The organism is Variovorax sp. P2_H12 (assembly GCF_056403395.1).
In genome coordinates, this window is sequence record NZ_JBFUFO010000003.1 from 112,840 (window position 1) to 168,470 (window position 55,631).

Genomic DNA, 55,631 nt, shown 5'->3' on the forward strand with positions numbered 1-55,631 from the left:
CCGCTGCGCATGTCGATCTTGTGGGCGAACTCGTGGATCACGACGTTGTAGCCATCGGCCCGCGTGACGCTGCTGGCCAACACGTCCTGCCAGCTCAGCATCACCGGCCCGCGGTCCATGGCCTCGCCGGCGACGATCTCGTCGTACTGGTGCACCACCCCGGTGGCGTCGGTCACCGTGCGGTGCGCCACCACCTCCGAGGGATGGATCACGATGCCGACGAAATCGTCGTACCAGCGCATGCCGCCCTTCAGGTGCAGCACCGGCAGCACGGCCTGGGCGGCGACCGCCAGCGCCACCTCGTCGGTGATGACGAAGCCGTGCGCGCCATGGAACTGCTTGTCGCGAAGAAAGGCCGCGGCCAGTCCGCGCAACCGCTCCAGGTCGGCCGCCGGCCGTTCGGCCAGGAACGGGTAGCGTGCCAGCGTGGCTTGCCAGGCGGCGTCGGGCAGGCGGGCGGGGGCGCGCAGCCGGCGCAGCCAGCCGAACATCAGCGCAGATCGACGCGCTGGGCGCCGGCGCTCGACAGGCACAGCAACTGGGCGCGCGGCGGGTGCGCCGCCGCGTCCCAGTCGCTCAGCACGATGCGGCGCAAGCCTTGTCCGAGGTCGTGGATCGCCGGCCTGTGGGTGTGGCCATGCACCAGGGTACTGGCGCCGGCCTGCCGCAGCCAGGCGCGCGCGGCATCGGCATCGACATCGGCCCAGACCATGTCGGCGCTGCGCTTGCGGTCTTCGCTCTGGGCCCGCACCGAACGCGCGAGCGTGCGGCGCTCCTCGAGCGGGCGGGCCAGAAGCGCCTGCTGCCACTCGGGCGTACGCACCTGGTCCCGGAAACGCAGGTACTCGGTGTCCTCGAGGCACAGCGCGTCGCCATGGCTCAGGAGCCAGCGTTCGCCGTGCAGCACCAGTACCGTCGGATCGGCGACCAGCGTCATGCCGCAGCGCGCCGCGAAGTCGGCACCGACCAGGAAGTCGCGATTGCCGTGCATGAAAAAGACCGGCCGCCGCGCGGATGCCGCGCGCAGCACGTCGGCGCATTGCGCTTCGAAGCCGGGCAGGGCGGCGGCGTCGTCCCCGACCCAGACCTCGAACAGGTCGCCGAGAATGAACACGGCGTCGGCCGGCGTGGTGTCGAGGTAGCCCCGCCAGGCGTCGACGGTGGCGGGCTCCGCCGCCTGCAGGTGCAGGTCGGAGATGAGGTCGACCGTGCGCCAGGCCGAGGGCGCGACGATCTCGGCGAAAGCCGCCATGCGCGGGTGTCAGGGCCTCAGGCCTTGACGACGGCCTTCTCGATCACGACGTCCTCGAGCGGCACGTCATCGTGGAAACCCTTGCGGCCGGTCTTGGCGGCCTTGATCGCATCCACTACTTCCTTGCCGCCGACGACCTTGCCGAACACCGCATAGCCCCAGCCCTGGGCCGAAGGGGCCGTGTGGTTCAGGAAGCCGTTGTCGGCCACGTTGATGAAGAACTGCGCGGTGGCCGAGTGGGGCGCGTTGGTGCGCGCCATGGCGACCGTGTAGTTGTCGTTCTTGAGGCCGTTGTTGGCCTCGTTCTGGATCTCGGCGCCGCACGGCTTCTGGGTCATGCCGGGCTCGAAGCCGCCGCCCTGGACCATGAAGCCCGGGATCACGCGGTGGAACACCGTGTTGTCGTAGTGACCCTTGGTGACGTAGGCGAGGAAGTTCTCGACCGTCTTGGGGGCCTTGTCCTGATCGAGTTCGAGCGTGATGACGCCCTTGTCCTTGATGTGCAGTTCGACTTGCGGGTTGCTCATGGGAGTTCCTTTGTTTACTTCGCCAGGGTGGCGGATTGGATGGTGATGGTTTCGACCGGCACGTCCGGCATGCCGGCCTTGATGCCCGTGCGTGCGGCGCGAATCTTGTCGACCACGTCGGCGCCCGAGACCACCTTGCCGAACACCGCGTAGCCGTGGCCGTCGGGGTTCGGCGCGTCGAGCATGGTGTTGTCCTTCACGTTGATGAAGAACTGCGCGGTGGCGGAGTTCGGGTCCGACGTGCGCGCCATGGCGATCGTGTACTTGTCGTTCTTGAGACCGTTCTTGGCCTCGAGCGGGATCGGCGCGCGGGTCGGCTTCTGCTTCAGGTCGGGCGTGAAGCCGCCGCCCTGGATCATGAAGCCGTCGATGACGCGGTGGAACACCGTGCCGTCGTACTGCTTGTCCTTGACGTACTGGAGGAAGTTCTCGACCGTCTTGGGCGCCTTGTCGGGCGCCAGTTCGATCACGATGTCGCCGGCCGAGGTAGCGAGCTTGACGCGCGGCGCGCTCTGCGCCCAGCTGGGCACGGCAGTGGCGGCAAGGGCCAGCGTGGCAGCCAGGGCGAGGGCCCGGCGGCGCGACAGGACTTGTAGATTCACGGGTGGATCGCTTTCAGGTGAGTGCGCTGCGGCGGCGCGTTCTGGAAAGGGTTCAGTTGCGCACCGGCTTGCGCACCGGCGGGAGCGCCGGCGGCAGGGTGTCCGCGGCCGGCGCGCCGAACATCTGGCGCACCAGCGCGAGCTTCGGCGGCACCGTGGTGTTGCCGGCCTCCAGCTTCAGCGAACGGCCGTAGGACTGGGCGGCCAGCCGCGCATACACGTCGCCGAGGTTCTCGTGCGCCGTCGCGTAGTCGGGGTTGAGCTTGATCGCCATCTCGAGCGCGGCCCGCGCCTTGTCGAACTGGCTCTGGGCTGCATAGAGCGCGGCCAGATTGTTGTAGGGCTCGGGCAGCTCCGGGAAATCCTGCGTCAGCGCCGTGAAGGCCGCGACCGCGTCGGCCTGCTTGCCCTGCTCGGTCAGGATCACGCCGCGCAGGAAGCGCATCTGCGGGTCGCGCGGCTTGCCGGCGATGTAGGCGTCCGCCTTGGCCAGCGCCTGGTCGGCCTTGCCCTGGCGCAGCAGGGTGTTGACGTCGGCGTAGTCGTCCGCGTGGGCGGCGCCGACCAGCAGCGCGAGCAGGAGTGCGGCGAGGATCCGGAAGGTGCGGGGCATGAAGGAGGAGGGGTAGAAAGCGGCGTGCTGCATGGAGCCTCGAGAGTAGGAGGGGACGCGGGCCTCGTAAACACGCGGAAAACTTCCGGCGGTGGCCGTTTATACTGGGCGTGATTGTAGCCGAGGGGCCATCTCCAGCCGTTCGTCGCCACACCCCCCGTCACCCCTGAAAAACCCCCATCGTTCGCCCGTTCCAGCACGTGCGCGAATCGACGTTTCCGAGCCTCATGAGTCTTCGCATCTACAACACGCTCTCGCGTGAACTGGAGAAATTTTCCCCTCTGCAACCCGGCAGGGTGCGCATGTACGTGTGCGGCATGACGGTCTACGACTACTGCCACCTGGGCCATGCGCGTTCGATGATCGCCTTCGACGTGGTGCAGCGCTGGCTCAAGACCTCGGGCCTGGTGGTGGACTACGTGCGCAACATCACCGACATCGACGACAAGATCATCCGCCGCGCGGTCGAGAACGGCGAGAGCATCCGGGCGCTCACCGATCGGATGATCGACGCCTTGCACGAAGACGCCGACGCACTCGGCATCGAACGGCCTACACACGAGCCGCGTGCCACGGAGTTCATTCCGCAGATGCTGTCGATGATCTCCACGCTTGAGCAGAAGGGCCTGGCCTACCGCTCGTCCAACGGCGACGTGAACTTCGCCGTGCGCAAGTTCCCCGGTTACGGCAAGCTCAGCGGCAAGACGCTCGACGAGCTGCATGCCGGCGAGCGCGTGGCCGTGCTCGACGGCAAGGACGACCCGCTCGATCCGGTGCTCTGGAAGAGCGCCAAGCCGGCCGAGCCCGACGAGGTCAAGTGGGCCAGCGACTTCGGCGCCGGCCGTCCCGGCTGGCACATCGAGTGCTCGGCCATGGCCTGCCAACTGCTCGGCGAGACCCTCGACATCCATGGCGGCGGCGCCGACCTGCAGTTTCCGCACCACGAGAACGAGATCGCGCAGAGCGAAGGCGCGAATGGCAAGCCGCTGGCCCGCACCTGGATGCACAACGGCTTCATCAACATCGACGACGAGAAGATGTCCAAGAGCCTGGGCAATTTCTTCCTGATCCGCGACGTGCTGAAGAAATTCGACGCCGAAACCGTGCGCTTCTTCGTCGTCCGGGCGCACTACCGCAGCCCGCTCAACTACAGCGACGTGCATCTGGGCGACGCGCGCAATTCGCTGCGTCGGCTGTACAACGCGCTCGCCCTGGTGCCGCCGGCGCCGGTGGCGATCGACTGGGGCAACCCCTATGCGGCGCGCTTCAAGGCGGCGATGGACGAAGACTTCGGCACCCCCGAAGCCGTGGCCGTGCTGTTCGACCTCGCGGGTGAGGTCAATCGCACGCAGTCGAGCGAGGCGGCCGGCCTGCTGAAGGCGCTGGCCGGTTGCCTGAACCTGCTGCAAGCCGATCCGCAGGCCTTCCTGCAGGCCGGCAGCACGCTCGACGAGGCCACCATCCAGGCCCTGATCCAGCAGCGCGCCGATGCCAAGGCGGCGAAGGACTTCGCCGAGGCCGACCGCATCCGCCGCGAGCTGCTGGCCCAGGGCATCGTGCTGAAGGACTCGGCGAGCGGCACCACCTGGACCTCGGCGCAGTGAGCGCCGCCACCCGCACCATGGCCGCCAAGGAGCCGACCGTCCAGGTCTTCACGCCCGATTACTGGGAGGACGCCTGCAAGCACCTGGCCCGGAAGGACCGCGTCATGAAGCGGCTGATCCCGCGCTTCGGCGACGTCCGCCTGGAGTCGCGCGGCGACCCATTCACGACCCTCGCACGCAGCATTGTCGGCCAGCAGATTTCGGTGCCGGCGGCGCAGACGGTCTGGCGCCGCTTCGTGGAACTGCCGCGCAAGCTGACGCCGGCCAGCGTGCTGAAGCTCAAGGTTGACGACATGCGCGGCGCCGGCCTCTCGGCGCGCAAGGTCGAGTACCTGGTCGATCTGGCGATCCATTTCGACTCGGGCGCGGTGCACGTCGACGCCTGGGAAAACATGTCCGACGAGATGATCATCGCGGAACTGATCGCGATCCGCGGTATCTCTCGATGGACCGCCGAGATGTTCCTGATCTTCCACCTGATGCGCCCCAACGTGCTGCCGCTGGACGACCCCGGCCTGATCAGCGGCATCAGCCAGAACTATTTTTCGGGTGATCCGGTCAGCCGCAGCGACGCCCGCGAGGTGGCCGTCGCCTGGGCGCCGTATTGCAGCGTGGCGACTTGGTATATTTGGCGATCGCTCGACCCGCAACCGGTCGTTACTGAATAACAGGAGAAGACGTTGGCGAAACGAACCTTTCTCGACTTCGAGCAGCCCGTGGCCGAGCTCGAAAGCAAGATCGAAGAACTGCGTTATGTACAGACCGAATCCGCGGTCGACATCTCTGAAGAAATCGATCAACTGGGCAAGAAAAGCCTGCAGCTCACCAAGGACATCTACAGCGACCTGACGCCCTGGCAGATCACCAAGATCGCCCGCCATCCCGAGCGCCCCTACACGCTCGATTACGTGAACGAGATCTTCACCGACTTCGTCGAGTTGCATGGCGACCGCCACTTCTCGGACGATCTGTCGATCGTGGGCGGCCTGGCGCGCTTCAACGGCACGCCCTGCATGGTGCTGGGCCACCAGAAGGGCCGCGACACCAAGGAGCGCACCGCGCGCAACTTCGGCATGAGCAAGCCCGAGGGCTACCGCAAGGCGCTCCGGCTCATGAAGACGGCCGAGAAGTTCAAGCTGCCGGTCTTCACCTTCGTCGACACGCCGGGCGCCTATCCGGGCATCGACGCCGAGGAGCGCGGCCAGTCGGAGGCCATCGGCCGCAACATCTTCGAGATGGCGCAGCTCGAGGTGCCGATCATCGTCACCATCATCGGCGAGGGCGGCTCCGGCGGCGCGCTGGCGATCTCGGTCGGCGACCAGCTGGTGATGCTGCAGTACTCGATCTATTCGGTGATCAGCCCCGAAGGCTGCGCCTCGATCCTCTGGAAGACCAGTGATCGTGCCCAGGAAGCCGCGGATGCCCTGGGCATCACGGCGCACCGCCTCAAGGCGCTGGGCCTGGTCGACAAGATCGTCAACGAACCGGTCGGCGGCGCGCATCGCGACCACCGCCAGATGGCGGCCTTCCTCAAGCGCGCGCTCAACGACTCGTTCCGCCAGGTCAGCGACCTGTCGACCAAGGATCTGCTGAACCGCCGCTACGAGCGGCTGCAGAGCTACGGCCGCTTCGCCGACACCAAGGCCGACAGCGGCAAGTAGGGCGCCGCGGCCGCCGGCCGCCGTTTCGCCCGTCGCCATGGAAAACCCCGCCGTCCACGCACTCGCGGCCTGGCCGGCGCCGCTGCCTTTGGCGGTCGCCTACAGCGGCGGCGCCGATTCCACCGCCTTGCTGCATGCCGCCGCCGCGCGCTGGCCGGGGCAGGTGCATGCGCTGCACGTGCATCACGGGCTGCAGCAGGCGGCCGATCGCTTTGAGAGCCATTGCGCGGCCACCTGCGCGGCCCTGGGCGTGCCCTTGCACGCGGCCCGTGTCGATGCCCGCCATGCGACGGGTGAGAGCCCGGAGGATGCCGCGCGCCGCGCTCGCTACGCCACGCTGGCGGCGCTGGCACTGGCGCAGGGTTTGCGGGACGTGGCGCTGGCCCAGCACGCCGATGACCAGGTCGAGACGATGCTGATCGCGCTCGGCCGCGGCGCCGGGCTCGACGGGCTGGCCGGCATGCCGCGCCGCATGGAGCGGCATGGCGTGAGCTTTCACCGGCCGCTGTTGGAACTCCGGGCCGATGCGCTGCGCGAATGGCTCGCCGCCGCCGGCGTGAGCCATATCGAAGACCCCAGCAACAGCGACCTGCGCTTCACGCGCAACCGGATCCGCCAGTTGCTGCTGCCGGCCCTGCAGGCAGCGCTGCCGCAGTACCGCGACACCTTTGCGCGCTCGGCACGCAATGCCGCCAGGGCCTCCGTCCTGCTCGCGGGGCTGGCCGAGCAGGATCTGGCCGAGGCCGGTTCGCCGCCGGCGCTGGCCGTGTTGCGGGCGCTGCCGCAGGAGCGTCTGGCCAATGCGCTGCGCCACTGGCTGCGGCGCGACCATGGCGCGGTGCCCAGTGAAGCGCAACTCCTGCAGCTGCAGGCGCAGATCGCCGCCTGCAGCACGCGGGGGCACCGGATCCGCCTCAAGATCGCGGCCGGGCGGGTCGAGCGGGAAGGCGGCGTGCTGCGTTGGTACAATGCTTCGCCCTTGTCGTAGCCCGCAGCCTCGGCGCTGAGTTCGGCTCGGCGGGCGCACGGATTCCGGCATTGCGGCGTCCGAACCCTTCTCTTTGACTTCACCCATGGCATTGATCGTTCATAAATACGGCGGCACGTCGATGGGCTCGACCGAGCGCATCCGCAATGTCGCCAAACGCGTCGCCAAGTGGGCGCGCGCCGGCCACCAGATGGTCGTGGTCCCGAGTGCCATGAGCGGCGAGACCAACCGCCTGCTCGGCCTGGCCAAGGAACTGGCGCCCGGCAATGCCGGCACCACCTACGCCCGCGAACTCGACATGCTTGCCGCAACCGGCGAGCAGGCTTCATCGGCCCTGCTGGCGATCGCGCTGCAGGCCGAGGGCCTTGAGGCCGTGAGCTATGCGGGCTGGCAGGTCCAGGTCAAGACCGACAGCGCCTACACGAAGGCGCGCATCGAGAGCATCGACGACGATCGCGTGCGCGCCGACCTCGACGCCGGCCGCGTCGTCGTCATCACCGGTTTCCAGGGCGTGGACGAGGGCGGCAACATCACGACCCTCGGGCGCGGCGGCAGCGACACCTCGGCGGTGGCGATCGCGGCGGCGCTGAAGGCCCACGAGTGCCTGACCTTCACCGACGTCGACGGCGTCTACACCACCGACCCGCGCGTGGAGCCCGACGCGCGCCGGCTCAAGACCGTGAGCTTCGAGGAAATGCTCGAGATGGCGAGCCTGGGCTCCAAGGTGCTGCAGATCCGCTCGGTCGAATTCGCCGGCAAGTACAAGGTGCCGCTGCGCGTGCTGTCGAGCTTCACGCCCTGGGACATCGACATCGAGGAAGAAGCCAAGTCCGGCACGCTGATCACTTTCGAGGAAGACGAAAACATGGAAAAAGCCGTCGTATCCGGCATTGCCTTCAACCGCGACGAAGCCAAGATCTCGGTGCTCGGCGTGCCCGACAAGCCGGGCATCGCGTACCACATCCTCGGCGCTGTCGCGGACGCCAACATCGAGGTCGACGTGATCATCCAGAACCTGAGCAAGGACGGTCGCACCGACTTCAGCTTCACGGTGCATCGCAACGACTACGCCAAGGCGATCGACCTGCTCAGGGACAAGGTGCTGCCCACGCTGGGCGCGGCCGACATCGTCGGCGACACCAAGATCTGCAAGGTCAGCATCGTCGGCATCGGCATGCGCAGCCACGTCGGCGTGGCGAGCAAGATGTTCCGCGTGCTGAGCGAAGAGGGCATCAACATCCAGATGATCTCGACCAGCGAGATCAAGACTTCGGTCGTGATCGACGAAAAATACATGGAACTCGCGGTCCGCGCGTTGCACAAAGCCTTCGATCTGGACCTGCCGACGGTTTGATCGTGGCATAATTGACGGCTCAGGAACTGTGACCGAGTGGCCGAAGGTGCTCCCCTGCTAAGGGAGTATGGGGTGTAGAGCCTCATCGAGGGTTCGAATCCCTCCGGTTCCGCCAGACATCGTCTTGGACGATCCCAAAAAGCCCCGCTGCATCCGTGCAACGGGGCTTTTTCATTGAGGCGCGCATTCCGATCCCGCCCACATCATGCTGCCACGCGCCATGCCGCGCTTCGACGCCGACGATGCCCAGTGCGCGGCCTTGTGGGCCTGCCTGAATCAGGGTCTGCCGAATGAATGGGCATCGCCCGCGCGTCCCGCCCCGGGCGGCGTCTGCAGGGCGCCGGTGCGCCGCCGGGTAACATCCCCGCATGCCCGAATTCACCCTCGAACTTGCCTCCGTCGTCGCTGTGACCTTTGCCTCCATCATGACCGTCGGCTTCGCCTGGCGCGAACGCAAGTGGGGGCCGGCGCTCATGATGGTCGGCATCGTGGGCTTCCTGGCCATCATCGCGTACGGCATCGTGCCGAAATTCTGAGCCAGGGTCGGGGTTCGGAGACGAACCCTCGCCCTCGCTATTGGACGATCAGCCCCTTCAACGCCGGGTCGGCCTCGGGCACGCTGAACTTCATGCCCTTGAGTGTCTTGACCAGCAATTGCGCGATCATCAGGTTGCGGTGCCGCTTGCTGTCGGCCGGGATCACGTGCCAGGGCGCCTCGTCGGTCGAGGTGGCGACCAGCGCCTTGTCGTAGGCCTGCTGGTAGGCATCCCATTTCTTGCGGACCTCGAGATCGGCCAGCGCGAACTTCCACTGCTTGCCGGGTTCGTCGATGCGGGCCTGCAGGCGCACGCGCTGCTCGTCCTTGCTGATGTGCAGCATGCATTTCACGATGACGGTGCCGGTCTGGGTCAGCAGCCGTTCGAAGTCGTTGATCAGCGCGAAGCGCTGCCGCGTCTCGTCCTTGCCGATCGTGCCCTCGACCACCGGCACCAGCACGTCCTCGTAGTGACTGCGGTTCCACACGGTGATGTCGCCGGTGCGCGGCGCCGCGGCATGGCAGCGCCACAGGAAGTCGTGCGCGCGCTCCTCCTCGGTCGGGGCCTTGAAGGCGGTCACCTTGACGCCCAGCGGCGAGGTGCGCGAGAACACCCAGCGGATCGTGCCGTCCTTGCCGCTGGTGTCCAGGCCCTGCAGCACCAGCAGCAGCTTGCGCCGCCCTTCGGCGTGCAGCAGGTTCTGCAGCGTGTCGAGTTCGATGGCCAGGGCATCGAGCTCGGCGCGCTGCGCATCGTCGTTGCCCTCGAGAAAGGGCGTCTCGGCGGGGTCGACGCCCGCCAGGCTGAACTTGCTGTCGACGCGGTACTTCTTGAAGCTGGCCATCGGCGGGGGTTCCTTCACTCGTTGTCGTCGGGCTCGAGCGAGGCGCTCCAGCGGTTGTCCCAGTCGGCGCGGCGGGCGCCGTCGAGCTCGCGCCGGTCGCGCTTGGTGGGCCGGCCCTGCTCGATGGCGAGCGCCGGTTCGCTGCCGAGCCGGCGCTGTTCGCGCGCGGCGGCCTGCGCCGCCAGGCTCTCGGGCGTCTCTTCGTACAGCTGCTGCGCGATCGGGGCCGGGCCGCGCTGGCCGCTGATGCCGCGCACCCGCACCACGCGCGACAGGCTGCCGAGCCGCATCGTCACCGTGTCGCCCACCTTGACTTCGCGCGAGGCCTTGGCGACGTCGCCGTTGACCTGCACGCGGTTCTTGCCGATTTCCTCGGCGGCAAGCGAGCGCGTCTTGAAGAAGCGCGCGGCCCAGAGCCATTTGTCGATGCGAAGACGGTCCATGTGTCAGCGATTGTCGCGCGCCTGCGGGAATCGCACGACTGCATCGAGCCCGACGGTCCGTCCGTCGGCTGTCCGGTTCTCCAGCGCGATGCGGCCGCCCAGCGCCAGCACGATCTCGCGGCAGATCGCCAGCCCGAGGCCGGAGCCGCTGGCGACGTCGCCGGCCGCGAAGGGCGCGAACAGCCGCTGCCGCAGCTCGTCGGAGATGCCCCGGCCGTGGTCGCTCACCACCAGCAGCGCCGTGTCGCCTTCGGCATGCACCTTCACCGTCAGCGCGGCGCCGCGCGGGCTGTGCTTGATCGCGTTGTGCAGCAGGTTGCGCGCGAGCTCCTGCAGCATCCAGCGGTGGGCGCGCACCGGCACCGGCGCCGGATCCGTGCAGAGCTCGAAATCGAGCGCCTTGTCCGCGACCAGCGGCGACAGGTCGAGTGCGACCTCGCGCACGGCCTCGCCGAGGTCCAGGGTGACCGACTCCGGCTGCTGGCGCAGCTGCTCGACCTTGGCCAGCGAGAGCATCTGGTTGGCGAGCGCGGTGGCGCGTTCCACGGTCTCGCTGATTTCGCCCAGCGCCTGGTCGGGCGGCACGTCGCCGCGGCGTGCCGACTGCACCTGTGCCTTGAGCACCGCGAGCGGCGTGCGCAACTGGTGGGCGCTGTCGCGCACGAAGCGTTTCTGATGGTCCAGCAGGCGCTGCAGGCGGCCCATGACCTGGGTGGTGGCATCGATCAGCGGCCGCAGTTCGCGCGGCGCGTCAGGCGCCTCGATCGGCGAGAGGTCGTCGGCGGCGCGGGCCTGGATCGTCTCGCCGAGCGCCCGCACCGGACGGGTGGCGCGCTGCACCACGACGACGGTGACCGCGGCAATCACGCCCAGCAGCACCAACTGCCGCCACAGCGTGTCGAGCAGCAGCTTGCGCGCCAGGGTCTCGCGCAGCTCCAGCGTCTCGGCCACCTGCACCACGGCCATGCCGCGCCCGCGGGCGCTGGCGACCGGCTGCAGCAGCACCGCCACGCGCACCGGCATGCTGCGAAACTCGGCGTCGTAGAAATCGACCAGCGCCGCGTAGGGCGGCCGGTCGGGCAGCTTGCCGCGCCAGAACGGAAGTTCCGCGAAGCCCGAGACCATCTCGCCGTCGAGCCCGGAGACGCGGTAGTACATGCGGCTCTGGTTGTCGGCTTCGAAGGCCTCGAGCGCGGAGTAGGGCACGATGGCCCGCAGCGAGGCGGCCTGGTCGTAGCCTTCGACGTCGAGCTGTTCGCCGATGGTCTTGGCGGAGGCCAGCAGGGTGCGGTCGTAGGCGGTGGTCGCGGCCGCCAGGCTCTGGCGATAGAGGCTCACGCTGTTGATCACGATGAACAGCGCGATCGGCGCCAGGATGCCCAGCAGCAGCCTGGCGCGCAGCGAGGCCGCCCGCATCATGTCTCTTCGCGCAGCAGGTAGCCCAGCCCGCGCAGCGTCATCAGGGTGGCGCCGGTGGCGGCCAGCTTCTTGCGCAGGCGATACACCACGACTTCGACCGCCTCGTACTGCACGTCCGCCTCGCCCGGAAACACCAGTTCGAACAGGCGCTCCTTGCTGACCGCGTGGCCGGGCTTGACCATCAGCGCCTTGAGCAGCGCCAGCTCTCGCGGCGTGAGTTCGAGCACCTCGGCGCGATGGTAGATCGCGCCGCTGTCGGGTTCGTAGCGCAGGCCGCCGACTTCCGGTAGGCGCGCCGGCGAGTCGGCGCCGGCGCCTTGGTGGCGGCGGTTCAGGGCCCGGATGCGGGCTTCGAGTTCGTCGAGGTCGAAGGGCTTGGGCAGGTAGTCGTCGGCCCCGGCGTTCAGGCCGACGATGCGGTCACCCACGGTGCCGCGGGCGGTCAGCAGCAGCACCGGCGTGCGCAGCCCGGCCGCGCGGGCCTGGGCCAGCACCTGCAGGCCGTCGAGCCCGGGCAGGCTCAGGTCGAGCGCGACCACGTCGGGCTCGAGTTCCTGCCATTGCGCCAGCGCGCGGGCGCCGTCGCCGCAGATGCGCACGTCGATCTGGCGGCGTCCGAGCGTGCGCTGCAGGGTGGTTTGCATCGACGGATCGTCTTCGATTAGCAGCAGCTTCATTCCGCGATTTTCGGTGTTTACCCCAGTGCCGCGGACAGCCAACTGACAGCGGGGCGGCGCATCATAGCGGCGTCAGCTTCCTCTCAGCTTGCCCATACATCCAAGGAGACATGCATGCGTCGCGATACCTTCCTGAAGTCACTGGCCGCCCTGGCCGCCACCGGAGCCCTGCCGTTGTCGGCCTGGGCCGCCGCCAACGTCAAGATGATGATCCCCGCCAATCCGGGCGGCGGCTGGGACACCACCGGGCGGGCGCTGGGCAAGGCGCTGACCGACGGCAAGCTGGCGGACACGGTGACCTACGACAACAAGGGCGGCGCGGCCGGCGCGCTGGGCTTGGCCCAGTTCGTCAACGGCTCCAAGGGTGACCCGAACGCGATGATGATCATGGGCGCCGTGATGCTCGGCGGCATCATCACCGGCAAGCCGCCGGTGAGCCTGTCGCAGGCCACGCCGATCGCCCGCATCACGAGCGAGTACAACGTCTTCGTGCTGCCCGCGAGTTCGCCGCTCAAGACCATGAAGGACGTGATCGAGCAACTCAAGAAGGACCCGGGCAGCGTCAAGTGGGGCGGCGGCTCGCGCGGCTCCACCGAGCACATCGCGGCCGCGATGATCGCGTCGAAGGTCGGCGTCGATCCGTCCAAGATCAACTACGTCGCGTTCCGGGGCGGCGGCGAGGCCACGGCGGCGATCCTGGGCGGCAACGTCACGGTCGGCGGCAGCGGCTTCAGCGAATTCGCCGAATACATCAACGCCGGCAAGATGCGCGCGATCGCGGTCACCTCGGCGCAGCGCCTGCCGGGCATCAACGTGCCGACGCTCAAGGAGCAGGGCATCGACGTCGAGATCGGCAACTGGCGCGGCGTCTATGGCGCGCCCGGGATCACGCCCGAGCAGCGCAAGGCGCTGACCGACATGGTGCTGGCGGCGCTCAAGACGCCGGCCTGGGGCGAAGCCCTGAAGAAGAACGACTGGACGCCCGCGGTGCTGTCCGGCGAGGCCTTCGCCAAGTTCGTCGACGACGAGTTCGCGAGCCTGCGCGCCACCATGGTCAAGTCCGGCATGGTCTGACGAGCCCCCACGCTCCGTCACTTCGTGTGGTCGCTGCCCCCCGAGGGGGCCGCGGGCCGCCTTGGGGCGGCCCGGCGCCGGCCTGATGCGCGCCGATGAAAGAACACAGGGCGGCGTGCTCTTTTTTTTGATTGACACCCGAGGTCCAGAACAATGTCCAACATTGACCCTCTTTTGGGCGCGCACGTGTTGCACGCTTCCCCGTCCGAGCCGCCGGCGATCTGGCCGCAGACACTGGTCGGTGTCGGCGTGCTCATCACCGGCCTGGCCCTCGCCTTCGGCGCCATCGGCATTTCCTCCGAGGCCGGCTACGGCGGCGTCGGCCCCAATTTCCTGCCCTGGCTGGTCTCGATCGCGCTGACGGTGTGCGGCGGCTGGATCATCTGGGAGGCGCGCACCGGCGGTTTTCGCGAGATGGATGCGCCTTCGGGCGCGGTCCGCTCGTACTGGGCAGGTTTCGCGTGGGTGTCGGCGGGCCTTTTGTTGAACGCCGCACTGATCACCTCGATCGGCTTCATCCTGAGCTGCACGCTGTGCTACGTGCTCGCGGTGCAGGGCCTGCGCCGCGCCAGCGGGCAGGGCGGCGTCAATGCGCCGCGCACCTGGCTCATCGACCTCGTGACCGGCGCACTGATCGCGGCGCCGGTGTTCTGGATGTTCACGCAGTTCCTGGCGATCAATCTGCCGGGTCTCACCAGCACCGGGTGGCTCTGACATGACAAACCCCCACGCTCATCACTTCGTGTATTCGCTGCCCCCCGAGGGGGCGCAGGCCTCCCTTGGGGCGGCCCGGCGGGAGGCCTGACATGGAAATCTTCAACGCATTGATGCACGGTTTCGCGCTGGCGATCACGCCCGCGAATCTTCTCTGGTGCCTGGTGGGCTGCGCCCTGGGCACGGCGGTCGGCGTGCTGCCCGGCATCGGTCCGGCGGTGGCGGTGGCGATGCTGCTGCCGATCACCGGCAAGGTCGACGTCACGGCCTCGATGATCTTCTTCTCGGGCATCTACTACGGCGCCATGTACGGCGGCTCGACCACCTCCATCCTGCTCAACACGCCCGGCGAGACCGCCAGCATGGTGACCGCGATGGAGGGCAACAAGATGGCCAAGAGCGGGCGCGCGGGCGCGGCGCTCGCGACGGCCGCGATCGGCTCCTTCGTGGCCGGCACCATCGCCACCGTGGTCGTCACGCTGTTCGCGCCCTTCGTTGCCGAATTCGCGGTCAAGCTGGGCCCGCCCGAGTATTTCCTGCTCATGCTGCTGGCCTTCACCACGGTCAGCGCGGTGCTCGGCAAGAGCACCCTGCGCGGCATGACGGCGCTGTTCATCGGCCTGGCGGCCGGCTGCATCGGCCTTGACCAGATCTCGGGGCAAGGCCGCTACACCGGCGGCGTCCCCGAGCTGCTCGACGGCATCGAGATCGTGCTGGTCGCGGTGGGCCTTTTCGCAGTGGCCGAGGTGCTCTATGCGGTGCTCTACGAGGGCAAGGTGGTCGAAGGGCAGAACAAGCTGAGCCGCGTCCACATGACGGCGCGCGACTGGAAACGCTCGATCCCGGCCTGGCTGCGCGGCACCGCCATCGGCACCCCGTTCGGCTGCATCCCGGCCGGCGGCACGGAGATTCCGACCTTCCTGAGCTACGCCACCGAAAAGAAGCTGGCCAAGGACGCGGACGCCAAGGCCGAGTTCGGCACCAAGGGTGCGATCGAGGGCGTTGCCGGCCCCGAGGCCGCCAACAACGCGACCGTGACCGCGGCGCTGATCCCGTTGCTGACGCTGGGCATCCCGACCTCGAACACCACCGCGATCCTGCTCGGCGCGTTTCAGAACTACGGCATCCAGCCCGGACCGCAGCTGTTCACGACCTCGGCCGCGCTGGTGTGGGCACTGATCGCGTCGCTCTACATCGGCAACGTGATGCTGCTCGTGCTGAACCTGCCGATGGTGGGCCTGTGGGTCAAGCTGCTCAAGATCCCGAAGCCCCAGCTCTATGCGGGCATCCTGATCTTCGCGACGGTGGGTGCCTACGGCATGCGCCAGAGCGCCTTCGACCTGGTGCTGCTCTACGCCATCGGCGTGCTGGGCGTCGTCATGCGGCGCTTCGATTTTCCGACCGCCCCCGTGGTGGTCGGCATGATCCTCGGCCCGCTGGCGGAAGCGCAACTGCGCAACGCGATGTCGATCGGCGAGGGCAGTGCGGCGGTGTTCTTCCAGCGCCCGATGTCGATCGTGCTGGTGATCATCGTGCTGTCCGTGATGATCCTGCCGCGCGTTGCCAAGCGCATCGCCGAACGGCGCGCCGCCGCCGCTCTTTGACGGCGGCGACGCGAGACGGCACGCAAGAACGGACGAGCGCGCAGGCTCAGTTCTCTTCGGCTCCCGAGCCGTACTTCGCGGTGGTGGCCATCGGTGTGCTGGCGCCCTTGCGGCGCTGTACCTCGGCCACGAACTCCGGGCCGTTGCGCATGCGCTGGTAAGCCGCCAGTTGCGCGCGGTACGCCCCGCTCGACGGGTCGTAACTCTCCTGGTTGGCGACCTGGCTCATGCCGGACTTGATCCAGAGGCTCAGGTCGGCGCTGACTTCGGCCCGGCTCATCGCGCCCGGCGCCGTGTCGGCGGGGCCGACGCGCAACTCCGACGGCGCGCTGGCCATCGACCGGCTGGCCGCGTAGTCGGCCGTCACGGCCGAGCGGCTGGAGGCGCTGCCCGCGGTGGCGATCGGCGTGCCGACCCACTGCTCGGCGGGGACGGTCTGGGCAAAGGCCGTGGCGCTCGCCAGTGCCAATGCGCAGACACCGAGAAGTTGCTTGGCATTCATGATGAAATCTCCTGAAGGCTTGGATGTGCGGCCACGGATATCGCGGTCATCACAGGACGCAACTGTGACGATCCGGCGCCTGTCACGCTGTGCGTTTGCGCACGGCTTTTCGCAATCGATCCGACATCTCCGGGGAGGTCTGCCATGACGCTCCAACGTTCCAGTCTCGGCTTGCAGCAGATCGCGCTGCTGGAAGGGCTGTCGGCCGAGCGGCTGGACCGGCTCGCGCAGCACTGCCACTGGAAGAGCCTGCCGGCCGGGACGCCGGTGCTGCTGCGCTCGGAGCGCAACAGCGATGTCTACTTCCTCGTCTCCGGCGCACTGCGGGTGACCTCGTACTCGGCCAACGGCCGGCAGGTCACTTTTCGTGACCCGCAGGAGGGCGAGCATTTCGGCGACATCGCCGCCATCGACGGCCAGCCGCGATCGGCCGACGTCGTCACGCTCACGCCCACCGTGGTCGCCCGCCTGGACCGGGGTGCATTCCTGGGCCTGCTGCGCGACGAGCCGGTGGTCGCCGAGCGCGTGATGCGCGGCCTGGCGGCGCTGGTGCGGCAGCTGTCGGAGCGGGTCATCGACCTGAGCACGCTCGGGGTGCAGAACCGCGTGCACGCCGAACTGCTGCGACTGGCGCGGCTGGCCGGCGTCATCGACAACAGGGGGCGGCTGGAGCCGGCGCCGACCCATGCCGACCTGGCCAGCCGGATCGGCACCAACCGCGAACAGGTGACGCGGGAGCTCAACGCGCTGCGCCGCGAAGGGCTGCTCGCCAAGGACGGCAAGGCGCTGGTGGTGCCGGATGTGGCGCGGCTGGCCGCGCTGGTCGCGGAGGTGCGGGGCTTCGCCTGAACCGGTCAGTTGTGCGTGTGGCCGTGCGATTCGGTTGCGCTGCCGGCTGGCGCGCCGACCGGGACGACCACCCTGAGCGAACTCCTGGCGCCCTTGGCGTCCTCGAAACGCAAGGTGAGCGGGATGGTGCTGCCCTTGGCGATCGGTTGCTTCAGGTCCATCAGCATCACATGCAGGCCGCTCGGCTTGAGTTCGACGGTCTCCCGTGCCGGCAGCGCGAGGCCGCCCGGGACCTCGCGCATTCTCATCGTGTCGCCCTCCATCTTCATCTCGTGCACCTCGGCCACGCCGGCGACCGGCGTGGAGATGCCCACCAGCCGGGCGCCCGACGGCGCGGTGAGCTTCATGAAGGCGCCGGTGCCGCTCTGGCCGGGCACGGTCTGGCGCACCCAGGCATCGCGCACATCGACCGCCGCGACCCCCGCCGGCAGCACGTCGAGGCGGGCTGCGGGCAGGGCCAGCTTCGCGCTCGAGCCGGCCACCGGCAGCTGGGCCCAGTCGGCGCTGCCGACGTCACAGCTCTGCAGCACCTTGAAGTAGAGCGGGCCGGGCGTGTCGGTCAGCTTGCCGCGCACGATGAACTCGGCGCGCTCGGCGCCGGGCAGGGCGGTTTGTGCGGAGTCGGCTTTCCAGGCCACCTCGCGCGGCGTGGCGGTGAGCGTCCAGCCGGTGCGCGGCTGCGCCTGGACCAGCGTGAAGCCTTGGGGCAGCTGGACCCGCAGGCCGGTGGTCGTCTTGGCGTCGGTGCAGGCATGGCCGACGCGGAAGGCCGCGTCGTACTCGCTGCCGGCGGCGGCACCGCCGGCGGGCAGGCTGACGTGGGCCAGGGCGGCCGCGCTGAAGAGGGCCGCGCAGGCGGCGAGCGATCGGGTGGCGAAGGGAACGGTCATCGAAGTCTCCTTGGGTCGGGGGTCAAAGGTCGAAGCGCAGCTCGGCGCTGTAGGTGCGCTGCGGGTAGGGGTGGAAGTTCCAGTACTGGTAGTTGTTGGCATTGTCGATTCCGAAGGCGGCCGACCACTGCCGGTCGATCTGATAGCGCACGCGCAGGTCGACCGTGAAGTACTTGCTGGCGCCGAAATAGGCAAAGCCGTTGACGTCGCTGTTGTCGAGCGTCGAGTACTGCCGGCCGCTGTAGCGCGCTGCCGCCGTGAAGGCCCAGTGGGCATCGGGCTTGTAGGTGGCGTAGACCGTGGAGCGCCACTGCGGGACCCGGGGCTGCCATTTGCCGACGCTGGCCGGGAACAGCGGGTTCTCCACGATCTTCGAGTTGGCATAGGTGAGGCTCGCTCCCATGTCGAGCCCGCGCATCCACACATCCTGCCCGCTGTAGGAAAGCTCGACGCCGGTGGTGCGGACCTTCTCGATGTTCTGCACACGCGAGATGCTGGTGTTCGGGATGAGCTGGTTGTAGAGCGCGTCCTGCGTGGTCTCGTGGAACAGCGTGGCGCGGGCCAGGCCGTTGCCGAGGTCTTTCTCGGCCGTGAGTTCGCTGGTCCAGGACTTCTCCGGTTGGAGGAACGGGTCGTTGATGAAGGACAGCGCGCCGCCGGTGGTCGCGCCGTACAACTCGCCCACGGTCGGATAGCGCACGGCACGGCCCAGCGAGCCCTTGAGCACGGTGTCCTTCGTCAGCTGGTAGGCCAGCGCGGCCTTAGGGGATGCATCCGATTCGCTGCGCGACGCGTAGGTCAAGGTGTTCGTCGCGGTGGAGGTGAAGCCGTTGCTGGCTTGCCAGTCTTCCAGGCGAAGGCCCAGCACGGCCTTCCATTGCGGAGCGAACGACCAGCTGTCCTGTGCCCATGCGGCGACGGTCTCGGTGTTGCCGCCCACATGGCTGACCCGCGTGCCCGAGGGCCCGGTGAGCCAATTGCCGATCGCGTTGGTCTTCAGGATGCCGAGCTTGTAGGCATCGCGCTCGACACCGAAGTCGACGATGTGCGCCCCGGCGATCCCCTGCGGCCGCCAGGTCCCCCTGGCCGCGAGCGTGTTCCAGCCCGTGGCGCCGCCCTGGTCCTGCAGGGTCCCGGCACCGCCGAAGGCCGCCAGCGGCAGCGCCACCGTGGGCGCGCGCTGCTGGTCCTTCGAATAGTCGTAGAGGCTGGCGGCGACCTCCCAGTCCCATTCGCCCTGGGTATGGCTCTTGACCGAGAGGCCGTGCATGTAGTGCGTCTGCGCGTCGTTGGTGAGCGGAAAGGCGGTCGGAGCCAGCGTGAAGCTGCGCCCGAGGATGTTGATCGGTCCGCTGTAGACCGGCTGCCCGGCGGCATTGCTCAGGTAGCTCTCGGGCCGGCCCTCCGAACTGTTCTGCCACCAGCCCAGCGTGTAGGTGGCGGTCACCGTGGGCGAGAAGTCGTAGGCCAGCTTGAGCTTCGCGTGGTCCTGCACGGCGTGGTACTGGGTGCCGGAGCCCAGGATGTACCAGGGCGTGTTGGTGGTGTTGAGGCCCGGCACGAAGCCGACCACGGGGGTGCCGGCGCGCCCGGGCGTGCCCGAAGCCAGCGTCGCGGTCGTGAAGGTCAGCGGCTGGCTTTGGCTGTCGCCCCGGCTCACGTCGATGAACCATGCCCAGTCGCCGCTGCGGCTGCCGAGCGAGGCGCTGGTCTGCCAGCTGTTGAAGGTCCTGTGGGTGTTGTACAGGTCGTTGGGCTGCGACTGGTAGCCCATCTTGACGTGCGCCTCGAGCTGCGAGGGCATGCGCGTCACGTAGTCGACCACCGCGCCGGCCGAGTTGCCCGGGTAGGCGGCGGAGAAGGGGCCGTACATCACGTCGACGCGCTCGATCTCCTCGGGCGTCACCAGGCCCCAGCGCGGCGCGTAGTTGGTGCCGTTGGCGATGCCGTTGCCGAGGTAGTTCGACAACAGGATGCCGTCGGCATAGACCGCCGAGCGCGCGCTGTTGCCGGTGCCGGAGGCGCGGGTGGACAGGATCGCGTGGTTGTAGTCGCCGATGTAGCGCTTGCGCACCAGCAGGCTGGGCAGGTACTTGAGCGCGTCCTCGCTGTCGGTGGCATTGATGCGGGTCTCGATCTCCTCGCGCGTCACCCCTTCGATGGTGGTCGGAATCTGGGTCGGCAGCGAGGTCGGCTGGCCGCCGGTCACGGTGACGACGCCGAGCGAGCGCGTGCGCTCGGGGGCCTCGTCGGCCGGGCGCGCGCTCTGCGAGTCCTGTGCCGAGGCGGGAAGGGCCCACCATGGGAATGCAGCGCTCAATGCGAGCGACAGCATGGTCTTGTTCATTGGAAGAATCCCCTCGGCACCTCATTCGGTGCCGGTGCATTGCTGGAAAAGCGCAGCGAAGCACCCGCCAGGGCGCCTCGTGCATCAGGTCTGAAGCAAGCTCAGGAGAGTGGGGGGCCGCGCGCCGGCAGAGGCGACGCGGTGGCCGCGGCGATACGCGCGGCCGGAATCGACTGGAGCGCATGGCCCAGGGGCTGGATCGCCGGCAGCGCGGCCAGCGGCAGGGCCGGCGGCGGTGCGCCGGCCGGCAGGCACAGCGGGCAGTCGAGGTGGCCGGTGGCGGGCGCTTGGGCGCCGTCGTCGGTCAGCACCACCAGCATGGAGGCGCCGGCGGCCGAGCAGACGATTTCCATGGGCTTCGGCTGCACCAGCGGGGAGGCCGCCGCGACGCCCAGCGACAGCGCGAACCAGGCCAGCACGAAGCTGGCGAGAAGGCGGGCGCGGCGAAGGGCGGGCATGGGCGCGATTATGCGGGTTCTCAGCGCGACGGCGGGTCGACCGGCACCACGGTGGTCGAGCGTTGCGAGCGCACCGTCTCGGTCGCGCCCGGCACCGGCTCGCCGGCCGGCGTGACCACCGTGGCACGGCGGTCGGGCGTGCGCGTCGTGACGTTGGCCGGCGGCCCGCCGCGCGCGCGGTCCAGCGCGGCACCGGCATCGCGCACGCAGGCCTCGCGCTCGGGCGCCGCCAGCTTGCCGCTGTTGCACACGGCCAACTGGCGCTCATGGCGCTCCTGGGCCTGCTGCAGATCGGCCGGCGCCTGGGCGGCGGCGCCGAGCGCGGTGGCCAGCAACGCGCCGCACATGGCGGCACGGAAAACGGTTCGAGTCATGGTGCGGCTCCGACGGTGGACGGTTCAGAGTCTATCCCGCGCCGTGCACCGCGTCCGGCTTCGCCTCGGGCGCCGCCGGCTTGCCGCGCAGGCGCCGCCCGGTGCGCCGGATCCAGCCCTCGACGTCGTCGACATAGGTGAACACCGCCGGCACCACCAGCAGGCTCAGCACGGTGGAGGTGATCAGTCCGCCGATCACCGCCATCGCCATCGGCGAGCGGAAGCTCGAGTCGGCCACACCCAACCCGACCGCGATCGGCAGCATGCCGGCGCCCATCGCCAGGGTGGTCATGATGATCGGCCGGGCCCGCTTGTGGCAGGCGTCGCGCAGCGCCTCCCAGCGCGAGAGGCCGTGCTCGCGGCGCGCCACGATCGCGTACTCCACCAGCAGGATCGAGTTCTTGGTCGCAATGCCCATCAGCATGATGAGCCCGATCAGCGAGGGCATCGACAGCGCCTTCTGGCCGATCAGCAGGCCGACGAAGGCCCCGCCGAGTGCCAGCGGCAGCGCGCACAGGATCGTGATCGGATGCAGGAAGTCCTTGAACAGCAGCACCAGCACGATGTAGATGCACAGCACGCCGGTCAGCATCGCCAGCCCGAAGCTCGCGAACAGCTCGGTCATGACCTCGGCGTCGCCGACCTCGGCCACCCGCACGCCGGGCGGCAGGCTGCGGATCGAGGGCAGCTTCATCGCCGCGTCCTTGGCGTCGCCCAAGCCGACGCCCGACAGCTCGATCTCGAAGTTGACATTGCGCGAACGGTCGTAGCGGTCGATCACGGCCGGGCCGCCCTCGACCGTGAGCGCGGCCACCTGGCCCAGCATCACGGGGCCGCGCGCGCCGGGTACGGCCAGGCGTTCGAGCAGCGCGAGGTTCTGGCGTGCCGAATCCTCCAGCTTGACCACGATCGGCACCTGGCGCTGCGCCAGGTTGAGCTTGGGCAGGTTCTGGTCGTAGTCGCCGAGGGTGGCGACGCGCAGCGTCTCGGCGATCGCGGAGCTCGTCACGCCGAGGTCGGCGGCGCGCGCGAAGTCGGGCCGCACCGCGATCTCGGGCCGGATCAGGCTCGCGGTCGAGGTGATGTTCCCCAGTCCCGGGATGGTGCGCAGGTCGCGCTCCACGGCGCGGGCCGCAGTGGTCAGCGCGGCCGCGTCGTCGCCGCTCAGCGCCAGGATGTACTTCTCGCCCGAGCCGCCGAGGCCGACCGTGCTGCGCACGCCGGGCAGCGTTTCGAGCGCGGCGCGGATCTGGTTCTCGATCACCTGCTTGCGCGGCCGGTCGCCGCGCGGGTCGAGCTGGATCGTGAGCGTCGCCTTGCGCGTTTCGGGCGTGCCGAAGTTGGCGAACGGGTCGCCGCCCGCGCTGCCGCCGCCGACCGTGATGTACACGCTGCGCACGTGGTCGATCGCCATCACGCGGCGGCGCGTTTCCTCGGCCGCCGCGGTGGTCTGGGCCAGCGTGGCGCCGGGCGCCAGCGAGAGGTAGACCTGGGTCTGCGAGTTGTCGTCGGGCGGGATGAAGCCGGTCTTGAGCAGCGGGATCATCGCCAGCGAGCCGAAGAAGAAGAGCGTGGCCAGCACCATCGTCGTGAAGCGGTGCCGCATGCTCCATTCGACCATTCGCATGTAGGCCGAGAGCCAGCGCGGTTCCCGCTCGGCGGTGACGATCGGCTTGAGGATGTAGGCCGCCATCATCGGCGTGAGCACCCGCGCCACCACCAGCGAGGCGAAGACCGCGAGCGAGGCGGTCCAGCCGAACTGCTTGAAGAACTTGCCCGCAATGCCGCTCATGAAGGCGGTGGGCAGGAACACCGCGATCAGCGTGAAGGTGGTGGCGATCACGGCCAGCCCGATCTCGTCGGCCGCTTCCATCGCCGCCTGGTAGGGCGACTTGCCCATGCGCAGGTGGCGCACGATGTTCTCGACCTCGACGATCGCATCGTCGACCAGGATGCCGACCACCAGCGACAGTGCCAGCAAGGTGACCACGTTGATCGAGAAGCCCAGCAGGTACATGCCGATGAAGGCCGGGATGACCGACATCGGCAGCGCCACTGCCGAGACGAAGGTTGCGCGCCAGTCGCGCAGGAACAGCCACACCACGATCACGGCCAGGATCGCGCCTTCGAAGAGCAGGTGCAGCGAGCCCAGGTATTCCTCCTCCACCGGGGCGACGAAGTTGAAGGCCTCGGTGAGCTCGATGTCCGGCCGCTGCGCGCGCATCTCGGCCAGCGCCTTCTGGATCGCGGCGCCGACCTCGACCTCGCTGGCACCGCGGCTGCGCGCCACCTCGAAGCCGACCACCGGCCGGCCGTCGAGCAGGGCGGCGGCGCGCGGCTCGGCGATGGTGTCGCGGATGCGGGCCACCTCGTCGAGGCGGATGCGGCGGCCGTCGGGCAGCGCGATCTGCATGGCGTTCAGCTGGTCGGCCGACTGCACCGTGGCCAGCGTGCGCACCGGCTGCTCGCTGCCGCCGACATCGGTGCGGCCGCCCGCGCTCTCGGTCTGCACCAGCCGCAGCTGGCGCGAGATGTCGGCCGCAGTGGCGCCCAGCGCCTGCAGCTTGGCCGGATCGAGGTCGACGTGCACCTGCCGCGTGACACCGCCGACGCGGTTCACCGCGCCGACGCCGGGCAGCGCCAGCAGCTTCTTGGTGACGTCGTTGTCGACGAACCACGAGAGCGCCTCGTCGTCCATCTTCGAGGACGCGATGGTGAAGGCCAGCACCGGCTGGGCCGCGAAGTCGAGCTTGGTGACCACCGGATCGCGCACGTCGGCCGGCAGGTCGGAGCGCACCCGCTGCACCGCGGAGCGCACGTCGTCGACCGCCTCCTGCACGGGCTTTTCGAGCCGGAACTCGACGATCAGCGTCGCCGCGCCGTCCTGCACCTTGGTCGTGATGTGCTTGAGGCCCTGGATGGTGGCGATGGCGTTCTCGAGCTTGCGCGCGACGTCGTTCTCGAGCTGAGAGGGCGCGGCGCCCGGCAGCGCGGCCGAGACCGTGACGGTCGGCAGGTCGATGTCGGGGAAGTTCTGCACCTTCATCGCGTTGAACGAGAGCAGACCACCAAAGGTGAGCAGCACGAACAGCATCACCGCCGGGATCGGGTTGCGGATGGACCAGGCCGAGACGTTCATGGGCGCTGCTCCTTTACTTGACGGCCTCGACGGCGGGTTTGGCGGCCGCGGGCGCATCGACCACCCGCACCAGGTCGCCATCGTTCAGGAAGCCGGCGCCCTGGACCACGACACGCGCATCGGCCGGCAGCGGGGTCGTGATCTCGACCCGGTCGCCGACCCGGCGGCCGGTCTCGACCTTGAGCTGCGCGACCCGGTGGTCGGGTTGCAGCAGCAGCAGGTAGTTGAAGCCGTCGCGCGGCACCACCGAGGCCTGCGGCACGGTCAGCGCGCTGGTGTGCCCGAGCTGGAAATCGCCGCGCGCGAACATGCCGGCCTTGAGTCCGGTGTTCTGCAGCACGTTCGGGATGTCGACGTAGACCAGCGCCGCGCGAGTCTGCGGGTCGACCGTCGGCGCCACGCTGCGCACCTTGCCGCTGACCTGGGCGCCGCCGGCGCTGGTGATCACCGCGGGCGTGCCGGCCGCGATGCGGCCGAGCTCGGACGAAGTGACCTCGGCGCGCCATTCGAGCCGGCCCTGGCGGACCATGCGGAACAGCTCGGTGCCGGCATTGACGACGCTGCCGACGGTGGCGGTGCGGGCGGAGATCACGCCGTCGTCGGGCGCCAGCACCTGCGCGTTGCGGCCGCGCACCTGTTGCGCAGCCAGCACCGCCTCGGCCGCCTCGACCCGCGCCTTGGCGGTCTGCTCGGCGGTCTGGTACTGGTTGATCTGCTGCTGGCTCATGGCGCCGGTGGCCTGCAGCGTGCGGGCCCGCGCGGCGGTGCCGGTGGCATCGGCGGCGGTGGCGCGGGCCTCGGCCAGCGAGGCCCTGGCCTGCGCCACGTCGGCCTGCACCGACTCGGCCGAGAAGGTGGCCAGCACCTGGCCCTTCTTTACCACGTCGCCGACGTTGACCCGCACCTCGGCCAGCTTGAGGCCGTTCGATTCGGAGCCGATGCTGGCCTCCTGCCAGGCCGCGACATTGCCGTTGGCCGCCAGCGTGACGCTGAGTTCGCTGGTTTCGGGCCTGGCGACCGTGACGGTCAGCGAGGGGCGTGCGGTGGCTTCGGGCTTCTTCTCGGGCGCGGCGGGCGGCTTGGCCCGCAGCAGCCAGAAGGCGCCGGCGACCAGGACCAGCACGGCGGCCAGCACGACGAGGAGGGTGGAACGCTTCATTCTTTTCATGGCGACGGGCGAGCGGAGGAGGTCGAAGTGGCGACGGATTCGGGCCGCATCCAGCCGCCGCCCATGGCGCGGTAAAGCGAGACCCAGGCTTCAGCGCGTTCGCGTTGCAGCGCGACGCGGGCGGTCTGCGAGACGAACAGCGTGCGTCTCGCATCCTCGAGATCGAACAGGCTCGCGAGGCCGGTGGTGTAGCGGGCCTGGGTGGCGTCGAAGGAGATCTGGTAGTTGCGCACCGCGGTGTCGGCGTCGGCCGCGCGGTCGTTGGTGCTCTGCAGGTTGATCAGCGCCTGTTCCACCTCGCTCACCGCGCGGCGCACGTTGGCGCGGTAGAGCGCCACGGATTCGTCGTAGCGGCCCTTGGCGGCGTCGTAGTTGGCCGCCAGCGTGCCGCCGTCGAAGATCGGAACGTTGAGCGCCAGCGGACCGAGGGTCCAGGTGTCCAGGGTTTCGCTGAACCCTCCGCCGCGCACCTTCAGCACGGCGATCGATCCCTGGAGCGACAGGCGCGGGAAGCGCTGGGCCAGCGCCGCGCCGGCCTCGCCGCTGGCCACGGCGACGTCGAGTTCGGCTGCGTAGACGTCCGGCCGCTGCGCCAGCGCCTCGGCCGGCACGCTGTAGACCGCCTGCACCGCGGGCAACGTGACGTCGATCGGGGCTGCGGCCAGCTTGGGCGCCAGCACCGTTCCCTCGATGCCGGTCAGCGCGACCAGCGCCTGTTGCTGGACGCTGCACAGTGCCCGCTGCTGCGTCAGGCGGCCGGCGGCCTCGGCGGCGCTGGCGCGGGCCAGCGCCGCATCGGCGGGCGCCGTGAATCCGGCTTGCGCGGACAACTCGGTCAGGCGCGCGGACTCGGCGCGCGACTGCGCGTCGGAGGTCGACACCACCAGCTGGCGCCGGCAGGCCCGTTCGGCCAGGTACGCGTTGGCGGTCTCGGCCGCCACCGACACCCGCGCGTCGTGCCAGCGCGCGTCGGCGCCCGCGTAGCGCGCCTGGCTGGCGTCGCGGCTGGCGCGCAGGCCGCCGAAGAGGTCGATCTCCCAGCTCGACAGCAGGCCGGCTTGCTGGGTGGTGATCGGCGGAATGTCCGTGCTGGTGCCGCTGGTGGCGCCGGTCGAGAAGCCCGAAGTCGGCGAATTGCCGCGGCTGGCCGACAGCGAGCCGTTGAGGTTCGGCACCAGCGCCGCGCCGGCCGCGACACGCGCGGCGCGGGCTTCGCCGATGCGCGCCTGCGCGCTGGCGACGGTCGGGCTGGCGGCCTCGGCGGCGACGATCAGTTCGACCAGCAACGGATCGTCGAGCTGGCGCCACCACTCGGCCAGCGACGGCATCGAGCCGCCGTGGGGCAGGGCCGCGGTGCCGGCGGGCAGGGGCGTCTGCCACTGCGCGGGCGTAGGCGCGGCCACCTGCTCGGGCGGGCGCGGGACGGCACAGGCGGCGAGCAGCAGGGGAGCGACGAGGCAAAGCGCAGGGAGCCGGGAATTCCTCATGAGATTCCGAAAAAAGAGTGACGTGCGATGGCGACAGGGTCGTTGCGCCAGGGCGTCGCAGGTGGCGGGAGGGCCTTGCAAGGCGCGCAGCATAGCAAGGTGGCGGGCGTTCTTGTCGTTGTGCGCCGCTTTCCGAAAACCCCCCATCGTAGCGCGGCAAAGCCGGCGGATTGATGCGCTTCGGCGGGTGCTTTGATGCACGCTACGATCCCCGCCATGCCCTCCGCCCCCGCCGCACCCCCCGCCTTGCCGCTCGACGCCGAAGGCATCCTCGCGCTCGCCGCGCGCTCGATGTTCCATCTGTTCTCCAGCATCAGCCAGGGCATGTTCCTGGTCGACCGCAGCGGCCGCATCGTCTGGGTCAACGAGGGCTACCGGCGCTTCCTGCCGGCGCTGGGCTTCTCGTCGATCGACCAGTTCCTCGGCCATCTGGTCGAAGACGTCATTCCCAACACCCAGATGCGCCGCGTGCTCGACACCGGCGAGCCGATCCTGATCGATCTGCTGACCAACAAGGCCGGCACCTTCGTGGTCAGCCGCATCCCGCTGCGCGAGGAGCGCGAGGGCGATGCCGGCGCCGCGCCCGGCGAGGTCATCGGCGCCATCGGCATCGTGCTGTTCGACCATCCCGAGACCACGCTGCAGCCGCTGATCAGCAAGTTCGCGCTGCTGCAGCGCGACCTCGACGACGCCCGGCGCGAACTTGCGAGCCAGCGCAACAACCCGCTGTACCAGCAGTCGGCCGACGGTCAGCGCCGATCGAAATACACCTTTGCGAGCTTCATCGGCAGCAGCCCGGCGGCGGTCGAGGTCAAGCGCCATGCGCGGCGCGCGGCGCAGTCGTCGAGCCCGGTGCTGCTGCTCGGCGAGACCGGCACCGGCAAGGAACTGCTGGCGCACGCGATCCATGCCGCCTCGGCGCGCGCCGGCGGCATGTTCGTCAGCGTCAACATCGCGGCCGTGCCCGACACGCTGCTCGAGGCCGAGTTCTTCGGCGTCGCGCCCGGCGCCTTCACCGGCGCCGACCGCAAGGCGCGCGAGGGCAAGTTCAAGCTGGCCGACGGCGGCACCCTGTTCCTCGATGAGATCGGCGACATGCCGCTCGGCCTGCAGGCCAAGCTGTTGCGCGCGCTGCAGGAGGGCGAGATCGAGCCGCTGGGCTCCAACAAGCTGGTCCCCTTCGATGCCCGGGTGATCGCCGCCACCTCGCGCGACTTGGCGGCGCTGGTGCGGGAAGGGCGCTTTCGCGAAGACCTCTACTACCGCCTCAATGTCTTGCCGGTGCGGGTGCCGCCGTTGCGCGAGCGGCGCGCCGACATTCCCGCGCTGGTCGAGACGCTGGGCGAGGACATGGCGCTGCGCAGCGGCGAGGCGCCGCCCGAACTGACGCCCGAAGCACTGGCCCTGCTCGCGGCCCAGCACTGGCGCGGCAACATCCGCGAACTGCGCAACGTGCTCGAGCAGGTGACCATGCGCAGCGACTCGCAGCGCATCGATGCCGCGCAACTGGAGCGCATCCTGCGCGAGGCTGGCCAGGAGCAGATCGCGGCGGCCGAGCCGATGCCGCCGCGCGCGGCCGCCGATTCGGCCGAAGGCGCGGCGCTGCTGCGGCCGCTGGCCCAGCAGGTGGCGGAACTCGAACGCCGCGCGATCGCCGCCGCGATGGCCGCGACCGGCGGCAACAAGCTGGCGAGCTCGCGCCTCTTGGGCATCTCGCGCGCGACCCTCTACGAACGTCTGGAAAACCCTGAATGAAAAACATGCAATTGCCTGAAAAACGGACAGCACAACTGTCCTGATTCCAGGCGATTTAGGGGTGATGCAAGGGAAAGTCCTTTGTTTTCAATGTGATGGAAGCTGGCATGAACTGTGCAATATTCAGCCATCACCTTCAGGAGACAAAGAATGCAACGTCGCTACCTCGTCGCGCTGGCCACCCTGGCTGCCGCTGGCGCCTTGACCCTCCCGGCCTGGGCCCAGTCCAACGAGATCAAGATCGCTCACGTCTACAGCAAGACCGGCCCGCTCGAGGCCTACGGCAAGCAGACCCAGACCGGCTTCATGATGGGCCTGGACTACGCGACCGGCGGCACCATGACCGTCAACGGCAAGAAGATCGTCGTGATCGAGAAGGACGACCAGGGCAAGCCCGACCTCGGCAAGTCGCTGCTGGCCGCGGCCTACGCCGACGACAAGGCCGCGCTCGCGGTCGGCCCGACCTCCTCGGGCGTGGCGCTGGCGATGCTGCCGGTGGCCGAGGAATACAAGAAGATCCTGCTGGTCGAGCCCGCCGTGGCCGATTCGATCACCGGCGACAAGTGGAACAAGTACATCTTCCGCACCGGCCGCAACAGTTCGCAGGACGCGATCTCGAACGCGGTCGCGATCGACAAGGCCGGCGTCACGGTCGCCACGCTGGCCCAGGACAACGCCTTCGGCCGCGACGGCGTGAAGGCTTTCGGCACCGCGCTGAAGAAGGCCAAGCTGGTCCACGAGGAATACCTGCCGCCGGCGACCACCGACTTCACGGCCGGCGCCCAGCGCCTGATCGACAAGCTCAAGGACCAGCCGGGCCGCAAGATCATCTGGATCGTCTGGGCCGGTGCCGGCAACCCGTTCAAGATCGTCGACCTCGACCTCAAGCGCTACGGCATCGAGATCGCCACCGGCGGCAACATCCTGCCGGCGATGGCGGCCTACAAGGCGCTGCCGGGCATGGAGGGCGCGGCCTACTACTACTTCGGAATTCCGAAGAACCCGGTCAACGAGGCGATGGTCGCGATGCACTACAAGGAATTCAAGACGCCGCCGGACTTCTTCACGGCCGGCGGCTTCTCGGCCGCGATGGCGGTGGTGACGGCGCTCAAGAAGACCGGGGGCGACACCAGCACCAACAAGCTGATCACGGCCATGGAAGGCATGAGCTTCGACACGCCCAAGGGCAAGATGACCTTCCGCAAGGAAGACCACCAGGCGATGCAATCGATGTACCACTTCAAGATCAAGGTCGACCCGGCGTTCGCCTGGGGCGTGCCGGAGCTGGTGCATGAGATCAAGCCCGAAGAGATGGATATCCCCATAAAGAACAAACGCTAACCCCCAGGTTGCCCGGCACTTCGTGTCCGGGCGCCCACCCCCTTTCAGGGGGCAACACCAGAGGCCCGGCAGAGCCGGTTCCTCGGTGTTTCACCAACGGGCCTGGCTGCGCCGGCCGGGTTCAATTCATGCTCGAAACCAAAGATCTCACCATTCGCTTCGGCGGACACGTGGCGGTGAATGCTGTGTCGTGCGCGTTCGCGCCGGGCACGCTCACTGCAATCGTCGGTCCCAACGGGGCCGGCAAGACCACGTACTTCAACCTGATCTCGGGGCAGCTCAAGGCGTCCGCGGGGACGGTGTCGCTCGATGGGCAACTGCTGTCGGGGCTGCCGGCCTCGGCGCGCACGCATGCCGGGCTCGGGCGCGCCTTCCAGTTGACCAACCTGTTCCCGAATTTGACGGTGCTCGAGAACGTGCGGCTCGCGGTGCAGGCCACGCGCGAAGGCGCGCATCGGCGCGGCCTCAACCTCTGGAGCATCTGGAGCGATCACCGCGCGCTGACCGAGCGCGCCGACCGGATCCTGGCCGACGTGGCACTCAAGACCAAGGAACACGCGACCGTCGCCAGCCTGCCGCACGGCGACCAGCGCAAGCTCGAAGTGGCGCTGCTGATGGCGCTCGAGCCCAAGGTCTTCATGTTCGACGAACCCACCGCGGGGATGAACGCGGCCGAGGCACCCGTGATCCTCGACCTGATCCGCAAGTTGAAGCAGGACATGAGCAAGACCATCCTGCTGGTCGAGCACAAGATGGACGTGGTGCGCGAACTCGCCGACCGCATCATCGTGCTGCACAACGGGCAGCTGGTGGCCGACGGTGAGCCGGCGGAAGTCATCGCATCGCCGATCGTCCAGGAAGCCTATCTCGGCGTCGCGAAGGAGGCTGCATGAACGGCAATCTTCTGGAGATGAAGGGCGTGCACACGCACATCGGCGCGTACCACATCCTGCATGGCGTCGACCTGGCCGTGCCGCGCGGCCAGCTCACGATGCTGCTGGGCCGCAACGGCGCCGGCAAGACCACCACGCTGCGCACGCTGATGGGCCTGTGGCATGCCTCGCAAGGCAGCGTGCGCTTCGGCGACAAGGACATCACCGCGCTGCACACGCCGCAGATCGCCGAGCTCGGCATCGCCTACGTGCCCGAGAACATGGGCATCTTCTCGGACCTCACGGTCAAGGAGAACATGCTGCTGGCTGCGCGCCGCGCCAAAAACGCCGAGCAGATGGACGACGCCCGGCTCAAGTGGATCTTCAAGCTCTTCCCCGCGGTCGAGAAGTTCTGGAATCACCCGGCGGGCAAGCTGTCTGGCGGACAGAAGCAGATGCTCGCGGTGTCGCGCGCGATCGTCGAGCCGCGCGAACTGCTGGTCATCGACGAGCCCAGCAAGGGCCTGGCGCCGGCCATCATCAACAACATGATCGACGCCTTCGGCGAACTCAAGCGCAGCGGCGTCACGATCCTGCTGGTCGAGCAGAACATCAGCTTCGCGCAGCGACTGGGCGACACGGTGGCCGTGATGGACAACGGCCGCGTGGTCCACAGCGGCCCCATGGCCGCGTTCTCGGCCGACGAACAACTGCAGCAATCGCTGCTGGGACTCGCACTGTGAAGACCATCGACTTCGACTGGAAGCCGCTCCTGCTCGTGCCGGTTCTCGCGCTGGTGGCGCTGCCGCTCACGGGCTCGGTCTCGACCTGGCTCACGCTCACGGTCGCCGGCCTTGCAATGGGCATGATCATCTTCATCATCGCCTCGGGCCTGACGCTGATCTTCGGCCTGATGGACGTGCTCAACTTCGGCCACGGCGTGTTCATCGCGCTCGGCGCCTTCGTGGCCAGCAGTGTGCTGGGCCTGATGGGCGACTGGACCGGCTCGGGCGAGCTGTGGCGCAACCTCGTGGCCGTGTTCCCCGCGATGCTGGTCGCGATGGCGGTCGCCGGCGCGGTCGGCCTGGCCTTCGAGCGCTTCATCGTGCGGCCCGTGTACGGCCAGCACCTGAAGCAGATCCTCATCACGATGGGCGGCATGATCATCGGCGAGGAACTGATCAAGGTGATCTGGGGCCCGGCGCAGATCCCGCTGCCGCTGCCCGAAGCCTTGCGCGGTTCGCTGCTGGTGGGCGATGCCGCGATCAGCAAGTACCGCATTCTCGCGGTGGTGATCGGCGTCTTCGTCTTCGGCCTGCTGGCCTGGACGCTGGGCCGCACCAAGATCGGCCTCCTGATCCGCGCCGGCGTGCAGGACCGCGAGATGGTCGAGTCGCTGGGCTATCGCATCGGCCGCCTCTTTGTCGGCGTCTTCGTGGTCGGCAGCGCACTGGCGGGCCTGGGCGGCGTGATGTGGGGGCTGTTCCAGCAGAACCTGATTCCGCAGATGGGCGCGCAGGTCAATGTGCTGATCTTCATCGTGATCATCATCGGCGGCCTGGGCTCGACCGCCGGCGCACTGATCGGCGCCTTGCTGGTCGGCCTGATGACCAACTACATCGGTTTCATCGTCCCGACGCTGACCCAGTTCGCGAGCATCTTCCTGATGGTGGCCGTGCTGCTGTGGCGCCCGCAGGGCGTGTACCCCGTGGCCAACCGCTGAAGAGAAAGCCATGCTGTCCCGACTTCTTTCCAACGACCTGCCGCGCAGCCGCCTGCTGGCGCTGCTGCTCGCGGCCCTGGTGCTGGCACTGGCCTTCGCACCCTTCCTGTTCCCGGGCGTCAAGGCGCTCAGTGTGGCGGCCAAGATCCTGGTCTTCATCGTGCTGGTGGCGAGCTTCGACCTGCTGCTGGGCTACACCGGGATCGTGAGCTTCGCGCACACGATGTTCTTCGGCATCGGCGCCTACGGCATCGCGATCTCGGCCAGCCGCCTGGGCGCCACCTGGGGCGCTGTAGCGGTCGGCCTCGGCGCCGCGCTCGCGATCTCGCTGGTGCTGTCGCTCGCGATCGGCCTGTTCTCGCTCCGGGTGCGGGCGATCTTCTTCGCCATGATCACGCTGGCGGTCGCCTCCGCCTTCCAGACGCTGGCTTCGCAGTTGTCGGACTTCACGGGCGGCGAGGACGGCCTGACCTTCAAGCTGCCGGAGCTGATCTCGCCGAGCTTCGAGTTCGCCGAGGAGCCCTTCCTCGGCGTCTCGCTCGACGGCCGGCTGCTGTGCTACTACCTGCTCTTCGTCGCCACGGTGCTGCTGGTGCTGGCGCTGCTGCGGATCGTGAACTCGCCCTTCGGCCGTGTGCTGCAGGCGATCCGCGAGAACGAGTTCCGTGCCGAGGCGATCGGCTACCGCGTGGTGGTCTACCGCACCACGGCCTCGGTGCTGTCGGCGCTGTTCGCGACCCTGGCCGGCGCGATGCTCGCGATCTGGCTGCGCTACAACGGGCCCGACACCTCGCTGAGCTTCGAGATCATGGTCGACGTGCTCCTGATCGTGGTGATCGGCGGCATGGGCACCATCTACGGCGCGGTGGTCGGGGCGGTGCTGTTCGTCATTGCACAGAGCTACCTGCAGGACCTGCTGCGGATCGCGAACGAGGCCGTGAGCGGCGTGTCATGGCTCGCCGCCTTGCTGTCGCCCGACCGCTGGCTGTTGTGGCTCGGGGTGCTGTTTGTGCTCTCCGTCTACTACTTTCCGACCGGCATCGTCGGCCGCCTGCGCGCGAGGGCATTGAAATGAACGCTCCAAGCTCGAACTACCTCCAACTCGCCGGCCGCGAGGTCCACTGGCTCGACTGGGGCCCGCGCGACGGCCCGGTGGTGGTGGCCTGGCACGGCCTCGCGCGCACCTGCCGCGACATGGATGAACTCGCTTCGCATTTCGCCGCGCGTGGCTTTCGCGTGATCTGCCCCGACACCATCGGCCGCGGGCTGAGCCAGTGGAGCCCGGCGCCGGACGACGAGTACCAGCTGTCCTTCTACGGCCGGCTCGCGCTCGGGTTGTTCGATGAACTGAAGCTCACGCGCGTGCACTGGGTCGGCACCTCGATGGGGGGCGCTATCGGCATGGTGTCGGCCTCGGGCCTGCTCGAGCCCACGATGAAGCCGCGCATCGCGAGCCTGGTGCTCAACGACAACGCGCCGCAGATCGCGGCGGCCGCGATCGCGCGCATCCGCTCGTATGCGGGCCAGCCGCCGGCCTTCGACACCGTGGTCGAACTCGAGCAGTTCTTCCGCACGGTCTACAAGCCCTATGGCTGGCTCAGCGATGCGCAATGGCGGCGGCTGACCGAGACCTCTACCCGCCGGCTGCCAGACGGCCGCGTGACGCCGCACTACGATCCGGCGATGGTGCGGCAGTTCGAGGTCCACCCGGACGACTACCTGCTGTGGCCGCACTACGACGCGATCGAGGCGCCGATGCTGTGCCTGCGCGGCGCCGAATCCGACCTGGTGCTGCCCGACACGCTGGACGAGATGCGCCGGCGCGGCCCCGGCGCGGCGGGCCGCCTGCAGGTGATCGAGGTTCCGGGCTGCGGCCATGCGCCGGCGCTCAACGTGCCTGCCCATCTGGACCCGATCGAGGCCTTTGTCCGAGCCGCCGGCACGTGATCGAAGGTGGTCCGACAATCGGGCCGCCTATTCAACACGGAGTCCTCCTTCATGGCGCTATCTCTCTACGACATTTCCGTCCCGGTGTTCAGCCGCGGACTTGGCCAGCTCTCGCATGTGCTGGACAAGGGCCTCGCGCATGCGCAGGCCTCGGGCATCGATCCGGTCGAACTCGTCAATGCGCGGCTGGCGCCGGACATGTTCACGCTGGCGGGGCAGGTGCAGAGCGCGAGCGACGCCTCCAAGCTCGGTACGGCGCGGCTGGCCGGCATCACGGCACCGAGCTTTCCCGATACCGAGACCACCTATGCCGAGCTGCAGGCGCGGGTCGCGAAGACCATCGAATTTCTCCAAGGCGTGGATCGCGCGCTGATCGACGGCGCCGAGGCGCGCGAGATCACGATGAAGGTGCGCGGCAACGAATTGAAGTTCACGGCCGAGCGCTACCTGCTGCAGTTTGCGCTGCCGAACTTCTTCTTCCATGTCACCACGGCCTACGGCGTGCTGCGGCACAGCGGCGTGGCGCTCAGCAAGCTCGACTACCTCGGGCGCTTCTAGGCCGACCGGGTCGGCCAGCCGCCGAGGTTCCGCTCGGCGATACCGCTGAGCGCCGTGATCCACGCCGGGCTGTCGTTGAGGCAGGAGATGTAGCGGAATTCCTTGCCGCCCGCATGCAGGAAGGCGTCGCGGCCCTCCATCGCGATTTCCTCGAGCGTCTCCAGGCAGTCGGCCGGAAAGCCGGGGCACATCACGTCGACGCGCGCGACGCCCGCCGCGCCGAGTTCGCGCAGCGTCGGCTCGGTATAGGGCTCGAGCCACTTGGCGCGGCCGAAGCGCGACTGGAAGGTCACGCGGTAGTGCGACGGCGCGAGCGCGAGCCGCTCGGCCAGCAGGCGTGCGGTGGCCAGGCACTGCGCCTGGTAGGGGTCGCCGAGCCGGATGTTGCGCTCCGGGATGCCGTGGAAGCTCATCACCAGCTGGTCGCCGCGGCCGTTCTGCTGCCAGTGGCGCTGCACGCTCTGCGCCAGTGCGTCGATGTAGAGCGGGTCGTCGTGGTAGTCGTTGACGAAGCGGAACTCCGGCAGCCGGCGCACGCGCGCGCTCCAGGCATTGACCGCGTCGATCACGCTCGCGGTGGTGGTGGCCGAGTACTGGGGGTAGGCCTGCAGCAGCAGCACGCGCGTCACGCCCTCGGCCTTGAATTCATCGAGCCGGGCGGCGATCGAGGGATTGCCGTAGCGCATGGCATCGCGCACCTGCAACCGATGGCCGCGCTCGCCGAGCCAGCCGGCCAGCAGCAGGGCCTGCCTGCGGGTCCAGACCTTGAGCGGGGAGCCTTCGGGCATCCAGATGCTGGCGTACTTGGCGGCTGACTTGGCCGGGCGCGTGCGAAGGATGATGCCGTGCAGGATCAGCGCCCACAGCAGGCGCGGAATCTCGACCACGCGCGGATCGCCGAGAAAGTCGGCGAGATAGGGGCGTACCGCCTTCGCCGTCGGTTCGTCGGGCGAGCCGAGGTTGCACCAGAGCACCGCAGTGCGTTCCTCGGCGATGTCTGGGGCGGGCGGTTCGTCTCTGAAGGGCATGCGATATTCTCTGTCATGGCCCACGCGACCCCCGATTCCCTGACCCTCGACGTGAAGCGCGTCGCAGCGATTTCGTTCGATCTGGACGACACCCTGTGGCCGATCTGGCCGACCATCGAACGTGCCGAACGCGTGCTGCACGAATGGCTGCTGCGCGAAGCGCCGAAGACGGCCGACCTGCTGCTGACGCCCGGCATGCTGCGCGAGCTGCGGGAGGCCACGGCCAAGGAGCGTTCAGATCTCGCGCACGACCTGAGCGCGCTGCGCCGCGAGTCGATCCGCGGGGCGTTGCGGCGCGCCGGCGAGGACCCGGCGCTGGCCGAGCCGGCCTTCGACGTCTTCTTTGCCGAGCGACAGCGCGTGACGCTCTATGACGACGCGCTGCCGGCGCTCAAGTGGCTCAGCAAGCGCTATCCGCTGGTGGCGGTCTCCAACGGCAATGCCGACATCCATCGCACCGGCGTCGGACGCTGGTTTCGGACCGCCTTCAATGCGCAGGCCTTCGGCAGCGGCAAACCGCATGCGCCGATCTTCCACGCCGCCGCGGCGTCGGTCGGGCTGTTGCCCACGGACATGCTGCATGTCGGCGACGATGCCGCGCTCGATGTGGTGGGCGCGCTCGATGCGGGCATGCAGGCGGCCTGGCTGGTACGCGAGGAGCGGCCCTGGGAGCACGGTGCGCGGCCGCAGCTGATCGTGCCGAACCTGCACGCCCTGTGCGTGGCGCTGGACACCGCGCGAACCTGAACCGGGCGCTCTCTACCGGGGGCCGCCGATCGCGCGCGCCACCCCTTCGTTCACCGTGGACTGGAGGTTGAAGTTCTTGACCATCCCGAGCCCATTGCTGCTGGCGTCGATCACGGTCTGGTTCACGATGTGCTGGTTGTTCAGGGTGTTCTGGATCACGGTGCCCGAGGTGCCGGCCTGCTGCGGCTCGAAGAGGTTGCCCGGGCCGTTCTGGACCAGGTTCAGGGCGGCCATCTGCTTGCCGAGCTGTGCGGCCTGCGCGGCGTTCAGTGTGTTCAGCTGCCCGAAGTTCAACGTGGTCTGCGTCACCAGGCTGCCATTGATGTAGACCGCGCGCGAGATGCCGAAGGTCACCAGCAGGCCGTTGCCGGGATCGAAGCCGCCGCGCAGATCGTCCAGCGTGCTGTCGCCGACCGCCATCCAGGTCTCGGCGTGCCGCCGGGCGGGATCGAGCGGTCCGTCGGCCCAGGTGGATGCGCTCAAGGCGCCTGCGAGCACCGACAGGATCAGGGCCGACCGAAGCACCGGGGCGCGGCGGGGGCGCATCAGAAGTCTCCCGGGCCGAACTTGGGCATGGTGATTTCGGTCATGCCGTCGCGTGCAATGCCGGTGCTCACCGGTGCCCTCGGCGCCGCGCGCCAGTCCGCCGCCAGGTTGAAGCGGGCCGATTCCATGCGGTTGTGGATCACGAACAGCAGGCCGTTCTGCCACATCTGCTCGAAGGTCTTGCGCGGCATCGCGCGCGTCCCCAGGGCCGGGTCGCCCACCAGCACCCGGTCCTGCTGCACGCCCTTGACGACGACGAAGTGGTGATAGCCGTCGGTGTTGATCAGCACGATGGCTGGAATGCGGGCCTCGTTGAGCTTGTCCAGCGGCTGCTCGAAGCCATCGGCCTCGAAGCCTTGCGCCGCCAGGAAGCGTTTCATGTCGAGCAGCGAGAAGCCTTCGGTGTGGATCTTCTTCTGGTCGCCATGCTCGTACATCTGCTGGAACACCGTCTCCTCGGTCACCGGAAAACCGTAGTGGTGAGTGAGCAGCGTGGCCAGGGCCGCCGAACCGCAGCTGAAGTCGTACTTCTGAATCAGCGTGCGTCCCGTGCGCGCCTGCTTCAGGCTGGTCAACGGAATCACGACGTCGCCCATGGCGATCGACGGCATGTAGGCGCCGTCGGCGGCGGCCAGGTCGGCCGTCGCCAACAACGCGATGCAGAGCAACAGGCGGCGCATGGTGGCTGCCCCTCAGTTCATCTGCAGATTGAGGATCGTTGCGTTCTGTATCAGCACATTCGCACCGGAGTTCTGGATCACGGTCGGCAGCCCGCTCATGTTGGAGAACGAACCGGCACTGATTGTGTTGTCGCCCGTCGTGACGTTGCGCGCCGAGTTGCCAGCGGTGACGCCGTGCAGGGTCATGTCGTTGTTCACGACTTCGGCGCCGCCGCGGGTGTTGGCCAGCGTGTCCGCGTCGGCCGGCTGGGCGACGAAGGCCACGCCTCGGGCGACTGTGCCGGGTGCGTCGCGCGTCGACTGCCAAGTCTGCGCCGCCCCCGTCGTCGGCAGCAGGATCCCGAGGGCCATGCAAATGGGCCCGAAGCGGGTGATGAATGTCATGGCGTCTCCCTTTGGCCAGCGGTGATAGCGCGCCGATCGTCGCCATACGCCCGGTGACCCGGGCCGCACGGCGACGATCGGTCTCATGCTTCGATCAGCGTCCCACGGACAGGTTGGCCTGCACGTTCACGCTTTGCTGAACCATCGAGGCGATGCCGCTGTTCTGGTTCGCGACCATGATGCCCGCCGCCGTCTGGCCGACGCTGGTCATGGTGTTGGACATGTTGAACGTGCCGGCGTTGACCGTTGCCGTGCCGCCTGCGCCGCCCGTGCCACCGTTGCCGGTGCCGCCGGTTCCGCCGTTGCCGGTATTGGTTCCGCCGTTGCCCGCACCGCCTGAGCCGCCCGTGCCGCTACCGCCCGCGCCGCCGGCGCCTGCGGAGTTGCTGCCGTTGCTGGCGCTGCCGTTGGTGGCGCTGCCGACCGTGCTCGAGCCGCCGGCGCCGCCCGTGCCCGCGCCGCCGGTCTGGGTGCCGGTCGCGGTGCTGGTGGCCGCACCACCACCGCCGCCCGAACCGCCGGCTCCACCGGCACCGGTGGCGCCGGTCGCGCCGCCTGCGCCTGCCGTGCTGGTCGAACCGGCTGAGCCGCCCGCGCCGCTCGCGCCACCCGCGCCTGCCGTGCCGCTCGAACCGGCTGTGCCGCCGTTGCCGCCTGCGCCGCCCGGGGAACCGGCCAGGCCGCCGTCGCCACCTGAACCGCCTGAGCCTGCCGACGTGCCACCGGAACTGCCGCCACCGCCGCCGCCGCCGGTCCGGCCGCCCAGAGCCGCGGACAGACTTCCGCTGCTTCCGCCGCGTCCGCTGTCACCGCTCGAACCGCCGCGTCCACCGTCGCCGCCACTGGACGAGGCGCGTCCGCTGCCGGTCAGGCCTGCGGCGATGCCGCCGAGGCCGTTGCCGCCTTCACCTGCCGTGGAATCGCCGATCGTGGCGCTGCCATGCGTGATGGCGCCGTTGGATGCGCTGCCACCCGTCGCGCCGACCGCACCGGTGCCCGTGGCGCCGTTGCCGCCCGTGCCCGTGCCATAGGCTGCGCCGCCCTTGCCCGTGCCGCCACGTCCGCCATAGCCGTTGCCGCCCGCGACAGAGCCATTGTTGGTGGCGTAGTTGCCGATGTTGGACACCCTGTTGCCGGACACATAGCCCTCCAGCTTGCTCACCGCTGTCGCCTTCGCTGTGTTGAAGGCGTTGGTGAAGTTCGCGGTGGATCCATTGTTGATGGCCGCAGAACGCTCGGCACTGGCCTCGGCAGCACCCGAGTTCTTGTTGGTGCTGTCGCTGGTACGTGAACTCGTGCGCGAGCTGGTACTCGTGCTTGTGCTGGTACTCGTGCTGGTGTTGTTGCCCGCCACGGTCCGTTGATGGGTGTCCTGATCCGTGTCATTGGCGAACACCGAACCACTGAAGCCGAAGGCTAGTGCAATGGCCGAAGCCAGAAGTGTCTTTTTCATGAACCCTCCAGAAAGTTGAACAAGCTTGGTAATGACGTGCGTTGCCGCAAATCGAAGGGCCATGTGCAACTTCAATGCCAGCAAATTACGGCTTGTTTCGCAAAGCCTTGCGCTCAGAGGTGAGGGCCAGCTTTGCAGGCGCTCCGCACGATGAATGCGGGCCGCTGAGAGCGGGCCTGCGCAGGCGAACCAGCACCTGCTTTGTCACACTCGCTTGACGGCCGTTCGATGTAGCGCCGCGGCTGCGCGTCGAGGGGCCGACACCCCTTGCATCGACTCCGGCCTCCCGCAAGTCGCCCAATCCGTCTCACGCACGTGACAGTCGAAGTCGTGGAAGCAAGGCCTCGCTCGGGGCCTGCTCCCGACGCCGTGAGGCCAGGCTTGACGGAACGCGCCGCGCGTTCAGCTCGGAGCCGCGGGACAGAAGCGCAACAATTCTGAGACACCCCCGAAAATTGCTACAAGATGCTTACTTTTGATTGCAACTTGTAGCTTGGTGTGCTTGTTCTTTACGTTTAGGCTGCTGCGTGAAACGCTCCCACGAAGAAGCCAAAGAGAGAGGGAACACCTATGGAGACCTTCGGTCCGCACAGGGCGCTGGCATTGCTGGCCTGTTCGACACTGGCGTGGTCGGGTGCGACGGCTCAGGCGCAGAGTGCTTCTTCGAGTCGAAATGCCAACAAGCGCATGGAGGCACTCCAGCAGCAGGTCCAGGAGCAGGGCCGACAGATCGACGCGCTGAAGCAGCAGTCCGACCAACAGGAAGCCCGCTACCGCGAACTGCAGGAACGGCTCGCGACCCAGGAGGCACGCGGCGCACCAAGCCCGGCAGCCACGCAGACTGCAAACAAGAAGGCGGCGGCGGCGGCGGAAGGCGAAGGCCCCGACTCCGGTTCGAGGCCGGTGCAGGTGGGTGTCGCGCCAGGCGACGAGAGTCCGCAGCCGCCGCAATACGCACAGCTGTTCGACGAGCCCGGCGTTCTCACGCCCAAGGGCAAGTTTGTCTTCGAGCCTTCGATGTTCTACGGCTATTCGTCGAGCAACCGCGTCGCATTGGTGGGCTACACGGTGATCCCGGCGCTGCTGATCGGCCTGGTCGATGTGCGGGAGTTCAAGCGCAACACCTTCATCGGCACGCTGACCGGACGATGGGGCGCCACCAACCGGCTCGAGTTCGAAGCCAAGCTGCCCTATGTCGCGCGCTCGGACTCCACCATCAGCCGCGAGATCTTCACCGGTTCGGCCTTCGACAACGTCTTCAACACCAAGGGCAACGGCGTCGGCGACGCCGAGTTCGCGGCCCGCTACCAGATCACCGACGGCAAGGACGGCAACCCCTATGTGATCGGTGGCCTGCGCTTCAAGTCCAAGACCGGCACGGATCCGTTCGAGGTCATGACCGATTGCGTGACGCGCTGCATCGGCAACGCCACGGGCACCGGTCTGCCGCTGGACCTGGCGACCGGCTCGGGCTTCTATTCGCTGCAGCCGGGCATCACCTGGTTGCTGCCTTCCGACCCCGCGGTGTTCTTCGGCGGCTTCAACTTCACCTACAACTTCCCCCGCAGCGGAGTCAGCCGCTTGGTGCTGAACGGCGAAAGAGAGTTCATCGGCGACGTCAAGCCCGGCAATGTGTGGGGCCTGAATTTCGGCATGGGCTTGTCGATCAATGACCGTTCGTCGTTCAGCCTTGGCATGGAGCTGTACTCGATCGGTCCGACCGAGCAGAACGGCCAGCGCGTGCTGGGCTCGGTGCGCACCCAGCTCGGCTCGTTGCTGCTCGGCTACTCGTACCGCTACAGCCCGAAGACCACCCTCAACGTGACCGTGGGCGCGGGACTGACGCGCGACACGCCCGACCTGCAGCTGACGGTCCGGGTGCCCATGTCGTTCTAGCCACAGCACAGGTGATCTCGCCATGCAGCAGCCAGGGAGCATTCTTTGCGTGACGCTCGGCGGTCAATCCGGCCGGGTGGCGGAGCAATTGCTCGCGAGGGGCTGGAACCTCAGTCCCGTCATGGACCTGGTGGCCGCGGGGCGGCTGCAGGCGCATCGGCATTTCACGCTCGGGCTGCTGGTGGTCGGCGCGGAAGCGAGCGTGACCGAGGCTGCGATGGAGGCTTGCGTCGCGGCCTCCCCAGGGGCTGAATGGGTGGCGGTCTGCGAGGCCCAGGCGCTCGAATCGCCGGCCTTTCGCGAGCTCGTCCTGGGGCACTTCTTCGATCACATGCTGCTGCCGCTCGACCTCCGCGAACTGGAGATGATCCTCGGCCACGCGTCGCAGCGGGCCATCCTGCGGCATCGCAACGAGGCCGAGCGCCGGTCCGCGGTCGACGCACTCGGCATGGTCGGGCAGGGGCCCGCGATCACGCGGCTGCGCGAGCAGATCCGCAAGGTCGCGGCGACCGAGGCGCCGGTTCTGATCGGCGGTGAAAGCGGCAGCGGCAAGGAACTGGCCGCGCATGCCATCCACCAGTGCTCGCAGCGCTCGGCCGGGCCTTTCGTCGCCGTCAATTGCGGCGCCATATCGCCGACCTTGATCCAGTCCGAACTGTTCGGCCACGAGCGCGGCGCCTTCACCGGCGCCTCGTCGGAGCGGCGCGGGCTGATCGAGGCGGCCAACGGCGGCACCATCTTCCTCGACGAGATCGGTGACCTGCCGCTCGAACTGCAGACCAATCTGCTGCGTTTCCTGCAGGAGAAGACGATCAGCCGCGTGGGCGGCGTGCGCAACCTGCATGTCGACGTGCGGGTGGTGGCCGCATCCCACGTGGACCTGGCCGAAGCCGTGGCGGTGGGGCAGTTCCGGGAAGACCTGTTCTACCGGCTCAACGTGCTGTCGATCGACGTCGAGCCGCTGCGCCGGCGGATGGAGGACGTTCCGATCCTGGCCGAGTACTTCTTCCAGCTCTGCGTCGCCAAGAGCCACACGCGCGTGCGCGGATTCAGCCGACAGGCGCTGGCCGCGATGCTCGCGCACGGCTGGCCCGGCAACGTCCGCGAGTTGTTCAACCGGGTGCAGCGCGCGGTCGTCATGACCGACCGGCGCCTGATCGGGCCGACGGACCTGGGCCTCGAAGCGATCGAGAACGGCGTCGGCACGGGGCTGGATGCCGCGCGCACGACGGCCGAACGCGATGTCATCTGCCTCACGCTGACCCGGGTCGGCCGCAACGTCACGCATGCCGCGCGCGAGCTCGGCGTGTCGCGCATGACCTTGTACCGGTTGATGGACAAGCATGGCATCGCGCTGGAGTCGGAGTCGCGTCCTCATGGAGCGCCTTCGTGGCCGGCGGCGACGCCGCCGATCCGCATGGCGCCGGCGATCCGGGACGCCGACCCGGTCGGCGAAATGCTCAAGAAGACCGCGGCTGCCGGCTACCGATCCGACTGGACCGGCGCCGGCAAGCCGGCGAGCCGGGCCTAGGGCTGGTTCGCCCTGTTTCCGGAGCCGGCCCTACATCGACCGGGCGGCGGCGATCGCGCTGCGCACGGCGCCTTCGAGCGTGGCCGGATAGGCACCCTCGACATAGTCGCCGCAGGCGATCAGACCCTGCGCCACTTGCTGCGGCGGTCGACTCAGCCCTGGCGTGCAGGCGAAGGTGGCGCGCCGCTCGACCACCGTCAGCACCGGTTGCAGTGCGGCCAGGCCGAGCTGCGCGCGGGCCTGTGCCAGCACCTGCCGCTGCAGCGTCTCGCGATCGGCGATGCTGGCGCTGACCACGAAGGCCAGCAGGCCGTGCGGGCCGCCGAGCTGGCCGCGATCGAAGACGAACTGCGCCGGCGCTTCCGGCCGGCTGCGCAGCGCCAGCACCGGCGCCGGCAGCGCTGCATCGCCGTGCAGGTAGATCGTGGCGATGGCTTCATGCTGCAGGGCATTGGCCGAGTCGGCCCAGCGCGGAGCCTCATCGGCGACCAGCCGAGCGGCCTCCCACGGCGCGCAGGCCAGCACCACGCGATCGAACGGCTGGCCGTCGACCCGCCAGCCGGCGCCTTCGCGCGCCAGGGTGCGCACCCGCCAGCCCGCTTCGGTCCGGGCCCCGCGCTGCCTGAGCCATCGATCGGCGGCATCCGGGAACAGCGCGCCGAGGTCGAGCCGCGGCAGCAACAGCGCCGAGCCGCCCGGCGTCTTGAACAGCGCATCGTCGAGCACCCGCAGGAACACCTGGCCACTGGCTTCGGCCGGCGGCGTGTTGAGGGCCGACAGGCACAGCGGCTCGGTGAGTTCGGCCTGCACGCGCGGCGTCAGGGCGGCGCACAGGCCGGCGACCGTCTCGGCCTCGGCGCAGGCGAAGCCCTGCCGCTGCCAGCACACGGCTGTCCGCAGCAGCGACAGCTTGTCCCGCCACGACCAGCCACGCGCGCCCAGCACGCCGGCCAGCACGTCGAGCGGCGCCAGGCGCCGCGTCGCCTGGTCGAGCCAGCGCGGCAGGTGCGGCAGCGACAGGCCGCCGCCATCGGGAAAACGCAGCGCCAGCGGGATGCGCTGCAGCGCCGGACCCTCCTCGATACCGACCCGCGCCATCATCGCCAGGGTCTCGGTGTAGGCGCCGATCAGGATGTGCTGGCCGTTGTCGAGCATCACCTGTTCCCCGTCGGGCAGCGTGGCGGGAACGGCGCGCGCGCGCCCCCCCCATTGGCGGGCAGCCTCGAAGACACTGACCTGATGCCCGGCCAGCGTCGCCTCGACCGCGCAGGCCATGCCGGCCCAGCCACCGCCGACCACGGCAAGGGTCATGGCTCGCCCCCAGGTTGCCCGCACTTCGTGTCGGGCGCCCACCCCCTACCGGGGGCAACACCAGTGGCCCGGCGAAGCCGGTTCCACGGTGTTTCACCAACGGGCCTGGCTGCGCCGGCCGGGGAACGCGCGCTGTGTCTGTCTGCGGCTGCGCGCAGCGCGCCCGTTCGTGGGCAGTCGCGGAACCGGCTTTGCCGGGCCGCTGACTGCGCCCCCGGTAGGGGGTGGGCGGCTACACGAAGTGAGCCAACCTGGGGGCGAGTCACAATTTCCCTAGTGCCTGCACGCGCCAGGCCAGCCACAGCTTGCGCACCGGCGTCAGGCTCACACGCTGGTCGAGCACCTTGAAGTCGTCGCGCGCGATCTCCTCGAGCAGGGTTCGGTAGATGCTGGCCATCATCAGCCCGGGTTTCTGCGTCCGCCGGTCGGCTGTCGGCAGCAGCGAGAGGGCTTCGTCATAGGCACGCAGCGCTCTCTCGGCCTGGAACTTCATCAGCGCCACGAAGCGCTCGGAGTGCACCCGGTTCAGGATCTCGTGCGCCTTGACGTCGAACTGCTGCAACTCGTTGACCGGCAGGTAGATGCGACCGCGCCGCGCATCCTCGCCGACGTCGCGGATGATGTTGGTCAGTTGCAGCGCGAGGCCCAGCTTGTGCGCGTAGTCGGTGGTCTGCGGATCGGTCTGGCCGAAGATCCGCGCCGCGCCTTCGCCCACCACGCCGGCCACCAGATGGCAATAGCGGCGCAGCGCCGGGAAGTCGAGATAGCGGGTCTGGTCGAGGTCCATCTGGCAGCCCTCGATCACTTGCTGCAACTGCCGTTCCTCGATGCCGTAGGCGGCCGCATGCGGCATCAGCGCCTGCATCGCCGGATGGTGAGGCTGGCCGGCGAAGGCCTGGGCCACCTCGGTGCGCCACCAGGCGAGCTTGGTCGCCGCCACGCCCGGGTCGCCGACCTCGTCGACCACGTCGTCGATCTCGCGGCAGAAGGCATAGAAGGCGGTGATGGCCGCGCGGCGCGGCTTCGGGAGAAACAGGAATGCGTAATAGAAACTGCTGCCCGATGCAGCGGCCTTGTCCTGGACGTACTGCTCGGGGGTCATCGTGCGGGCCTCTTCATGCGGCTGATTGTCTCCGCATCCGCAGGGCCCGCCAGGCGAGCAGCGGCGCATCGGCGCGGCCGATGGTCGGGCGGTTCGAAAAACTGTCGCAGCCCTGAGCCTCGATCTTGTCGAGGATGCGGCTGCCGCCCTGGACCACGAAGCGCAGTTCCCAGCCGGCGCGACCGGGCAGGCGATGCACGAGCGGCGCGCCTTCGCGCATCAGCGCACGCGCCCAGGCGACCTGGCTCGCGACCAAGGCGATCGCCTGGCCGGGCGGCGCCGCCCGCCCGAGCGGTGCGAAGGTCTCGAAATCGCCCGAGGCGAGCCCGTGGGCGCGGCAATCCTCCTGCGGCAGGTAGCGCCGGCCGCGCGGCAGGTCGACGCTCAGGTCCTGCCAGAAATTGATCAGTTGCAGCGCACTGCAGATGGCGTCGCTCTGGGCCAGCGAGCGGGCATCGTCGACGCCGTACAGGTGCAGCAGCAAGCGCCCCACCGGGTTGGCCGAGCGGCGGCAGTAGTCCAGCAATTCCGCGCGATCGGCATAGCCGGCGCGGTCGCGGGTTTTCGCAATGTCCTGCCTGAAGGCGGACAGCAGGTCGGCGAGCAGGTCTTCCGGCAGCGCGAAATCGCGCATCGAACCGGCGAGCGGCCCGAACACCTCGGGCCAGCGGTCCGAGGGCACGGCACCGCGGGCGGCCGCCGAAAGGTCGGCGCGGAAGGCCTGCAGGGCGTCGAGCCGGGCCGCCGGAGGGGCGTCGCCCTCGTCGGCGATGTCGTCCGCGGTGCGCGCGAAGGCATAGATGGCCGCGATGGGCGGCCGCAACCGGGGAGGGCACAACCAGGAGGCGACGGGGAAGTTCTCGTAGTGCGCCGGCGCGGCTGCGAGCAGGGGGGGAGATGTGGATGGCACGCGGCCGATTGTCCCGCAGGCTACGATCGCAGCGCCAACGGACCCGCCACCATGAAAACACCGACGCAGAAGCCGAATCCCGCCGATCCTGCGGCGCATCGACCGGGCGGGCCGCTGCTGATGGTCGCCGCCCTCGGGGTGGTCTTCGGCGACATCGGCACCTCGCCGCTCTATGCCTTCAAGGAAACCCTGAACCCGGAGCACGGCGTGCCGTTCACGCCCGACGCGGTGCTGGGGCTGTTGTCGCTGATCTTCTGGGGGCTGATGTTCGTCGTGACGCTGAAATACGTGGTGTTCGTGCTGCGCGCCGATCACGACGGCGAAGGCGGCATCCTCGCGCTGCAGGCGCTGGCCGGCAACGCGGTGTCCGACCCGCCGGCCCGGCGCTGGGTCGTGCATGCGATCGGCCTGCTGGGCCTGGTGGGCGCCGCCACTTTCTATGGCGACAGCCTGATCACGCCGGCCATCTCCGTCCTGTCGGCCGTCGAGGGCCTCGAAGTCCAGGCGCCGGGATTGCAGCCGTTCGTGATTCCGATCACGGTCGCGATCCTGCTCGCGTTCTTCGCGGTGCAGCGCAAGGGCACCGGCGTGGTCGGCAAGATCTTCGGGCCGGTGATGCTGCTGTGGTTCGTCCTGATCGCGCTGGCGGGGCTGTGGCAGGTGCTGCAGCAGCCCCAGGTGCTGGCGGCGCTCGATCCGCGCCGCGCGATCGGCTTCCTGGTGGTCCACCGCGCCCAGTCGCTGGGGGTGCTGGGCGCGGTGTTCCTGGCTTTCACGGGGGGCGAGGCGCTCTATGCCGACATGGGTCATTTCGGCGCCGGGCCGATCCGGCTGGCCTGGCTCTTCATCGCCTTGCCCGGGCTGGTCCTGAACTATTTCGGCCAGGGCGCGCTGGTGCTGGCGAATCCGGCCGCCATCGACAACCCTTTTTTCAGGCTCTTTCCGTCCTGGGCCGTGGTGCCGATGGTGGTGCTGGCCGCGATGGCCACCGTGATCGCTTCGCAGGCGGTGATCTCGGGCGCCTTCTCGATCACGGCGCAGGCCATGCGCATGGGCTATCTGCCGCGCATGCGGATCGTCCAGACCTCCGGCGAAACCATCGGCCAGATCTACGTGCCGACCATCAACTGGCTGCTGATGGTCGGTGTGCTGCTGCTGGTGCTGGGATTCCGAAGCTCGAGCGCCCTGTCTGCGGCCTATGGGATCGCGGTCTCGATCACGATGGTGACGACCACGCTGCTGACCGGTGTGGTCGCCTGGCGGCTCTGGCGCTGGAACCGGGCGGCCGTGGTGGCCGGGGTGCTGGTCTTCGCGGCGGTCGATCTCACTTTCGTGGTGGCGAACAGCCTGAAGGTCATGCAGGGCGGCTGGCTCACGCTGGCGGTGGCGGTGGCGGTGATGCTGCTGTTCACGACCTGGGGCAAGGGCCGGCGGCTCGGACTGGCGGCGGCGGAGGCGGAGCGCCTGCCGCTGGTGCCTTTCGTCCAGTCGCTCGAGACCCACATGCCGCACCGGGTCCGGGGCACCGCCGTGTTCCTCAACGCCGACGCCGACACGGTGCCGCATGCGCTGCTGCACAACCTCAAGCAACAACCAGGTACTGCACGAACAGGTGATCGTGCTCCGGGTGCTGGCCTGCAACACCCCGCGCATCGATGCGCGCCAGCGGATCGAGGCCGAGTCGCTCGGCAGCGGCGTGTGGGTCGTCACCGCGCGCCATGGCTACATGGAGCGGGCCGACGTGCCTGAATTCATCCGCATCCTGGCCTACCAGCGGGGCCTGGCCTGCGAGTCGATGACGACCTCGTACTTCGTCTCGCGGGCCGCGGTCGTCGACCTGCCGGGCATGAACCCGTTGCGCCGGGCCCTGTTCAGCTGGCTGCAGCGCAACGCGGGCCGGGCCTCCGACTACTTCGAGTTGCCGGGCAATCGGCTCGTGGAGATGGGCCAGCGGGGGTAACTGGAGCCCCCACGCTCCCCCACTGCGTGTGGGTCGCTGCCCCCCGTGGGGGCCGCAGGCCGCCTTGGGGCGGCCCGGCGCCGGCCTGGGGCCCACGCTCCCTCGCTTCGTGTGGTCGCAGCCCCCTAGGGGAGGGCATTCGGGTTGGCCTGGCGTGCGCCCTCGCGGCAGGCCCGTAGCCGTGATACCGGCGCTGTTTTCGTTTGACATCGATTCGTGTTTACCCTAGATTACTAACCGGCCGGTCATTAATGACCCCGTTTTCCTTCAAGGGTGCTCCATGACCGCGTCGTCCTTCATTTCCCCTCGTGGCCGTGCCTGGCTGTTGCTGGGCGCTCTCGCGCTGGCCGGCTGCTCGCGTCCGCCCGCGGCCGAAGAACCGCTGCGTTCGGTCAAGGTCATCCAGGTCGGCGCCAGCACCTACGACACCGAGCCCGAGTTCTCGGCCGAGGTGAAGGCCCGGGTCGAGTCCCGGCTCGGGTTCCGCGTCGCCGGCAAGATCGCTCGCCGCCAGGCCGAACTCGGCCAGCACGTGCAGGCCGGCCAGGTGCTGGCGCAGCTCGATCCGCAGGACTTCCGCCTGGCCGCCGAGGGTGCAAGGGCGCAGCATGCCGCGGCCCTGACCAATCGCGACCTGGCGCTGGCGGATCTCAAGCGCTACCGCGAGCTGCGCGAGCAGAACTTCATCAGCGGCGCCGACCTGGAGCGCCGCGAGAGCACCTACAAGGCCGCCCAGGCGCAACTCGAGCAGGCCCAGGCGCAACTGTCCGCGCAAGGCAACCAGGCCAGCTACACCTCGCTGGTGGCCGACGTGCCGGGCATCGTCACCGCGATCGAGGCCGAGCCGGGGCAGGTGGTCGCCGCTGGCGCGCCGGTGGTGCGCATCGCGCAGGACGGCGCGCGCGATGTCGTTTTCGCGGTGCCCGAAGACCGCGCGGGCCTAATCAAGCCGGGATCGGCGGTCACGGTGCGCGGCTGGTCCGGCGGCGGTGAATTCGAGGGCAAGGTGCGCGAGGTCGCGGCCAGCGCCGATGCGGTCACGCGCACCTATTCGGTCAAGGTGGCGATCGATGCCGCCACCGCGCCGGCGCTCGGCGCCACGGTCTACGCGCGGCCGAAGGCGCTGTCGCACAGCGGCGCGCCGGTCCTCAAGCTGCCGACCAGCGCCCTGCGCCACGAAGGCAGCGGCACGGCGGTCTGGGTGCTCGACCCCGCCAGCCTGACGGTGCGCTCGCAGCCGGTGCAGGTCGCGACCGCCGACGGCAACGAGGCGGTGGTCGCTTCCGGCCTGGCGCCGGGGATGCTGGTTGTGGCGGCCGGCGTGCATGTGCTGTCGCCGGGGCAGAAGGTGTCGATCTACCGAGACAAGTCGGCGGCTGCGCAGGCGTCGGTGCGCCCGGCCGTGGCCGCGCGCTGAGGACGCCGCCATGACGTCGCAGCAGAACGCCGAACCCGGCAAGGCCGGCTTCAACCTCTCGAAATGGGCCCTCGAACACGCGGCGCTCACGCGCTACCTGATGCTGGTGCTGATGCTGCTGGGCTTCGCGTCCTACTTCCAGCTCGGCCAGGACGAGGACCCGCCCTTCACCTTCCGGGCGATGGTGGTGCGCACCTACTGGCCGGGCGCCACCGCCCAGCAGGTGGCCGAGCAGGTGACCGACAAGCTCGAGCGCACGCTGCAGGAGGCGCCCTACGCCGACAAGATCCGCAGCTACTCCAAGCCCGGCGAGTCGCAGATCATTTTCGAGATCAAGGACTCGTCCAAGCCCGGCGAAGTGGCGAACGTCTGGTACACGGTGCGCAAGAAGATCGCCGACATGCGATCGACCCTGCCGGCCGGCGTGCAAGGGCCGTTCTTCAACGATGACTTCGGCGACGTCTACGGCGTCATCTACGCGCTCGAAAGCGACGGCTTCAGCTACGCCGAGCTCAAGACCTTCGCCGACGACGTGCGTCAGCGGCTCTTGCGCGTCAAGGACGTGGCCAAGGTCGAGCAGTTCGGCGTCCAGGACGAGAAGATCTTCATCGAGGTGTCGCACAAGCGCATCGCGCAGCTGGGCCTGGACTTCAATGCCGTGCTGGCGCAGATCGGCTCGCAGAACGCGGTCGAGAGCGCCGGCACGATCCAGGCGCCGCTGGACGTGGTCCAGGTGCGCGTGGGCGGCCAGTTCACCAGCGTCGAGCAGCTGCGCGCGATGCCGATCCGCGGCAGCTCCGGCAACCATCTGCGTCTCGGCGACATCGCCGAGATCCGCCGTGGCTACGTCGATCCGCCGGCGATCAAGGTCCGCCACCAGGGCCGCGAGGTGATCGCCCTCGGCGTCTCGATGGCCAAGGGCGGCGACATCATCGCGCTCGGCAAGGCCTTGCGCGCGGCCACCGGCGAGATCGACCGACGGCTGCCGCTCGGCGTCAAGCTGGTGCAGGTGCAGGACCAGCCGGTGTCGGTCGCCAGCTCGGTCAACGAATTCGTCAGCGTGCTGATCGAGGCCGTGGCGATCGTGCTGGCGGTCAGCTTCGTCGCCCTCGGGCTGCACAAGGGCGGGCGCTTCGGCTGGCACGTGGACATCCGGCCCGGGCTGGTGGTGGCGATCACGATCCCGCTGGTGCTGGCCGTGACCTTCCTGGCGATGAACTACCTGGGGATCGGGCTGCACAAGATATCGCTGGGCTCGCTGATCATCGCGCTCGGCCTGCTGGTGGACGACGCGATCATCGCGGTCGAGATGATGGTGCGCAAGATGGAGGAGGGCTACGACAAGGTGCGCGCCGCCACCTTCGCCTACGACGTCACGGCCAAGCCGATGCTCACCGGGACACTGATCACCGCGGCCGGATTCCTGCCGATCGGGCTGGCGAAATCGATGACCGGCGAATACACCTACGCGATCTTCGCGGTCACCGTGATCGCGCTGGTGCTGAGCTGGTTCGTCTCGGTCTACTTCGTGCCCTACCTCGGCACGCTGCTGCTCAAGGTCAAGCCGCACGACCCCGACGCGCCGCCGCACGAACTCTTCGACACGCCCTTCTACAACGCCTTCCGCAAGTCGGTGAACTGGTGCGTGGAGCACCGCTGGCTGACCATCGGCGCCACGGTGCTGATGTTCGCGCTCGGCATCGTCGGCATGGGCAAGGTACAGCAGCAGTTCTTTCCGGATTCGAGCCGGCCCGAGATCCTTGTCGAGCTGTGGTTCCCTGAGGGCACCTCCTTCGCCGCCAACGAGGACGTCGTGAAACGGGTCGAACAGCGCCTGCAGCAGGAAGAGGGCATCTCGACCGTCACGAGCTGGATCGGCTCGGGCGTGCCGCGCTTCTACCTGCCGCTGGACCAGGTGTTCCCGCAGACCAACGTGGCGCAGCTGATCCTGCTGTCCAAGGATCTCAAGATCCGCGAGAAGCTGCGCCTGCATCTGCCGGCCGTGCTGGCGGAGGAATTCCCCGAGGCCCGGGGCCGCGTCAAGCTGCTGCCCAACGGCCCGCCGGTGCCGTACCCGGTGCAGTTCCGCGTCGTCGGCGCCGACCCCGCGCAGCTGCGGGTGCATGCCGACGAGGTCAAGGCGCTGATGCGCGAGAACGCCCACATGCGCGGCGTCAACGACAACTGGAACGAATCGGTCAAGGTGATCCGGCTCGAGGTCGACCAGGACAAGGCACGGGCGCTGGGCGTCACCAGCCAGGCCATCGCCCAGGCCTCGCGCACCATGTTCAGCGGCACCACGGTCGGCCAGTTCCGCGAGAACGACCTCTTGATCGACATCGTGCTGCGCCAGTCGCCGGACGAGCGCGAGGCGATCTCGGACATCGGCAACGCCTACCTGCCCACCAGTTCGGGCCGCTCGATCCCGCTGACCCAGATCGCCAAGCCGGTGTTCACCTGGGAGCCGGGCGTGATGTGGCGCTGGAACCGCGACTACGCGGTCACGGTGCAGGGGGACGTCGTCGAAGGCCTGCAAGGTGCGACCGTCACCAACGAACTGCTGCCGAAACTGCGCGAACTCGAGGCCAGGTGGCATGCCGCCGGGCAGGGCGGCTACCGCATCGAGGTGGCGGGCGCGGTGGAAGAGAGCAGCAAGGGTTCGGCCTCGATCGTGGCCGGCGTGCCGATCATGCTGTTCCTGGTGTTCACGCTGCTGATGCTGCAGCTCCACAGCTTCAGCCGCTCGCTGCTGGTCTTCATCACGGGGCCGCTCGGTATCGTCGGCGTGGCTGGCGCGCTGCTGGTCTCGAACCGGCCCTTCGGATTCGTCGCGCTGCTGGGCGTGATCGCGCTGATGGGCATGATCCAGCGCAACGCGGTGATCCTGATCGACCAGATCGAGAGCGACCGCGCCGCGGGCGTGCCGGCCTGGGACGCGATCGTCGAATCGGCGGTGCGGCGCCTGCGGCCCATCGTGTTGACCGCGGCGGCCGCGGTGCTGGCGATGATCCCGCTGTCGCGCAGCGTCTTCTGGGGCCCGATGGCGGTGGCGATCATGGGCGGCCTGATTGTCGCCACGGTGCTGACCCTGCTGGCGCTGCCGGCGATGTACGCGGCCTGCTTCGGCGTCAAGCGCGAGACGGGTGAGGCGCCAGGAACGGTTCCGGTTAGCGTTTAAAATACGCGGTTGACCGATTTCAGGCGGATGGAGCGAAGGCCCCATCCGCCGCAATTTACCGAAGGCAGGGCGCGAAGTGCGCCAGGCCATCCTCGGCAAGCACCTGAAAAACTGATAACTGGAACTGCGCGGGTGGCGAAATTGGTAGACGCACCAGGTTTAGGTCCTGACGTTCGCAAGAACGTGCCGGTTCGAGTCCGGCCCCGCGCACCAGCAAAAAAGACCCCTCAAAAGGAAGACTGAAATGACCGTGAACGTTGAAACCCTCGAGAAGCTCGAACGCAAGATCACGCTGACCTTGCCGGTCGGCACCATCCAGTCCGAGGTCGATTCGCGCCTCAAGAAGCTGGCCCGCACCGTCAAGATGGACGGTTTCCGTCCCGGCAAGGTGCCGATGAACGTGGTCGCCCAGCGCTACGGCTACTCGGTCCACTACGAGGTCATGAACGACAAGGTCGGCGAGGCCTTCTCGCAGGCCGCCAACGAGGCCAAGCTGCGGGTGGCCGGCCAGCCGCGCATCACCGAGAAGGAAGAGTCGCCCGAAGGCCAACTGGCTTTCGACGCGGTCTTCGAGGTGTTCCCGGACGTCAAGATCAACGAGCTGTCGGGCGCCGAAGTCGAGAAGATCGACGCCGAAGTGGGTGACGAAGCCATCGACAAGACGCTCGACATCCTGCGCAAGCAGCGCCGCACCTTCGCCCAGCGCGCGCAAGACGCCGCGGTGGCCGACGGCGACCGCGTCACGGTCGACTTCGAGGGGAAGATCGACGGCGAGACCTTCCAGGGCGGCAAGGCCGAGGACTTCCAGTTCATCGTCGGCGAAGGCCAGATGCTCAAGGAGTTCGAGGACGCCGTGCGCGGCCTGAAGTCCGGCGACAGCCGCACCTTCCCGCTGTCGTTCCCGGCCGACTACCACGGCAAGGACGTGGCCGGCAAGCAGGCCGACTTCATGGTCACCGTGAAGAAGATCGAGGCTTCGCACCTGCCCGAAATCAACGAACAGCTGGCCAAGTCGCTCGGCATCGCCGACGCCACGGTCGAGGGCCTGCGCGCCGACATCAAGCGCAACCTCGAGCGCGAGGTCAAGTTCCGCCTGCTGGCGCGCAACAAGAACGCCGTGATGGACGCCCTGATCGCCAACGCCGAACTCGACCTGCCGAAGTCCAGCGTCCAGGCCGAAGTCGACCGCATGATCGAAGGCGCCCGCGCCGAGCTCAAGCAGCGCGGCATCAAGGACGCCGACAAGGCCCCGATCCCCGACGACGTGTTCCGTCCCCAGGCCGAGCGCCGCGTGCGCCTGGGCCTGGTGGTGGCCGAACTGGTGCGTGCCAACAACCTGCAGGCCAAGCCGGAGCAGATCAAGGCCCACATCGACGAACTCGCCGCCAGCTACGAAAAGCCGGCCGACGTGGTGCGCTGGTATTTCAGCGACAACCGCCGCCTGGCGGAGGTCGAAGCGGTGGTGATCGAGAACAACGTCACGGATTTCGTGCTCGGCAAGGCCAAGGTCAATGCCAAGTCGGTGTCCTTCGACGAACTGATGGCCCAGCAGGGCTGATCCCTCCGGACTCCGCGGCCATGGGGCTTGTGCTTTGTGGCACGAGCCCCATTTCGTCTGGGTACGGTACAAAACCCCTCTGGAGAGCAAACATGAGCGCACAGGACATTCAAGGCCTCGGCATGGTTCCGATGGTCATCGAGCAATCGGGCCGCGGCGAGCGTTCCTACGACATCTATTCGCGCCTGCTCAAGGAGCGCGTGATCTTCCTGGTCGGTGAAGTCAACGACCAGACCGCCAACCTGGTGGTGGCGCAGCTGCTGTTCCTCGAGAGCGAGAATCCCGACAAGGATATTTCGTTCTATATCAATTCCCCGGGCGGCAGCGTCAGCGCCGGCATGGCGATCTACGACACCATGCAGTTCATCAAGCCCGACGTGTCAACCCTGTGCATCGGCTTCGCGGCCAGCATGGGCGCCTTCCTGCTGGCGGCCGGCGAGAAGGGCAAGCGTTACTCGCTGCCCAACTCGAAGATCATGATTCACCAGGTGCTCGGCGGCGCCCGCGGCCAGGCCACGGACATCGAGATCCACGCCCGCGACATCCTCAAGACGCGCGAGCAGATGAACCGCATCCTAGCCGAGCGCACCGGCCAGTCGTTCGAGAAG

At 68.6% G+C, this 55,631-nt stretch carries 50 protein-coding genes, 2 tRNA genes and 1 pseudogene (2 of these 53 only partly in view); 28 read left to right on the top strand and 25 right to left on the bottom strand.

The window, feature by feature from the left end:
- The 5 genes in view from AC1DYK_RS03255 to AC1DYK_RS03275 are tightly spaced (at most 52 nt apart) and all read right to left on the bottom strand, a layout consistent with a single transcriptional unit that may run on beyond the window.
- Positions 1-491, bottom strand: partial view of a M90 family metallopeptidase gene (locus tag AC1DYK_RS03255; RefSeq protein ID WP_478164947.1) — the 5' portion only. Its footprint begins 304 nt before the window's first position; 491 of the gene's 795 nt are visible here — the first part of the coding sequence; the start codon lies at positions 489-491; its stop codon lies off the left edge, out of view.
- Positions 491-1,252 carry a UDP-2,3-diacylglucosamine diphosphatase gene (locus AC1DYK_RS03260; RefSeq protein ID WP_478164948.1) on the bottom strand — a complete coding sequence of 254 codons (762 nt, stop codon included), beginning with the start codon at positions 1,250-1,252 and terminating at the stop codon, positions 491-493. The genes AC1DYK_RS03255 and AC1DYK_RS03260 overlap by 1 nt, the downstream gene beginning before the upstream one ends.
- A gap of 17 nt (positions 1,253-1,269) precedes the next feature.
- Entirely contained in the window at positions 1,270-1,779 is a 510-nt protein-coding gene (locus tag AC1DYK_RS03265) for a peptidylprolyl isomerase (protein ID WP_478089431.1), read from the bottom strand.
- 14 nt (positions 1,780-1,793) lie between these two features.
- Positions 1,794-2,381: a peptidylprolyl isomerase gene (locus tag AC1DYK_RS03270; protein ID WP_478164949.1), complete on the bottom strand. Its 588-nt coding sequence runs from the start codon at positions 2,379-2,381 to the stop codon at positions 1,794-1,796.
- Positions 2,382-2,433: 52 nt separating this feature from the next.
- A complete protein-coding gene (locus AC1DYK_RS03275) occupies positions 2,434-3,027 on the bottom strand; it encodes a tetratricopeptide repeat protein (RefSeq protein ID WP_478164950.1) in 594 nt (197 codons plus the stop codon).
- A 194-nt stretch (positions 3,028-3,221) separates the two neighbouring features.
- Between AC1DYK_RS03275 and cysS the strand changes: the two genes are divergently transcribed.
- The 7 genes from cysS to AC1DYK_RS03310 all read left to right on the top strand — a co-directional run bounded on the left by cysS (position 3,222) and on the right by AC1DYK_RS03310 (position 9,137).
- Positions 3,222-4,598 (top strand): cysteine--tRNA ligase, encoded by a 1,377-nt coding sequence (gene cysS / locus AC1DYK_RS03280; protein ID WP_478164951.1) that lies wholly within the window; start codon positions 3,222-3,224, stop codon positions 4,596-4,598.
- A gap of 17 nt (positions 4,599-4,615) precedes the next feature.
- Positions 4,616-5,266: a DNA-3-methyladenine glycosylase family protein gene (locus AC1DYK_RS03285; protein WP_478165005.1), complete on the top strand. Its 651-nt coding sequence runs from the start codon at positions 4,616-4,618 to the stop codon at positions 5,264-5,266.
- A gap of 12 nt (positions 5,267-5,278) precedes the next feature.
- On the top strand, positions 5,279-6,259 hold the full coding sequence (locus AC1DYK_RS03290) for an acetyl-CoA carboxylase carboxyltransferase subunit alpha (RefSeq protein WP_478089428.1): 981 nt from the start codon (positions 5,279-5,281) through the stop codon (positions 6,257-6,259).
- Positions 6,260-6,296: 37 nt separating this feature from the next.
- Positions 6,297-7,247, top strand: coding sequence for a tRNA lysidine(34) synthetase TilS (gene tilS / locus AC1DYK_RS03295; protein WP_478164952.1), 951 nt, complete (start codon positions 6,297-6,299; stop codon positions 7,245-7,247).
- 85 nt (positions 7,248-7,332) lie between these two features.
- On the top strand, positions 7,333-8,601 hold the full coding sequence (locus AC1DYK_RS03300; protein ID WP_478164953.1) for an aspartate kinase: 1,269 nt from the start codon (positions 7,333-7,335) through the stop codon (positions 8,599-8,601).
- Positions 8,602-8,623: 22 nt separating this feature from the next.
- A tRNA-Ser gene (locus tag AC1DYK_RS03305) sits at positions 8,624-8,716 on the top strand.
- Positions 8,717-8,969: 253 nt separating this feature from the next.
- Positions 8,970-9,137 carry a hypothetical protein gene (locus AC1DYK_RS03310; protein ID WP_478164954.1) on the top strand — a complete coding sequence of 56 codons (168 nt, stop codon included), beginning with the start codon at positions 8,970-8,972 and terminating at the stop codon, positions 9,135-9,137.
- Positions 9,138-9,174: 37 nt separating this feature from the next.
- On the opposite strand, the gene AC1DYK_RS03315 is transcribed toward AC1DYK_RS03310, so the two are convergent.
- The 4 genes from AC1DYK_RS03315 to AC1DYK_RS03330 are packed head-to-tail and all read right to left on the bottom strand — an operon-like array spanning position 9,175 to position 12,520.
- A complete protein-coding gene (locus tag AC1DYK_RS03315) occupies positions 9,175-9,981 on the bottom strand; it encodes a PPK2 family polyphosphate kinase (RefSeq protein ID WP_478164955.1) in 807 nt (268 codons plus the stop codon).
- A gap of 14 nt (positions 9,982-9,995) precedes the next feature.
- Positions 9,996-10,424 carry an RNA-binding S4 domain-containing protein gene (locus tag AC1DYK_RS03320; protein ID WP_478164956.1) on the bottom strand — a complete coding sequence of 143 codons (429 nt, stop codon included), beginning with the start codon at positions 10,422-10,424 and terminating at the stop codon, positions 9,996-9,998.
- Between the two features lie 3 nt (positions 10,425-10,427).
- Positions 10,428-11,843, bottom strand: a complete 1,416-nt coding sequence (locus AC1DYK_RS03325; protein ID WP_478164957.1) for a sensor histidine kinase — start codon at positions 11,841-11,843, stop codon at positions 10,428-10,430.
- Positions 11,840-12,520 (bottom strand): response regulator, encoded by a 681-nt coding sequence (locus AC1DYK_RS03330; protein ID WP_478091055.1) that lies wholly within the window; start codon positions 12,518-12,520, stop codon positions 11,840-11,842. Before AC1DYK_RS03330 ends, AC1DYK_RS03325 begins: the two co-directional genes overlap by 4 nt.
- Positions 12,521-12,634: 114 nt before the next feature.
- Here AC1DYK_RS03330 and AC1DYK_RS03335 point away from each other — a divergent pair, with 114 nt between their 5' ends.
- The 3 genes from AC1DYK_RS03335 (at position 12,635) to AC1DYK_RS03345 (ending at position 15,912) form a co-directional block, all read left to right on the top strand.
- The gene (locus AC1DYK_RS03335) at positions 12,635-13,594 is read left to right on the top strand and encodes a Bug family tripartite tricarboxylate transporter substrate binding protein (RefSeq protein ID WP_478091057.1); all 960 of its coding nucleotides are present in this window, start codon (positions 12,635-12,637) and stop codon (positions 13,592-13,594) included.
- Between the two features lie 153 nt (positions 13,595-13,747).
- Positions 13,748-14,308 (top strand): tripartite tricarboxylate transporter TctB family protein, encoded by a 561-nt coding sequence (locus tag AC1DYK_RS03340; protein ID WP_478164958.1) that lies wholly within the window; start codon positions 13,748-13,750, stop codon positions 14,306-14,308.
- Between the two features lie 92 nt (positions 14,309-14,400).
- Positions 14,401-15,912, top strand: a complete 1,512-nt coding sequence (locus tag AC1DYK_RS03345) for a tripartite tricarboxylate transporter permease (protein ID WP_478164959.1) — start codon at positions 14,401-14,403, stop codon at positions 15,910-15,912.
- 46 nt (positions 15,913-15,958) lie between these two features.
- On the opposite strand, the gene AC1DYK_RS03350 is transcribed toward AC1DYK_RS03345, so the two are convergent.
- Positions 15,959-16,414: a hypothetical protein gene (locus tag AC1DYK_RS03350; protein ID WP_478164960.1), complete on the bottom strand. Its 456-nt coding sequence runs from the start codon at positions 16,412-16,414 to the stop codon at positions 15,959-15,961.
- Between the two features lie 144 nt (positions 16,415-16,558).
- Here AC1DYK_RS03350 and AC1DYK_RS03355 point away from each other — a divergent pair, with 144 nt between their 5' ends.
- Positions 16,559-17,263 (top strand): Crp/Fnr family transcriptional regulator, encoded by a 705-nt coding sequence (locus AC1DYK_RS03355; RefSeq protein WP_478164961.1) that lies wholly within the window; start codon positions 16,559-16,561, stop codon positions 17,261-17,263.
- A 5-nt stretch (positions 17,264-17,268) separates the two neighbouring features.
- On the opposite strand, the gene AC1DYK_RS03360 is transcribed toward AC1DYK_RS03355, so the two are convergent.
- The 7 genes from AC1DYK_RS03360 to AC1DYK_RS03390 form a co-directional block, all read right to left on the bottom strand.
- Positions 17,269-18,153 carry a copper chaperone PCu(A)C domain-containing protein gene (locus AC1DYK_RS03360; protein WP_478164962.1) on the bottom strand — a complete coding sequence of 295 codons (885 nt, stop codon included), beginning with the start codon at positions 18,151-18,153 and terminating at the stop codon, positions 17,269-17,271.
- A 22-nt stretch (positions 18,154-18,175) separates the two neighbouring features.
- On the bottom strand, positions 18,176-20,500 hold the full coding sequence (locus AC1DYK_RS03365; RefSeq protein ID WP_478164963.1) for a TonB-dependent receptor: 2,325 nt from the start codon (positions 20,498-20,500) through the stop codon (positions 18,176-18,178).
- Positions 20,501-20,601: 101 nt separating this feature from the next.
- On the bottom strand, positions 20,602-20,958 hold the full coding sequence (locus tag AC1DYK_RS03370; protein ID WP_478164964.1) for a DUF2946 family protein: 357 nt from the start codon (positions 20,956-20,958) through the stop codon (positions 20,602-20,604).
- A gap of 20 nt (positions 20,959-20,978) precedes the next feature.
- Positions 20,979-21,332, bottom strand: a complete 354-nt coding sequence (locus tag AC1DYK_RS03375) for a hypothetical protein (protein ID WP_478164965.1) — start codon at positions 21,330-21,332, stop codon at positions 20,979-20,981.
- 31 nt (positions 21,333-21,363) lie between these two features.
- Positions 21,364-24,471 carry an efflux RND transporter permease subunit gene (locus AC1DYK_RS03380; protein ID WP_478164966.1) on the bottom strand — a complete coding sequence of 1,036 codons (3,108 nt, stop codon included), beginning with the start codon at positions 24,469-24,471 and terminating at the stop codon, positions 21,364-21,366.
- Between the two features lie 13 nt (positions 24,472-24,484).
- Positions 24,485-25,639 carry an efflux RND transporter periplasmic adaptor subunit gene (locus tag AC1DYK_RS03385; RefSeq protein ID WP_478164967.1) on the bottom strand — a complete coding sequence of 385 codons (1,155 nt, stop codon included), beginning with the start codon at positions 25,637-25,639 and terminating at the stop codon, positions 24,485-24,487.
- The gene (locus AC1DYK_RS03390; protein ID WP_478164968.1) at positions 25,636-27,126 is read right to left on the bottom strand and encodes an efflux transporter outer membrane subunit; all 1,491 of its coding nucleotides are present in this window, start codon (positions 27,124-27,126) and stop codon (positions 25,636-25,638) included. Before AC1DYK_RS03390 ends, AC1DYK_RS03385 begins: the two co-directional genes overlap by 4 nt.
- A gap of 216 nt (positions 27,127-27,342) precedes the next feature.
- Here AC1DYK_RS03390 and AC1DYK_RS03395 point away from each other — a divergent pair, with 216 nt between their 5' ends.
- From AC1DYK_RS03395 to AC1DYK_RS03430, 8 genes are all read left to right on the top strand, one after another.
- A complete protein-coding gene (locus tag AC1DYK_RS03395; RefSeq protein ID WP_478164969.1) occupies positions 27,343-28,881 on the top strand; it encodes a sigma-54 interaction domain-containing protein in 1,539 nt (512 codons plus the stop codon).
- Between the two features lie 150 nt (positions 28,882-29,031).
- Positions 29,032-30,222 (top strand): substrate-binding domain-containing protein, encoded by a 1,191-nt coding sequence (locus tag AC1DYK_RS03400; RefSeq protein WP_478164970.1) that lies wholly within the window; start codon positions 29,032-29,034, stop codon positions 30,220-30,222.
- Positions 30,223-30,350: 128 nt separating this feature from the next.
- The gene (locus tag AC1DYK_RS03405; protein ID WP_478164971.1) at positions 30,351-31,115 is read left to right on the top strand and encodes an ABC transporter ATP-binding protein; all 765 of its coding nucleotides are present in this window, start codon (positions 30,351-30,353) and stop codon (positions 31,113-31,115) included.
- Entirely contained in the window at positions 31,112-31,837 is a 726-nt protein-coding gene (locus tag AC1DYK_RS03410) for an ABC transporter ATP-binding protein (RefSeq protein ID WP_478164972.1), read from the top strand. Before AC1DYK_RS03405 ends, AC1DYK_RS03410 begins: the two co-directional genes overlap by 4 nt.
- Positions 31,834-32,817 (top strand): branched-chain amino acid ABC transporter permease, encoded by a 984-nt coding sequence (locus tag AC1DYK_RS03415; RefSeq protein WP_478164973.1) that lies wholly within the window; start codon positions 31,834-31,836, stop codon positions 32,815-32,817. Before AC1DYK_RS03410 ends, AC1DYK_RS03415 begins: the two co-directional genes overlap by 4 nt.
- 10 nt (positions 32,818-32,827) lie before the next feature.
- A complete protein-coding gene (locus AC1DYK_RS03420; RefSeq protein WP_478164974.1) occupies positions 32,828-33,892 on the top strand; it encodes a branched-chain amino acid ABC transporter permease in 1,065 nt (354 codons plus the stop codon).
- Positions 33,889-34,764 (top strand): alpha/beta fold hydrolase, encoded by an 876-nt coding sequence (locus tag AC1DYK_RS03425; protein WP_478164975.1) that lies wholly within the window; start codon positions 33,889-33,891, stop codon positions 34,762-34,764. The genes AC1DYK_RS03420 and AC1DYK_RS03425 overlap by 4 nt, the downstream gene beginning before the upstream one ends.
- Positions 34,765-34,815: 51 nt before the next feature.
- Positions 34,816-35,322 carry a DUF1993 domain-containing protein gene (locus AC1DYK_RS03430; protein WP_478164976.1) on the top strand — a complete coding sequence of 169 codons (507 nt, stop codon included), beginning with the start codon at positions 34,816-34,818 and terminating at the stop codon, positions 35,320-35,322.
- Here AC1DYK_RS03430 and hemH read toward each other — a convergent pair.
- Positions 35,319-36,350, bottom strand: coding sequence for a ferrochelatase (hemH, locus tag AC1DYK_RS03435; RefSeq protein ID WP_478164977.1), 1,032 nt, complete (start codon positions 36,348-36,350; stop codon positions 35,319-35,321). The genes AC1DYK_RS03430 and hemH overlap by 4 nt on opposite strands.
- 15 nt (positions 36,351-36,365) lie before the next feature.
- Here hemH and AC1DYK_RS03440 point away from each other — a divergent pair, with 15 nt between their 5' ends.
- Positions 36,366-37,097 carry an HAD family hydrolase gene (locus tag AC1DYK_RS03440; RefSeq protein ID WP_478164978.1) on the top strand — a complete coding sequence of 244 codons (732 nt, stop codon included), beginning with the start codon at positions 36,366-36,368 and terminating at the stop codon, positions 37,095-37,097.
- Positions 37,098-37,109: 12 nt separating this feature from the next.
- Here AC1DYK_RS03440 and AC1DYK_RS03445 read toward each other — a convergent pair whose 3' ends face one another.
- The 4 genes from AC1DYK_RS03445 to AC1DYK_RS03460 form a co-directional block, all read right to left on the bottom strand.
- Positions 37,110-37,643: a hypothetical protein gene (locus AC1DYK_RS03445; RefSeq protein WP_478164979.1), complete on the bottom strand. Its 534-nt coding sequence runs from the start codon at positions 37,641-37,643 to the stop codon at positions 37,110-37,112.
- The gene (locus tag AC1DYK_RS03450) at positions 37,643-38,323 is read right to left on the bottom strand and encodes a C39 family peptidase (RefSeq protein WP_478164980.1); all 681 of its coding nucleotides are present in this window, start codon (positions 38,321-38,323) and stop codon (positions 37,643-37,645) included. Before AC1DYK_RS03450 ends, AC1DYK_RS03445 begins: the two co-directional genes overlap by 1 nt.
- Before the next feature lie 12 nt (positions 38,324-38,335).
- Positions 38,336-38,707: a hypothetical protein gene (locus tag AC1DYK_RS03455; RefSeq protein ID WP_478164981.1), complete on the bottom strand. Its 372-nt coding sequence runs from the start codon at positions 38,705-38,707 to the stop codon at positions 38,336-38,338.
- A 94-nt stretch (positions 38,708-38,801) separates the two neighbouring features.
- Positions 38,802-40,160, bottom strand: coding sequence for a hypothetical protein (locus AC1DYK_RS03460; RefSeq protein WP_478164982.1), 1,359 nt, complete (start codon positions 40,158-40,160; stop codon positions 38,802-38,804).
- Positions 40,161-40,847: 687 nt separating this feature from the next.
- Between AC1DYK_RS03460 and AC1DYK_RS03465 the strand changes: the two genes are divergently transcribed.
- Positions 40,848-42,056: an acetate kinase gene (locus AC1DYK_RS03465; protein ID WP_478164983.1), complete on the top strand. Its 1,209-nt coding sequence runs from the start codon at positions 40,848-40,850 to the stop codon at positions 42,054-42,056.
- A 22-nt stretch (positions 42,057-42,078) separates the two neighbouring features.
- Entirely contained in the window at positions 42,079-43,587 is a 1,509-nt protein-coding gene (locus tag AC1DYK_RS03470; RefSeq protein WP_478164984.1) for a sigma-54 interaction domain-containing protein, read from the top strand.
- 30 nt (positions 43,588-43,617) lie between these two features.
- On the opposite strand, the gene hpnE is transcribed toward AC1DYK_RS03470, so the two are convergent.
- The 3 genes from hpnE to hpnC all read right to left on the bottom strand — a co-directional run bounded on the left by hpnE (position 43,618) and on the right by hpnC (position 46,910).
- The gene (hpnE, locus tag AC1DYK_RS03475) at positions 43,618-44,898 is read right to left on the bottom strand and encodes a hydroxysqualene dehydroxylase HpnE (RefSeq protein ID WP_478164985.1); all 1,281 of its coding nucleotides are present in this window, start codon (positions 44,896-44,898) and stop codon (positions 43,618-43,620) included.
- Between the two features lie 262 nt (positions 44,899-45,160).
- The gene (gene hpnD / locus AC1DYK_RS03480; RefSeq protein WP_478164986.1) at positions 45,161-46,000 is read right to left on the bottom strand and encodes a presqualene diphosphate synthase HpnD; all 840 of its coding nucleotides are present in this window, start codon (positions 45,998-46,000) and stop codon (positions 45,161-45,163) included.
- 13 nt (positions 46,001-46,013) lie between these two features.
- On the bottom strand, positions 46,014-46,910 hold the full coding sequence (gene hpnC, locus AC1DYK_RS03485; protein WP_478164987.1) for a squalene synthase HpnC: 897 nt from the start codon (positions 46,908-46,910) through the stop codon (positions 46,014-46,016).
- A 120-nt stretch (positions 46,911-47,030) separates the two neighbouring features.
- Here hpnC and AC1DYK_RS03490 point away from each other — a divergent pair.
- The 6 genes and pseudogenes from AC1DYK_RS03490 to clpP all read left to right on the top strand — a co-directional run.
- Positions 47,031-48,870: pseudogene (locus tag AC1DYK_RS03490) on the top strand (potassium transporter Kup).
- Between the two features lie 280 nt (positions 48,871-49,150).
- On the top strand, positions 49,151-50,287 hold the full coding sequence (locus tag AC1DYK_RS03495; RefSeq protein WP_478164988.1) for an efflux RND transporter periplasmic adaptor subunit: 1,137 nt from the start codon (positions 49,151-49,153) through the stop codon (positions 50,285-50,287).
- A 10-nt stretch (positions 50,288-50,297) separates the two neighbouring features.
- Positions 50,298-53,465, top strand: coding sequence for an efflux RND transporter permease subunit (locus AC1DYK_RS03500; protein ID WP_478164989.1), 3,168 nt, complete (start codon positions 50,298-50,300; stop codon positions 53,463-53,465).
- Positions 53,466-53,591: 126 nt separating this feature from the next.
- Positions 53,592-53,678 (top strand) — tRNA-Leu (locus tag AC1DYK_RS03505).
- A 31-nt stretch (positions 53,679-53,709) separates the two neighbouring features.
- On the top strand, positions 53,710-55,023 hold the full coding sequence (gene tig, locus AC1DYK_RS03510; protein WP_478164990.1) for a trigger factor: 1,314 nt from the start codon (positions 53,710-53,712) through the stop codon (positions 55,021-55,023).
- A gap of 92 nt (positions 55,024-55,115) precedes the next feature.
- Positions 55,116-55,631 carry the 5' portion of an ATP-dependent Clp endopeptidase proteolytic subunit ClpP gene (gene clpP / locus AC1DYK_RS03515; RefSeq protein WP_478164991.1) on the top strand. The gene runs 93 nt beyond the window's last position, so 516 of the gene's 609 nt are visible here — the first part of the coding sequence; the start codon lies at positions 55,116-55,118; its stop codon lies beyond the right edge, outside the window.

What these genes read in the sequence shown, in the direction of transcription:
- hemH (WP_478164977.1), bottom strand. Translation starts at nt 36,350, where the DNA reads ATGCCCTTCAGAGACGAACCGCCCGCCCCAGACATCGCCGAGGAACGC.
- AC1DYK_RS03330 (WP_478091055.1), bottom strand. Translation starts at nt 12,520, where the DNA reads ATGAAGCTGCTGCTAATCGAAGACGATCCGTCGATGCAAACCACCCTG.
- cysS (WP_478164951.1), top strand. Translation starts at nt 3,222, where the DNA reads ATGAGTCTTCGCATCTACAACACGCTCTCGCGTGAACTGGAGAAATTT.
- AC1DYK_RS03335 (WP_478091057.1), top strand. Translation starts at nt 12,635, where the DNA reads ATGCGTCGCGATACCTTCCTGAAGTCACTGGCCGCCCTGGCCGCCACC.
- AC1DYK_RS03370 (WP_478164964.1), bottom strand. Translation starts at nt 20,958, where the DNA reads ATGCCCGCCCTTCGCCGCGCCCGCCTTCTCGCCAGCTTCGTGCTGGCC.
- AC1DYK_RS03390 (WP_478164968.1), bottom strand. Translation starts at nt 27,126, where the DNA reads ATGAGGAATTCCCGGCTCCCTGCGCTTTGCCTCGTCGCTCCCCTGCTG.
- AC1DYK_RS03275 (WP_478164950.1), bottom strand. Translation starts at nt 3,027, where the DNA reads ATGCAGCACGCCGCTTTCTACCCCTCCTCCTTCATGCCCCGCACCTTC.
- AC1DYK_RS03365 (WP_478164963.1), bottom strand. Translation starts at nt 20,500, where the DNA reads ATGAACAAGACCATGCTGTCGCTCGCATTGAGCGCTGCATTCCCATGG.
- AC1DYK_RS03350 (WP_478164960.1), bottom strand. Translation starts at nt 16,414, where the DNA reads ATGAATGCCAAGCAACTTCTCGGTGTCTGCGCATTGGCACTGGCGAGC.
- AC1DYK_RS03265 (WP_478089431.1), bottom strand. Translation starts at nt 1,779, where the DNA reads ATGAGCAACCCGCAAGTCGAACTGCACATCAAGGACAAGGGCGTCATC.
- tig (WP_478164990.1), top strand. Translation starts at nt 53,710, where the DNA reads ATGACCGTGAACGTTGAAACCCTCGAGAAGCTCGAACGCAAGATCACG.
- AC1DYK_RS03375 (WP_478164965.1), bottom strand. Translation starts at nt 21,332, where the DNA reads ATGACTCGAACCGTTTTCCGTGCCGCCATGTGCGGCGCGTTGCTGGCC.
- AC1DYK_RS03410 (WP_478164972.1), top strand. Translation starts at nt 31,112, where the DNA reads ATGAACGGCAATCTTCTGGAGATGAAGGGCGTGCACACGCACATCGGC.
- AC1DYK_RS03300 (WP_478164953.1), top strand. Translation starts at nt 7,333, where the DNA reads ATGGCATTGATCGTTCATAAATACGGCGGCACGTCGATGGGCTCGACC.
- AC1DYK_RS03395 (WP_478164969.1), top strand. Translation starts at nt 27,343, where the DNA reads ATGCCCTCCGCCCCCGCCGCACCCCCCGCCTTGCCGCTCGACGCCGAA.
- AC1DYK_RS03425 (WP_478164975.1), top strand. Translation starts at nt 33,889, where the DNA reads ATGAACGCTCCAAGCTCGAACTACCTCCAACTCGCCGGCCGCGAGGTC.
- AC1DYK_RS03285 (WP_478165005.1), top strand. Translation starts at nt 4,616, where the DNA reads ATGGCCGCCAAGGAGCCGACCGTCCAGGTCTTCACGCCCGATTACTGG.
- AC1DYK_RS03405 (WP_478164971.1), top strand. Translation starts at nt 30,351, where the DNA reads ATGCTCGAAACCAAAGATCTCACCATTCGCTTCGGCGGACACGTGGCG.
- AC1DYK_RS03465 (WP_478164983.1), top strand. Translation starts at nt 40,848, where the DNA reads ATGGAGGCACTCCAGCAGCAGGTCCAGGAGCAGGGCCGACAGATCGAC.
- AC1DYK_RS03495 (WP_478164988.1), top strand. Translation starts at nt 49,151, where the DNA reads ATGACCGCGTCGTCCTTCATTTCCCCTCGTGGCCGTGCCTGGCTGTTG.
- AC1DYK_RS03360 (WP_478164962.1), bottom strand. Translation starts at nt 18,153, where the DNA reads ATGACCGTTCCCTTCGCCACCCGATCGCTCGCCGCCTGCGCGGCCCTC.
- AC1DYK_RS03450 (WP_478164980.1), bottom strand. Translation starts at nt 38,323, where the DNA reads ATGCGCCGCCTGTTGCTCTGCATCGCGTTGTTGGCGACGGCCGACCTG.
- AC1DYK_RS03445 (WP_478164979.1), bottom strand. Translation starts at nt 37,643, where the DNA reads ATGCGCCCCCGCCGCGCCCCGGTGCTTCGGTCGGCCCTGATCCTGTCG.
- AC1DYK_RS03325 (WP_478164957.1), bottom strand. Translation starts at nt 11,843, where the DNA reads ATGATGCGGGCGGCCTCGCTGCGCGCCAGGCTGCTGCTGGGCATCCTG.
- AC1DYK_RS03400 (WP_478164970.1), top strand. Translation starts at nt 29,032, where the DNA reads ATGCAACGTCGCTACCTCGTCGCGCTGGCCACCCTGGCTGCCGCTGGC.
- AC1DYK_RS03320 (WP_478164956.1), bottom strand. Translation starts at nt 10,424, where the DNA reads ATGGACCGTCTTCGCATCGACAAATGGCTCTGGGCCGCGCGCTTCTTC.
- AC1DYK_RS03440 (WP_478164978.1), top strand. Translation starts at nt 36,366, where the DNA reads ATGGCCCACGCGACCCCCGATTCCCTGACCCTCGACGTGAAGCGCGTC.
- AC1DYK_RS03455 (WP_478164981.1), bottom strand. Translation starts at nt 38,707, where the DNA reads ATGACATTCATCACCCGCTTCGGGCCCATTTGCATGGCCCTCGGGATC.
- AC1DYK_RS03315 (WP_478164955.1), bottom strand. Translation starts at nt 9,981, where the DNA reads ATGGCCAGCTTCAAGAAGTACCGCGTCGACAGCAAGTTCAGCCTGGCG.
- AC1DYK_RS03500 (WP_478164989.1), top strand. Translation starts at nt 50,298, where the DNA reads ATGACGTCGCAGCAGAACGCCGAACCCGGCAAGGCCGGCTTCAACCTC.
- AC1DYK_RS03345 (WP_478164959.1), top strand. Translation starts at nt 14,401, where the DNA reads ATGGAAATCTTCAACGCATTGATGCACGGTTTCGCGCTGGCGATCACG.
- AC1DYK_RS03260 (WP_478164948.1), bottom strand. Translation starts at nt 1,252, where the DNA reads ATGGCGGCTTTCGCCGAGATCGTCGCGCCCTCGGCCTGGCGCACGGTC.
- AC1DYK_RS03340 (WP_478164958.1), top strand. Translation starts at nt 13,748, where the DNA reads ATGTCCAACATTGACCCTCTTTTGGGCGCGCACGTGTTGCACGCTTCC.
- tilS (WP_478164952.1), top strand. Translation starts at nt 6,297, where the DNA reads ATGGAAAACCCCGCCGTCCACGCACTCGCGGCCTGGCCGGCGCCGCTG.
- AC1DYK_RS03310 (WP_478164954.1), top strand. Translation starts at nt 8,970, where the DNA reads ATGCCCGAATTCACCCTCGAACTTGCCTCCGTCGTCGCTGTGACCTTT.
- AC1DYK_RS03385 (WP_478164967.1), bottom strand. Translation starts at nt 25,639, where the DNA reads ATGAAAAGAATGAAGCGTTCCACCCTCCTCGTCGTGCTGGCCGCCGTG.
- hpnD (WP_478164986.1), bottom strand. Translation starts at nt 46,000, where the DNA reads ATGACCCCCGAGCAGTACGTCCAGGACAAGGCCGCTGCATCGGGCAGC.
- AC1DYK_RS03420 (WP_478164974.1), top strand. Translation starts at nt 32,828, where the DNA reads ATGCTGTCCCGACTTCTTTCCAACGACCTGCCGCGCAGCCGCCTGCTG.
- AC1DYK_RS03470 (WP_478164984.1), top strand. Translation starts at nt 42,079, where the DNA reads ATGCAGCAGCCAGGGAGCATTCTTTGCGTGACGCTCGGCGGTCAATCC.
- AC1DYK_RS03380 (WP_478164966.1), bottom strand. Translation starts at nt 24,471, where the DNA reads ATGAACGTCTCGGCCTGGTCCATCCGCAACCCGATCCCGGCGGTGATG.
- hpnE (WP_478164985.1), bottom strand. Translation starts at nt 44,898, where the DNA reads ATGACCCTTGCCGTGGTCGGCGGTGGCTGGGCCGGCATGGCCTGCGCG.
- AC1DYK_RS03355 (WP_478164961.1), top strand. Translation starts at nt 16,559, where the DNA reads ATGACGCTCCAACGTTCCAGTCTCGGCTTGCAGCAGATCGCGCTGCTG.
- AC1DYK_RS03460 (WP_478164982.1), bottom strand. Translation starts at nt 40,160, where the DNA reads ATGAAAAAGACACTTCTGGCTTCGGCCATTGCACTAGCCTTCGGCTTC.
- AC1DYK_RS03430 (WP_478164976.1), top strand. Translation starts at nt 34,816, where the DNA reads ATGGCGCTATCTCTCTACGACATTTCCGTCCCGGTGTTCAGCCGCGGA.